45 protein-coding genes and 2 pseudogenes (1 of these 47 only partly in view) are annotated in these 57,413 nt (G+C 72.0%); 22 read left to right on the top strand and 25 right to left on the bottom strand.

Annotation, left to right across the window (positions count from 1 at the left end):
* The 3 genes from MTF69_RS11340 to MTF69_RS11350 all read right to left on the bottom strand — a co-directional run.
* Positions 1-1,565 carry the 5' portion of a glycoside hydrolase family 6 protein gene (locus MTF69_RS11340; RefSeq protein WP_243333147.1) on the bottom strand. It extends 232 nt beyond the left edge of the window, so the window shows 1,565 of its 1,797 coding nt (coding positions 1-1,565); it begins with the start codon at positions 1,563-1,565; its stop codon lies beyond the left edge, outside the window.
* A gap of 16 nt (positions 1,566-1,581) precedes the next feature.
* On the bottom strand, positions 1,582-3,132 hold the full coding sequence (locus MTF69_RS11345; RefSeq protein WP_243333149.1) for a cellulase family glycosylhydrolase: 1,551 nt from the start codon (positions 3,130-3,132) through the stop codon (positions 1,582-1,584).
* A gap of 297 nt (positions 3,133-3,429) precedes the next feature.
* A complete protein-coding gene (locus MTF69_RS11350) occupies positions 3,430-4,338 on the bottom strand; it encodes a LysR family transcriptional regulator (protein WP_243333151.1) in 909 nt (302 codons plus the stop codon).
* Between the two features lie 118 nt (positions 4,339-4,456).
* Between MTF69_RS11350 and MTF69_RS11355 the strand changes: the two genes are divergently transcribed.
* On the top strand, positions 4,457-5,206 hold the full coding sequence (locus MTF69_RS11355) for an SDR family NAD(P)-dependent oxidoreductase (RefSeq protein ID WP_243333152.1): 750 nt from the start codon (positions 4,457-4,459) through the stop codon (positions 5,204-5,206).
* Between the two features lie 60 nt (positions 5,207-5,266).
* Entirely contained in the window at positions 5,267-5,479 is a 213-nt protein-coding gene (locus MTF69_RS11360) for a 4-oxalocrotonate tautomerase family protein (RefSeq protein ID WP_243333154.1), read from the top strand.
* An 8-nt stretch (positions 5,480-5,487) separates the two neighbouring features.
* On the opposite strand, the gene MTF69_RS42855 is transcribed toward MTF69_RS11360, so the two are convergent.
* The 4 genes from MTF69_RS42855 to MTF69_RS11380 form a co-directional block, all read right to left on the bottom strand.
* A complete protein-coding gene (locus MTF69_RS42855; RefSeq protein ID WP_279345600.1) occupies positions 5,488-6,216 on the bottom strand; it encodes a metalloregulator ArsR/SmtB family transcription factor in 729 nt (242 codons plus the stop codon).
* Positions 6,217-6,275: 59 nt separating this feature from the next.
* Positions 6,276-7,367 carry a proprotein convertase P-domain-containing protein gene (locus MTF69_RS11370; protein WP_243333156.1) on the bottom strand — a complete coding sequence of 364 codons (1,092 nt, stop codon included), beginning with the start codon at positions 7,365-7,367 and terminating at the stop codon, positions 6,276-6,278.
* Positions 7,313-8,173: an immune inhibitor A gene (locus MTF69_RS11375; RefSeq protein ID WP_243333158.1), complete on the bottom strand. Its 861-nt coding sequence runs from the start codon at positions 8,171-8,173 to the stop codon at positions 7,313-7,315. The genes MTF69_RS11370 and MTF69_RS11375 overlap by 55 nt, the downstream gene beginning before the upstream one ends.
* A 106-nt stretch (positions 8,174-8,279) precedes the next feature.
* A complete protein-coding gene (locus MTF69_RS11380) occupies positions 8,280-8,924 on the bottom strand; it encodes a response regulator transcription factor (RefSeq protein WP_243333160.1) in 645 nt (214 codons plus the stop codon).
* Positions 8,925-9,075: 151 nt separating this feature from the next.
* Between MTF69_RS11380 and MTF69_RS11385 the strand changes: the two genes are divergently transcribed.
* Positions 9,076-9,600 carry a GNAT family N-acetyltransferase gene (locus MTF69_RS11385; protein ID WP_243333161.1) on the top strand — a complete coding sequence of 175 codons (525 nt, stop codon included), beginning with the start codon at positions 9,076-9,078 and terminating at the stop codon, positions 9,598-9,600.
* Positions 9,601-9,879: 279 nt separating this feature from the next.
* On the opposite strand, the gene MTF69_RS11390 is transcribed toward MTF69_RS11385, so the two are convergent.
* Positions 9,880-11,232 (bottom strand): tetratricopeptide repeat protein, encoded by a 1,353-nt coding sequence (locus tag MTF69_RS11390; RefSeq protein WP_243333162.1) that lies wholly within the window; start codon positions 11,230-11,232, stop codon positions 9,880-9,882.
* A 139-nt stretch (positions 11,233-11,371) separates the two neighbouring features.
* Between MTF69_RS11390 and MTF69_RS11395 the strand changes: the two genes are divergently transcribed.
* Positions 11,372-12,733, top strand: a complete 1,362-nt coding sequence (locus MTF69_RS11395) for a M64 family metallopeptidase (RefSeq protein WP_243333169.1) — start codon at positions 11,372-11,374, stop codon at positions 12,731-12,733.
* A 95-nt stretch (positions 12,734-12,828) separates the two neighbouring features.
* On the opposite strand, the gene MTF69_RS11400 is transcribed toward MTF69_RS11395, so the two are convergent.
* Entirely contained in the window at positions 12,829-14,385 is a 1,557-nt protein-coding gene (locus tag MTF69_RS11400) for a DUF1349 domain-containing protein (protein WP_243333170.1), read from the bottom strand.
* Positions 14,386-14,496: 111 nt separating this feature from the next.
* Between MTF69_RS11400 and MTF69_RS11405 the strand changes: the two genes are divergently transcribed.
* The gene (locus MTF69_RS11405; RefSeq protein WP_243333172.1) at positions 14,497-15,708 is read left to right on the top strand and encodes a HAMP domain-containing sensor histidine kinase; all 1,212 of its coding nucleotides are present in this window, start codon (positions 14,497-14,499) and stop codon (positions 15,706-15,708) included.
* Positions 15,705-16,376, top strand: a complete 672-nt coding sequence (locus tag MTF69_RS11410) for a response regulator transcription factor (protein WP_243333173.1) — start codon at positions 15,705-15,707, stop codon at positions 16,374-16,376. Before MTF69_RS11405 ends, MTF69_RS11410 begins: the two co-directional genes overlap by 4 nt.
* A 21-nt stretch (positions 16,377-16,397) precedes the next feature.
* On the opposite strand, the gene MTF69_RS11415 is transcribed toward MTF69_RS11410, so the two are convergent.
* Entirely contained in the window at positions 16,398-17,006 is a 609-nt protein-coding gene (locus tag MTF69_RS11415) for an SGNH/GDSL hydrolase family protein (protein WP_243333175.1), read from the bottom strand.
* A gap of 221 nt (positions 17,007-17,227) precedes the next feature.
* On the opposite strand from MTF69_RS11415, the gene MTF69_RS11420 reads away from it, so the two are divergent.
* The gene (locus tag MTF69_RS11420) at positions 17,228-17,620 is read left to right on the top strand and encodes a hypothetical protein (protein WP_243333177.1); all 393 of its coding nucleotides are present in this window, start codon (positions 17,228-17,230) and stop codon (positions 17,618-17,620) included.
* A gap of 6 nt (positions 17,621-17,626) precedes the next feature.
* Here the strand turns inward: MTF69_RS11420 and MTF69_RS11425 are convergent, their stop codons facing one another.
* Both MTF69_RS11425 and MTF69_RS11430 read right to left on the bottom strand, forming a co-directional pair.
* A complete protein-coding gene (locus tag MTF69_RS11425; protein WP_243333179.1) occupies positions 17,627-18,319 on the bottom strand; it encodes an aspartate/glutamate racemase family protein in 693 nt (230 codons plus the stop codon).
* Between the two features lie 129 nt (positions 18,320-18,448).
* The gene (locus tag MTF69_RS11430; RefSeq protein WP_243333181.1) at positions 18,449-19,999 is read right to left on the bottom strand and encodes a DUF6056 family protein; all 1,551 of its coding nucleotides are present in this window, start codon (positions 19,997-19,999) and stop codon (positions 18,449-18,451) included.
* A 267-nt stretch (positions 20,000-20,266) separates the two neighbouring features.
* On the opposite strand from MTF69_RS11430, the gene MTF69_RS11435 reads away from it, so the two are divergent.
* A complete protein-coding gene (locus MTF69_RS11435; RefSeq protein ID WP_243333183.1) occupies positions 20,267-21,811 on the top strand; it encodes a hypothetical protein in 1,545 nt (514 codons plus the stop codon).
* Positions 21,812-21,912: 101 nt separating this feature from the next.
* On the opposite strand, the gene MTF69_RS11440 is transcribed toward MTF69_RS11435, so the two are convergent.
* Positions 21,913-24,051: a PIG-L family deacetylase gene (locus MTF69_RS11440; RefSeq protein ID WP_243333185.1), complete on the bottom strand. Its 2,139-nt coding sequence runs from the start codon at positions 24,049-24,051 to the stop codon at positions 21,913-21,915.
* A 634-nt stretch (positions 24,052-24,685) separates the two neighbouring features.
* On the opposite strand from MTF69_RS11440, the gene MTF69_RS11445 reads away from it, so the two are divergent.
* Positions 24,686-25,909, top strand: a complete 1,224-nt coding sequence (locus MTF69_RS11445) for a glycosyltransferase (RefSeq protein ID WP_243333187.1) — start codon at positions 24,686-24,688, stop codon at positions 25,907-25,909.
* Between the two features lie 412 nt (positions 25,910-26,321).
* Positions 26,322-27,935 (top strand): alpha/beta hydrolase, encoded by a 1,614-nt coding sequence (locus MTF69_RS11450; protein WP_243333189.1) that lies wholly within the window; start codon positions 26,322-26,324, stop codon positions 27,933-27,935.
* A gap of 26 nt (positions 27,936-27,961) precedes the next feature.
* Here the strand turns inward: MTF69_RS11450 and MTF69_RS11455 are convergent, their stop codons facing one another.
* Complete coding sequence (locus MTF69_RS11455; RefSeq protein ID WP_308401392.1) at positions 27,962-29,338, bottom strand: FAD-dependent monooxygenase; 1,377 nt, start codon at positions 29,336-29,338, stop codon at positions 27,962-27,964.
* A 29-nt stretch (positions 29,339-29,367) separates the two neighbouring features.
* On the opposite strand from MTF69_RS11455, the gene MTF69_RS11460 reads away from it, so the two are divergent.
* Entirely contained in the window at positions 29,368-29,979 is a 612-nt protein-coding gene (locus tag MTF69_RS11460) for a TetR/AcrR family transcriptional regulator (RefSeq protein ID WP_243333191.1), read from the top strand.
* A 33-nt stretch (positions 29,980-30,012) separates the two neighbouring features.
* Here the strand turns inward: MTF69_RS11460 and MTF69_RS11465 are convergent, their stop codons facing one another.
* Both MTF69_RS11465 and nadE read right to left on the bottom strand, forming a co-directional pair.
* Positions 30,013-31,551 carry an MFS transporter gene (locus MTF69_RS11465; protein WP_243333264.1) on the bottom strand — a complete coding sequence of 513 codons (1,539 nt, stop codon included), beginning with the start codon at positions 31,549-31,551 and terminating at the stop codon, positions 30,013-30,015.
* Positions 31,552-32,058: 507 nt separating this feature from the next.
* Positions 32,059-32,889, bottom strand: a complete 831-nt coding sequence (gene nadE, locus MTF69_RS11470; protein ID WP_243333194.1) for an ammonia-dependent NAD(+) synthetase — start codon at positions 32,887-32,889, stop codon at positions 32,059-32,061.
* Between the two features lie 137 nt (positions 32,890-33,026).
* On the opposite strand from nadE, the gene MTF69_RS11475 reads away from it, so the two are divergent.
* The 3 genes from MTF69_RS11475 to MTF69_RS11485 all read left to right on the top strand — a co-directional run bounded on the left by MTF69_RS11475 (position 33,027) and on the right by MTF69_RS11485 (position 36,980).
* The gene (locus MTF69_RS11475; RefSeq protein ID WP_243333196.1) at positions 33,027-33,587 is read left to right on the top strand and encodes a PadR family transcriptional regulator; all 561 of its coding nucleotides are present in this window, start codon (positions 33,027-33,029) and stop codon (positions 33,585-33,587) included.
* An 86-nt stretch (positions 33,588-33,673) separates the two neighbouring features.
* Entirely contained in the window at positions 33,674-35,398 is a 1,725-nt protein-coding gene (locus MTF69_RS11480; RefSeq protein ID WP_243333198.1) for an acyl-CoA dehydrogenase family protein, read from the top strand.
* Between the two features lie 256 nt (positions 35,399-35,654).
* Positions 35,655-36,980 carry a peptide MFS transporter gene (locus MTF69_RS11485; protein ID WP_243333199.1) on the top strand — a complete coding sequence of 442 codons (1,326 nt, stop codon included), beginning with the start codon at positions 35,655-35,657 and terminating at the stop codon, positions 36,978-36,980.
* A gap of 27 nt (positions 36,981-37,007) precedes the next feature.
* On the opposite strand, the gene MTF69_RS11490 is transcribed toward MTF69_RS11485, so the two are convergent.
* The 6 genes from MTF69_RS11490 to MTF69_RS11515 form a co-directional block, all read right to left on the bottom strand.
* Positions 37,008-37,349 carry a HopJ type III effector protein gene (locus tag MTF69_RS11490; RefSeq protein ID WP_243333200.1) on the bottom strand — a complete coding sequence of 114 codons (342 nt, stop codon included), beginning with the start codon at positions 37,347-37,349 and terminating at the stop codon, positions 37,008-37,010.
* Between the two features lie 153 nt (positions 37,350-37,502).
* Positions 37,503-38,150 (bottom strand): M15 family metallopeptidase, encoded by a 648-nt coding sequence (locus tag MTF69_RS11495; RefSeq protein WP_243333201.1) that lies wholly within the window; start codon positions 38,148-38,150, stop codon positions 37,503-37,505.
* Positions 38,151-38,218: 68 nt separating this feature from the next.
* Positions 38,219-39,022: a phosphatidate cytidylyltransferase gene (locus tag MTF69_RS11500; protein WP_243333202.1), complete on the bottom strand. Its 804-nt coding sequence runs from the start codon at positions 39,020-39,022 to the stop codon at positions 38,219-38,221.
* Complete coding sequence (locus tag MTF69_RS11505) at positions 39,019-40,797, bottom strand: histidinol-phosphate aminotransferase family protein (protein ID WP_243333266.1); 1,779 nt, start codon at positions 40,795-40,797, stop codon at positions 39,019-39,021. The genes MTF69_RS11500 and MTF69_RS11505 overlap by 4 nt, the downstream gene beginning before the upstream one ends.
* A gap of 54 nt (positions 40,798-40,851) precedes the next feature.
* Positions 40,852-41,301 carry an FG-GAP repeat domain-containing protein gene (locus MTF69_RS11510; protein WP_374322747.1) on the bottom strand — a complete coding sequence of 150 codons (450 nt, stop codon included), beginning with the start codon at positions 41,299-41,301 and terminating at the stop codon, positions 40,852-40,854.
* Positions 41,302-41,375: 74 nt separating this feature from the next.
* Entirely contained in the window at positions 41,376-43,580 is a 2,205-nt protein-coding gene (locus tag MTF69_RS11515) for a VCBS repeat-containing protein (RefSeq protein WP_243333203.1), read from the bottom strand.
* Positions 43,581-44,059: 479 nt separating this feature from the next.
* Here MTF69_RS11515 and MTF69_RS11520 point away from each other — a divergent pair, with 479 nt between their 5' ends.
* Positions 44,060-46,087: a VCBS repeat-containing protein gene (locus tag MTF69_RS11520; RefSeq protein WP_243333204.1), complete on the top strand. Its 2,028-nt coding sequence runs from the start codon at positions 44,060-44,062 to the stop codon at positions 46,085-46,087.
* 294 nt (positions 46,088-46,381) lie between these two features.
* Here MTF69_RS11520 and MTF69_RS43710 read toward each other — a convergent pair.
* Both MTF69_RS43710 and MTF69_RS11525 read right to left on the bottom strand, forming a co-directional pair.
* Positions 46,382-46,492: pseudogene (locus tag MTF69_RS43710) on the bottom strand (hypothetical protein); the annotation flags it as partial.
* 1,014 nt (positions 46,493-47,506) lie between these two features.
* Positions 47,507-47,686 carry a hypothetical protein gene (locus MTF69_RS11525; RefSeq protein ID WP_243333207.1) on the bottom strand — a complete coding sequence of 60 codons (180 nt, stop codon included), beginning with the start codon at positions 47,684-47,686 and terminating at the stop codon, positions 47,507-47,509.
* Between the two features lie 296 nt (positions 47,687-47,982).
* Here MTF69_RS11525 and MTF69_RS43370 point away from each other — a divergent pair, with 296 nt between their 5' ends.
* The 5 genes and pseudogenes from MTF69_RS43370 to MTF69_RS11545 all read left to right on the top strand — a co-directional run bounded on the left by MTF69_RS43370 (position 47,983) and on the right by MTF69_RS11545 (position 53,533).
* Complete coding sequence (locus tag MTF69_RS43370; protein ID WP_243333208.1) at positions 47,983-48,714, top strand: phospholipase A2; 732 nt, start codon at positions 47,983-47,985, stop codon at positions 48,712-48,714.
* Positions 48,715-48,850: 136 nt separating this feature from the next.
* Positions 48,851-51,277 carry a proprotein convertase P-domain-containing protein gene (locus MTF69_RS11535; protein WP_243333210.1) on the top strand — a complete coding sequence of 809 codons (2,427 nt, stop codon included), beginning with the start codon at positions 48,851-48,853 and terminating at the stop codon, positions 51,275-51,277.
* 152 nt (positions 51,278-51,429) lie between these two features.
* Complete coding sequence (locus tag MTF69_RS11540; protein WP_243333214.1) at positions 51,430-52,566, top strand: helix-turn-helix domain-containing protein; 1,137 nt, start codon at positions 51,430-51,432, stop codon at positions 52,564-52,566.
* A gap of 482 nt (positions 52,567-53,048) precedes the next feature.
* A pseudogene (locus MTF69_RS43715) lies at positions 53,049-53,252 on the top strand (hypothetical protein); the annotation flags it as partial.
* Positions 53,253-53,377: 125 nt separating this feature from the next.
* Complete coding sequence (locus tag MTF69_RS11545; RefSeq protein ID WP_243333215.1) at positions 53,378-53,533, top strand: hypothetical protein; 156 nt, start codon at positions 53,378-53,380, stop codon at positions 53,531-53,533.
* Between the two features lie 255 nt (positions 53,534-53,788).
* On the opposite strand, the gene MTF69_RS11550 is transcribed toward MTF69_RS11545, so the two are convergent.
* Positions 53,789-54,712, bottom strand: coding sequence for a hypothetical protein (locus tag MTF69_RS11550; RefSeq protein WP_243333217.1), 924 nt, complete (start codon positions 54,710-54,712; stop codon positions 53,789-53,791).
* 301 nt (positions 54,713-55,013) lie between these two features.
* Between MTF69_RS11550 and MTF69_RS11555 the strand changes: the two genes are divergently transcribed.
* Together MTF69_RS11555 and MTF69_RS11560 are read left to right on the top strand one after the other, a co-directional pair.
* Positions 55,014-56,174: a sensor histidine kinase gene (locus MTF69_RS11555; RefSeq protein ID WP_243333219.1), complete on the top strand. Its 1,161-nt coding sequence runs from the start codon at positions 55,014-55,016 to the stop codon at positions 56,172-56,174.
* Positions 56,171-56,878, top strand: coding sequence for a response regulator transcription factor (locus MTF69_RS11560; RefSeq protein ID WP_243333221.1), 708 nt, complete (start codon positions 56,171-56,173; stop codon positions 56,876-56,878). The genes MTF69_RS11555 and MTF69_RS11560 overlap by 4 nt, the downstream gene beginning before the upstream one ends.
* Positions 56,879-57,413: the final 535 nt, after the last annotated feature.

A 57,413-nucleotide genomic window follows, 5' to 3' on the forward strand; every position in this document is an offset into this window, starting at 1 on the left:
GCCGCCGGGGCGGCCTGCGGCCGCTCGCCGAGGCCGGCGCCCGACTGGTTGCACCAGTTGCCGAGGTGGATGCGCCGGTCGTAGCGGCCGCCGTTGACGTAGGTGTCCACGCTCGTCAGCGCGCCGGGTCCGCTCGGCCGTGCCGTGCCGCCCCAGCCGTTGCGCGAAGTGTCGATCAGCATGCCGAGGTTGGCGTCGAAGCCCAGGGAGACCAGCTTGGTGCGCATGGCCTGGGCGTACGAGAGCTCGTCCGTGTACCGGTTCCAGTCGACCCACTTCGACTGGCGTACGGAGGTGCCGTTGACGGAGTCCTCGATCTTGAAGTGGTCCTCCTTCAGGGCGCTGTAGTTGGCCGTGTTCACGATGAAGCCGTGCACCTTGGCGAGGGTGGAGCCCTCGGCGGTCGCCGCCTGCTTGAACATGTCCGCGGAGGCGCCGAAGTTGTCGTCCCAGCCGAGCCAGCCGTGGTGTCCCGCGTCCACGTAGTTGTAGACGTTGGCGATCGAGCCCAGCTTGTTCAGTGCGTAACCGACCCCCTTGACGTAGTTGCCGTTTGCCTTCATCACGTCGCAGTTGGCCGTGGCCGTCGGGCGTCCCGAGACGTTGGTGACGAGGTTCGGCAGCGAGTCGATCTCGACGGTGGTGACGATCCGCAGCCCCGCGTACTTGGAGTCGGCGAGGATCGCGGCGATCGGGTCGATGTAGTTGGTCTTGTACGTGTCGATCTCGGTCGGTCCAAGCTCGCCGTTGGAGGCGAGCGCGGCGCAGTCCCGTCCGGGCAGGTTGTAGATCACCAGCTGGACGACGAGCTCGCCGCTGGCCTTCTGCGCCAGCGCCGCGTCCAGGTGGGCGCGCAGACCCATCGAGCCGCTCGTACCCGCGATGGCGGCGGTGCGGTCCAGCCAGACACCGGTGGGCTGGTTCGACACCCTGGTACCGCCCGGCTCGGCGGCGGCCTTGGCGGACCACTCGGGGTTCACGTACACCTTGGCACCGGCGTACGGGTTGTCGGCCTTGCCGCCCGACGGAGGCGGGGTGGTGGGCGGTGTGGTGGGTGGCGTGGTGGGCGGTGTCGTCGGGGGAGTGGTCGGCGGCTGGGTCGGGTCGGTCGCTCCGTTGCAGGTGACGCCGCCCAGCTTGAACGTCGCGGGCACGGCGTTCGTACCGCCGTGCGCACCGTTGAAGCCGAAGGAGGTCGAACCGCCCGTGGCCAGATTCCCGTTGTACGAGAGGCTCTTGGCGGTCACGGCGGCCCCGGACTGGCTGATCGTGGCGTTCCAGCCCTGGGTGACCTGCTGGCCGTTCGCGTAGGACCACTCCAGGGTCCAGGAGGCGATCGGGTCACCGGTGTTGGTGATGATCACGTTCGCGCCGAACCCGGTGTTCCACTGGTTCGTGATCTGGTACTCGACCTTGCAGCCCGCGGTGGCGGCGCCGGCGGAGGCGCCGAACACGGTGGCGGTGGCGCCGGCGGCGGTGACGAGGCCGAGGGCCGCCAACAGGGCGGTGCGGCTGGTCGTACGGGACGTGGTGCGGGGAGTCGTACCGAGTGCTGTGCGGCTCATTTTGGTGGGATGCCTTTCAGTTCAGGGCGCGCAGGTGGTCGCGCAGCCCGGTGCCGAATGCGGTGGGGGTGCCGTCGTAGGAGCTGATCAGGGCCGGTCCGGAGTTGCAGTTCCAGGTGTTCCAGGTCCAGCCGAGGTACGACAGGGAGCGGTCGTCGAACCACTTCATGACGCGGTCGATGAACGCGTGTGCGCAGGTGTTCTCGCCGATCTCACCCGCCACGAGGGGGACCCGGGCGGCGACCGGGGCGAGAGTGGAGTCCCAACACGCCTCATTGGCACAGGTGTTGAAGTTGTAGACGTGCCAGGCCGCGGCCAGATTGCCCGTCGGGTCGGTGGGGGAGTGGGTGAGCCACTGGCTCAGGTCGTTGGAGTACGCGATGCCGGGCACCAGTACGAGATTGCGGGCGCCGGTCGCGCGGACGGCGTCCACCAGGTCCTGCATGCCGGCGACCTCGTAGCCGATGCCCGGACAGGTGCCGCCGTCGCGCCAGCAGGTCCAGGCCTGGGCGGTGGTGGAGGTGGCCCGGTCCGGATAGGGCTCGTTGAACAGGTCGAAGACGACCCGCCGGTCGTTCTTGAAGGTGTTCGCCACCGAGGTCCAGAACGCCGGGGTGTACTGGGCGTCCGGCATCGGCTTCTGACAGGACGCGTGGACGTCCGCGCATCCGGAGGAGTTGCCGGTGTACTGGCCGTACGTCCAGTGCAGTTCGACGACCGGGGTCATGCCGTGCGCGAGGACCCGGTCGACCAGTCCTTTGACGGCGTCGGTGTAGTTCGTGCCCCGGTACTCGGGCTTGATGTTGTCGAGGCCGAGCCAGCACTCCTCGTTGAGGGGGATGCGGACCGTGTTGGCCTTCCAGTCGGAGATGGCGCGCACCGAGGCGTCGTCGACGGGACCGTCGAAGATGCCGTGGCCCTGGACGCACATGTACTCGGCCCCGGAGCGGTTGACGCCGAGGAGGCGACGCGTGGCACCGGCCCGGTCGGTCAGGCGGTTGCCGGTGACGCTCAGTTCGGGCGCCCCGGAAGTCGGGCCGGTCGGTGTGGGGGTGGGTGTGGGCGTCGGGCCCGTGGGCGTGGGCGTGGGCGTGGGGACGGTCGGTGTGGGTGTGGGTGTGGGCGTCGGAGCGGGTCCGGGCCCGGCGTCGGTGGTGCAGACGGCTCCGCCCAGCGTGAACACGCCGGGCGCCGTATTGACGCCCGACCACGAGGCGATGAAACCGGTGGTCACGCTCGCGCCGGTGCCGAGCGTGGCGTTCCAGCTCTCGTTCGCAGCGGTGACGGCTGACCCGGTCTGGGACCACTTGGCGCCCCAGCCCTGACCGAGGGTCTGGCCGGCCGGGAAGCCGAAGCCGAGGCTCCAGCCGTTCAGCGCGGAGCCGGTGTTGGTGACGGTGACCGAACCCTGGAATCCGCCGGCCCATTGGCCGACGACCGAGTACGTCACCGTGCAGGAAGGTGAGGCCGCGGCTCCTGCGGCCGTACCCATGAAGGCGAGCGCACAGCTCGCCATCGCGAGTGCTGCCGTTGCGAGCAGCGCGGACGTGCGTGGGGGGTGTCGCATGAGCGAGTCCTTGCAGCGAGGGCACGCTTCTGACGGCGCGCCGACTGACGGAGTCGCTCCCACTGGTGGGGCCAGACCGTAGCTGCAACTGACGCCAAGGAAAAGAGGAGTTGACGAAATTCCCCTCGGAACGGCTTCGACTCTTCACGGACCTTGACGGCGTTGAGTCCCGTCTGCACAGTGGGAGCGCTCCCACTGGTTCGGAGCTTGTGCCCATCTGCCTTGTGTGCCTTCATCCCTCAGCCGAGAGGAGACCCGTTCCCATGCCGATCCGGCGACCAGGCCGGCCGATCCCCCTCAGTCCACGTGCGGCGCTGCGAGGCGGCCGACGAGTTCCTCGACGAACGCCTCCAGGTGGGGCGGGCGAGAGCCGGTCCGGGTGGCGACGAACCAGGTGCGGGTCAGCGGCTTCGCGCCCATGCGGACCAGGGCCAGATCGTGCGAGGCCGCGTAGGGGGAAGCCACCCAGTTGGGCAGGACCGCCAGCCCCTGGCCGCCCGCCACCATCTCGATCACGAGGTCGGTCACCACCGGCATGGTGGTGATGCGGGCGGGCCGCGCCCCGGCCGGGATCGGCAGCGGCATCGACGGGATGCGCTTCTGGTCGTAGAAGTCGTAGAGGACCAGGTCCGTGCCGTCGAAATCGCGGGCGGTCACGTGCGCGCGGGACGCCCACGGGTGCCCGGCGGGCACCACCGCCACCATCTCGTCCTCGAACAGCCTGGTCAGGGACACCCGGTCCATCTGCAGGTCGGGTTTGGTCACCAGGGCCACGTCGACCAGGTCGGCGAGCAGGGCCGGGATCGGCGCGTCGTCGGCGACGGTCTCGATCCGGACCTCGATGTCCGGCTCGCGCGCGCGGAAGGAGCGCAGGACCGGCGGCAGCCACGGGAAGGTGGTGCTGCACTGCGCGGCGAACCGCACGCGCCGGTCCCGCCCGTCGCGGAGCTCCCGCAGGTCGCGCGAGGCCGATTCGAGTTCGCCGAGGACGTGTCGGGCGGCGACCAGGAGCCGGCGGCCGGCGGCGTTGGGGATCAGCCGGCGGCCCTTGCGGTCGAAGAGCGGCATCCCGAGACGGGCCTCCAGCCGGGTGAGCCGCTGGCTCAGCGCGGGCTGGCTGACGTAGAGCCGCTCGGCGGCGGCCGTCAGCGAGCCGGCCTCGGCCGTGGCCTCCAGGAGTTCCAGGTCACGCAGATCCACATCCATAACGCTGGATTATCACATGCTCCATATTCCGTCGTGGTGTTATGGGTCGAGGGCTCCTAGGTTTCTGGTGTCGGCCACCGGAACTCCCCGGCGGCCGCCCACGAAAGGGACACCTTCCATGAGCGTCACCAGCACCACGACCACGGCCCTCGTCACCGGCTCCTCCAGCGGCATGGGCCTCGACATCGCCCGCGCCTTCCTGGCGGCCGGCGCGAACGTCGTCCTCAACGGCCGCGACCCCGACCGTCTCGCCAAGGCCGCCGCCGGCCTCGGGCATCCGGAGCGCACCGCGTGCGTCGCGGGCAGCACCGCCGCCCCGGAGACCGGCGCAGCGCTCGTCCGTACGGCGCTGGAGCGCTTCGGGCGGATCGACGTCCTGGTCAACAACGCCGGCACCTTCGAGCCGAAGCCCTTCACCGAGGTGACGGAGGAAGAGCTCGACGGTTACCTGACGGGGAACCTCAAGGGCACCTACCTCACCACGCAGGCGGTCGTACGGGCCCTGCGCGCCCAGGGGCAGGGCGGCAGCATCGTCAACATCGGCACCGTGCTGGTGGACCATGCGCTGGCGGGCTTCCCGGCCTCGGCGCCCGTGGTCAGCAAGGCCGGTGTGCACGCGCTGACGACGAGCCTCGCGGCCGAGCTCGCCGCCGACGGGATCAGCGTCAACCTCGTCGCGCCGGGCATCATCCGCACCCCCCTGCACGCGGGCGCCGACGTGGACTCCTTCGGCGGTCTCGCCCTGCAGGACCGCGTCGGCGAGGTCGCCGAAATCTCCGACGCCGTGCTGTACCTGGCGGGCGCCGGGTTCGTGACCGGCCACGCCCTGCGGGTGGACGGCGGCCACGTGACCGGCCGCCGCATCTGAGCCCCTGCCCCACCCGAGTACGCCCCCCTGCACGTCACCGCCACGAGAAGAGGAATCCCCGTGCCGTACGTCAATGTCAAGATCACCCGTGAGGGCGCGACCGCGTCGCAGAAGGCCGAGCTCATCGCGGGCATCACCGACCTGTTGGTCAAGGTCCTCGACAAGGACCCGGCGACCACGTTCGTCCTCATCGACGAGGTCGCTCTGGAGGACTGGGGCGTGGGCGGCGTCCCGACGGACGAGTACCGCCGCCGCAACCGCCCCCGCGGCTGACCTTCGGGTCAGGCCCTGCCCGGGTCCGCCGTGCCCGGGTCCGCCGTGCCCGGGTCCGCCGCCGTACCCGGGTCCGCCCTGCCCCGGTCCGCCGTGCGCAGGTCCGCCGCGCACAGGTCCGGGCCGACGAAGGGCAGCAGCCGCACCGTGGTCCCGCTGGACTCCAGCAGGCCGTCCAGGACGCCCTGATGGACGGCGCACACGACCTCGGGCCGGTCCCGGGCCAGCTCCCGGTACGGGCATTCGTGCAGCAGTACCCGCCGGGTGCCGGGGTCGGGCCCCGGTGCGTCCCCGGGTGCGAAGCCCATCCGGGCGGCCGCGGCGAACACCCGCTCCGCCGCCGGACCGCTCCCGGCCAGCCGGCGCCCCCAGCCGAGGCCGGCCTCGCGGGACGCGCCGGGGCCGCCCCCCACCGCCTCGGCCAGGGCCTGGGCGAGCTCCCGGAAGGGGGTGTCCGCCGATGCCTCCCGGGGATTCAGCCCGATGGCCGCGTACCGCAGTCTGGGGCGGCCCCGGCCCGGCCCGGCCGAGGCGGTGGCCGTGACCAGGCCCGCCTTCGCCAGAGCGGCCAGGTGGTGGCGGACGGTGGCGACCGAAAGCCCCGTGGCAGCGGCCATGTCATCCACGCCCAGCAGGCCGTCCGCCTCCCGCAGCAGGGTCATCAGACGCCGACGCGACGGTACGGCCAAGGCGTGGTGGACACGCTGGGCATCCACACCACGGGGCATTTCGGTCATGACCCAAATATAATCGATGCCCATTGGCTAAAAGAGGAGGGAGGTCCGGTCCGCCGCCCTCAGGTGCCCGTCCGGACGGCCAGGGACCACTCGCGCAGCACCCCGGTGTTCGAGTCGACCGCGTCGGTGATCCTGAGCTTCCAGCTCCCCGGCACGGCGTCGCCGATCAGCGGGGCGAGCAGGGAGGGCGGCTGGGAATCCAGCGTCACCCGCAGGTTCTTGGTGTTGCCGCCCGTGCGGTTGTGGATCACGTCACGGCGGCCGCTGGGGGCCATCAGGACCACGCGCAGATCGCCGATGCGGGGGTGCTCGATGTCGATCGTCACCGTCAGGTCCCGGACCGTGCCCTGGCCCTGGAGGGTGATCGCGTCGGTCAGACCGCCGAAGTCGTCCTCGGGAATGGTGGCGCCGGGCGCCGAGTCACCCGTGACCAGGGTGCCCGCCACGCCCTGCTCGCCCGTCCGGAAGGTGAGCACCGGGCCCGGTGGGGAGGTGGCCGAGAGGGTCAGCCCGGACTCGCTGCCGTCCCACCACAGGGACTCGGGGCGGCTGCTGTGCGAGACGGCGGTGCCCAGGGTGGGTCCGAAGAGGTCCGAGCCGTCGCCCTGGTTCCGGTTGGTCTCCAGGTCCAGGTGGCCGTCGGCCTGGAGGAGCGCGCACTGGTAGTGGCCCACCGGCGTGCCGTTCTGGAACTCGGTCGACCCCTTGATGTCGCAGTGGTGGACGGCGAGCCCGCTGGAGGTGAGCCGGGAGTCGAAGCCCGCGCGGGTGCGGTTCTCGACGAGGTAGTACTCGATGTCGCGCCGCTGCGGGTTCTGGTAGATCAGGGCCTCGTCGTACTCCCCTTGCCGGGCCTCGTAGACGCCGGGCAGCGAGATGTCGACGTCGTGCGTCCAGTGCACGAGGCGCCGCAGGTAGACGCAGACCGCGGACGGGAGGAACCCGTCGCCCAGGTTGTTGCCCGCGGCCATCGCGCAGTATGTGCCCAGTCCCGCGCTGGTGAAGTCGTCGCCCTCGCGCTCGGCCGTTCCGTAGTCGTAGAGGTCCGGCCAGCGGCACAGCAGGTGGCCGCTCTCGTGGCAGAAGGTGCCGATGCTCAGGTCGGAGGCCGTGTCGCCGATGCTCGTGACGGTGTACAAGTCCGTGCGCACACTGCCGATCTGGGCGGGGAAACGGGAGTTGTGCGGCCAGAGGTCCTCCCGGAACTCCGTCCGGCCGCGTACATGATGCAGAGGGAGTCGACGACGCCCCGCCCGAGCGAGTCGAACCGGCTGAAGTCCACGCCGGCGTCGACGGCCGCCTGCAGCGCCTCCGGTACGAGGCGTCCCCGGTTCGCCTTGAGCCCGTAGGCGAGGCGGGGCCGGCTCAAACGCAGCGGGCCGACCACGGTGTTGGTGAAGCGGAGCCGGCCCGTCGACATCGTGCGGAAGAACTCCTTGACCGAGGAGCTGTTTCCGTTCGCCGTGAAATGGGGGCTGTTCAGCAGCGCCGAGACCTCGTCGACGGTGACCTCCGTGGGCTTGTCCGGGAAGTCGACGAGGATCGTCAGCCCCTGGACGTCGCCCTCGCTGAGGACGAAGCCCGGGAGCAGGCCCTCGTTGGGGCCGAAGGTCAGCAGGGTGTCCGGGTCGGTGGTGGCGCGGTCCTCCTCCGGGACCGTCTCCATCAGCCTCTCCTTCACCACGTCCCGCCGGTAGACCTGCCCCTCCCGCAGGCGCCGGGGCAGCCCCTCGGGGGCCGGCCGGGAAACCGGCGTGCCGCTGGAGACGAACCGGCGTCCGGCGCCGCGGCCGTCGGCCTCGGCGAAGCAGTACAGGCCCCGGGCGTCGTCGTAGACGACCGAAAAGCCGTCGAGCGTCTCGTACCGTGCGTACTTGTCGTCGCCGAAGGCGACGAGCCGTACGTCGGCACCCTCCTCCTGGGGGAAGGTGAGGGTCTCGCCGAAGATGCCACTCATCGCAAGGCGCCTCCCGGATCCGGGCACACGAGGGCTGTCGCCTTCAGTGTCCGGTGGAACCCGGGACGGGCACAGGGCAGAAGGACCCACTCCGGGCGGGGCAGGGCTACCCCGGTGAGGAGGATGCCGGGATGAGGTCGTGGATCAGGGCGAAACGCGTCAGGTCGGCCCGCCGCCGCGAGCCGATCTTGTCGCGGAGCCGGTCCGGGTGGGAGTGCGCGGTGTGCTCGCTGATGCCCAGCCGGACGGCGATGCCGTGGTCGGTCTCCCCGTGGGCGACCAGCTCCAGAACCTGCCGCTCGCGGTCCGTGACGTGGCAGGGCGGCGCCGCGTCCGGGACCGGGCCCACCGCGAGATCGGCGGAGACGTACGGGCAGCCGCCGGCGACCAGTCGGATCGCGGCCAGCAGTTCGTGTTCCCCGGCCCGCCGGCTCAGGCAGCCGCGGGCTCCGGCGCGCAGCGCGCCGCGGGCGTCGTCGGGCGGGCCGCAGGAGAGCACCAGGACGGCGAAGCCGAGTCCGGCCAGCCGCGCCACCACCTCCGCCAGGCATCCGGGCGACAGCCGCAGGTCGACGGGCAGGACGTCCCCGGCCCGGGCGTCTCCGCGCTCCAGCGCGGCGCTCACCTCATCGACCGATCCGGCGCCGAGCACGAAGGCCGGGCCGTCGGCCGCTTCGAGCACGCGGGCCACGCCGTGGCGCAGCAGCGGGCAGTCACCGAGGACGGCGACCCGTCCCGCGTCCGCACTCATGCGCGCCCCTCTCCCGGCAGGGGCCCGCGCCCGGTGGGAGCACGGCCCCGCCCCTCCAGTCTTGGCCCTCGGCGGCCGTCCGGCATGCCGGACGGCCCGTACGTCCCCACGCCCGCCCGGGACCGAATCCGTGGACTGTTATCGTCCGGTCATGCCCGAGCTGATCACGCCCACCCCCCGTCTGTACGCCTCCTGGCTCGCCGCGCAGGAGGAATGGGGGCCCGACGCCCACATGGACGGCGCCGGGCTCGGCTCCGACGACGACGTGGACACCCCGGAGGGCTTCGCGGCCTGGACGGAGCGGCTGAGGCGGTACGGGGACCGCTCGCTGCCGCTCGAACACGGACGCGTCCACGCCACGTACTGGTGGATCGCCGAGGGGGACGAGTACCTGGGCGCGATCGACCTCAGGCACTACCTGAACGGCTTCCTGCTCGATGCGGGAGGCCACATCGGCTACAGCGTGCGCCCCTCGGCCCGCCGCCGGGGCCTGGCCACCTGGGCCCTGGGCGAGGTCAAGCACGAGGCCCGGCTGCTGGGGATCGACCGGGTGCTGCTCACCTGTGACCCCGGGAACCAGGCCTCGATCCGCACGATCGAGAGCAACGGCGGCGTGCTGGAAGACGTCCGCGAGACCCTGATCGGCCCCAAGCGGCGCTACTGGATCGACCTCTAAGACTTGATCCGCTATTCCCGTGGGGACGACGGAGTGCAGCCGGGGCGGTTCCTGGGCCGTCCGGCGTGGTCGCCCGGGGGCGGCTCATCCGGGGTCGCTCAGGGCGCTGGTCCGGCATTCGGGGAGCAGAGGCACAGCCCAAACGCTGTGCTGCCGCGTGATCCGTACCGGCGAGCCGGGGACAGACACGATGCGGTTGACTCCCACAGGGCGTCTTCTCGCCCTATCCCTTGCGGGACCTGACGATCGTAGCGGAATTACGGAACTCCTTGAAGCCAGCTACCGCGCCGCCGGACGGTGCGGGAACGCCGGCGCCGCGGGAGCGGGGCCCAGCGTGGTGGTGCCGGGAGCCGCCCGGTGGCCCAGGCCCGTGCGGTAGGCGTCCAGCGCCGCCTCGGTGCGGCCGGCCCGGCGCAGCAGATCGCCCAGGAGCCGGCACAGGTCCGCGAGGTCGCCCGTCGCCCCGCTGCGCTCCAGCAGCGCCAGGGCCTGCACGTAGTGCTCCTCCGCGGCCTCGGGCTCGCCCCTCTCCTCGGCCATGAGGCCGAGGAGCCGGTGCGCGCCGCCCGCGTGGACGGCGCCGTGACTGTCCCCGAGAGCCAGCAGCGCCGAGAGCAGCCCGGCGGCCTCCTCGTACCGGCCGAGCCGGCGCAGTACGTCGGCGAGTTCGACCTCCACCTGGGCGGTGTACAGGGCCGCCCGCCCGGCCGAGAGCATGTCCCGTGCGGTGCGCAGTTCCCGCTCGGCGGAGGCGAGGTCCCCGTTCTGGGCCTGTACGTAGCCGCGCATCCAGTGGCAGTGCGCCAGATCGGTCCGCAGCTGTAGCTGCGCGTAGATCGCCTGGGCCTTGGCCAGGGAGGCGTCGGCGTCGGCCACCCGCCCCTCGGTCAGGAACGTCCGCGCGACCTGCCGGTGCATGCCCGCCACCAGGGCCGGGTCGGTGACCCGGGGGGCCAGTGCCAGGGCGAGCTCGGCGGCATGGGCGGCCCGGGCGTGGGCGCCCATGTCGATGTACGGCCCGATGACCGCGGCGTACAGCAGGAGCAGCGCCTCGGGGTCGGCCAGTCCGGTCGTCCCCAGCTCGTCGATGGTGGATTCGAGCAGGTAGCAGGCGTAGCGCAGTTCCCCGGCCAGCAGGTGCGCCACGGCGCGGCCGCGGATCGGGCGGGCACGGCGGGGGAGCGGCTCGTCGGCCAGCAGTCGTTCGGCCGACTCGAAGTACCCGATGGCGTCGGGGAGTTCACCGGTCTCCAGGGCGCAGTCGCCGAGTCCGAGCAGCGCCCCGACCCGCTCGTCGGCGAGCCCGAGGTCCTCCGCTTCGCCGAGCAGACGCCGGTAGTGGACGGCGGCCTCGCCCGCCGCGCCGGAGGCCAGGAGCTGCTGCGCGTCGGTGAGGGCGAGGCGCAGTTCCGTGGCCAGTCCGGCGGGGCGTCCGGTGGCCAGCTCCTCGTAGGAGGTGCCGAGCCGCCCGGCCAGGAAGCGCAGGGCGGCCTCCGAGGGGCGCACCTTGCCCGACTCCAGGGTGGAGACATAAGCCGGGGTGTACGCAGGCTCCGCCAACTTGCGCTGTGTCAGGCCGAGTTCGGTGCGCATGCGCTGAACCCTGCGGCCGATTTCGGCCGGTTCGTCCATGGGATCCCCCTGGTTGCTCGAACTGCCCAGTATTCAGGGGGAGCAGGGCATTGCGCACCCGTCGCGCGCCACCTAATTTAAGCAACCGATTCAGTGCACTTACGCATCGCTTTAACTCCCTTCACCGCAGGAGGACTTCATGCACCACGTCAGACCCCCGGCGGCCCGGGCGGTCCTGCGGGCAGCCGTCGCGGCGGCTTGCGCGACCGCCGCGTTGCTGGCGGCGGGGCCCGTCCGCGCGGCCGACGCCCCGGCCGCGCCCCGGCTGGTGGTGGAGATTCCGGGACCGGAGCAGGGTGGTGACGCGGGATCGGGCCACGCCCGCGTCCCCGCACGGGCCGGCCAGTCGGCCGGTTCGTCGGGCGCCCGCCTCTCCGAGGCGGAGCGCGCGGCGGACGGCGATGTGGTCAAGCTCGTCGACAACGGCCCCACCGGCGACCGGCTGGACGTGGTCGTCATCGGCGACGGCTACATGGCGGCCGAGCTGGCGAAGTTCCACACCGACGCCCAGGCCAAGTGGGCCGAGGTGACGGCCGTGGAGCCGTACGCCACCTACCGGAACCTCTTCAACGTCTGGGCGGTCGACGCCGTCTCCCGTGAGTCGGGCGTCTCCGGCGACCCCGACCGGTCGGCCGTCCGCGACACGGCCCTCGGGTCGTACTTCTGGTGCGAGGAGATCGAGCGGCTCCTGTGCATAGACCAGCCCAAGGTGGACGCCTACGTGGCGAGGGCGCCGGAAGCCGATCTGGTCATCGTCCTGGCCAACAGCGCCAAGTACGGCGGCGCCGGCTACAACGAGCCCAGCGCCACCCTCGGCTACGAGGGCATCTCCACCGCCTCGGCGGACCACGCCAAGTCGGGCCAGGTCGCCATCCACGAGACGGGCCACTCGCTCGGCAAGCTCGCCGACGAGTACTTCTACCCCGGGGTCCCGGACTACGAGAAGTACACCGGCCCCGAGCCCGCCGAGTCCAACACCTCCAAGCTGTCCGCCGACCGGATGGCCCGCCAGCGTGCCAAGTGGTACCGCTGGCTCGGGGAGCCCTCTCCGGACGGCGGCGCCGTCGGCGCGTACGAGGGCGGCGGCTACTTCGCCACCGGGATCCACCGCCCCACCGACAATTCGCTGATGCGTGTCCTGGGCAAACCCTTCAACCTCCCCGGCGTGGAGGCGATGATCGCCGGCTTCTACCAGCACGCGAAGGCCGTCACCCCGCTCACCCCGACGGACCGCACCCTGCGGACCGCGCACACCGCGAAGGCCGCCGTGCCCCGGCTCACGGGCACCGACGGCCGTCAGCTCCTGGTCCGCTGGTACCTCGACGGCCGCGAGGTCAAGCGCCTGGCCGGCCGGACCGACGTCTCGGTCGCGGAGCTGCGCCTCCCCGACCTCCGCACCCACACCCTGTCCGTCACCGCGGAGGACCGGACCCCCTCGGTCCGCGACCCGGAGATCGCCCGCACGCTGCGCAGCACCGTCGACTGGAACGTCCGCCGGTAGCCGGCGAACGGGCGGGCGGGCGCAGCACACACGACGGCGGCGGCGCGGGAGCCATCGCTCCCGCGCCGTCTCCGGTCGTCTCCGGTCCTCAGCCCCTAGGCCCGCTCGCCCACGGGTACGGCGGCCGGAGCGCCGGCCCGCTCACCGCTCCGCGGCAGGCGGCGCAGCGCAAGGGCCATGGCGGCGACCGCGTACGCGCACAGCACCGCGACCCCGGCCCACCAGGGCAGCGGGAAGTACCCGGCGGAAGGCGCGTAGTGGGCGGTGACCTGCGGATACTCCACCAGGGTCTGCTGGACGGCGAAACCGGCGGCCGGAGTCACCCGGAGCAGCCATTGCGCGAGACCGTCGCTCAGCAGGGGGACGGTGCTCACGGCGTACGGGACCACGACGGCCGAGACGGCGACGAGCACCGCGGGCCAGCGGCGCTTGAACAGCGCACCGAGGGCAAGGGCGAGCACGGCCGTGAGGGCGAGCGCCGCGGCGACACCGACGACCACCCGCGCTCCGGTCAGCGGGGAAAGCCCCACGACGGGAACCCCGTTGGACTTCAGGACCGCGACGCCGACCGGCACCACGATGCCCACGGCGAGCAGCCCGGTCACGAACGTCACGGCCCCCACGACGACGGCCCTCGCCCCGAGCACCGCACGGGTGAGCGGTGCGCCGTCCAGCGGCCGCCGGCTGCCCGACCCGCCACCGGCGAACCGCACCGCCACCACGAGCACGATGAGCAGGGCGAGGCTCAGACCGGTCAGCATCCCCTCCACGGGGCGGCCGCCCGTGGTGGCCGCAGGCCCGATGTCACCGACTCCGGTGACGGTGATCGTGCCGCCTTCCTCCACCGCGCCGGACGCCTTGTGCCGCTTCTCCCAGTCGGTGTTGTTCATCTCGCCGATCGTCTCGGCCCGCCAGCTCCCGCCGGCGGCGGCGCCCTCCAGGCCGATGTGGTCGAAGGAACCGGCGGCCTGGGTGAAGCGCACCTGCTCCGTGGAGCCGCCGAGGCCGACCGGACGCAGGGTCAGGTCTCCGGGAGAGGTGGCGAACATCCCGACCTGCGCGGTCTCGGACAGCCCGGCGAGCTTCACCGCGGCCACCTTCACCCACCGCTCGCCGTCGGAGGACTCGTAGCCCGTCACGGTGTCGCCCGCCCGGGTCAGCCGCAGCCACCGCGGCGACCCGGCCGAGACCGCGGCGCCGTTGACGGAGCTCCCGGCGATGTCGTGACCGTAGTCGTACTGCATCCGCACGCCGTGCTCACCGGTGACCATCAGGGCCGCGTACGAGGATCCCCGGCCGACGCCGTCCTTGACGATGATCCCGGCCTTCGCCCACGGCACCAGGCCCGGGACGATCTGGTCGTGGTGCGGCGGCGGATAGGTGATCGTGCCCGTCATGGACGTCATCCGGACCGTGATGCTGCCCTCGCGCCCCAGATCCCGGTGCATGAAGGCGAACTGGTCACTGACCGCGGTGCCGTCCGGACCGGTGGGGTCGGCCGGGCAGGTGCCGGCGCATGACGCGTGGTTGCCGAAGGCGTAGAGTAGACCGAGGGCGAGGACCATCAGGGCCGCCGTGACCAGGGCGATCAGCCGGGCCGGACGCAGGAAGCGGGTGCACTCCTGTCGGAGGAGTTCGTTGTGTGTGAGCATGCTCCGGTTCTACGCAGCCGCCCGTAACGGGGTCCGAACCGTCGCTGTCATGACGCTGTTAGGTGCCGCGGGGCATGCTGGACCCCATCGGACGGGACGGGGAGAGAAGCCATGGTCGGACTGCGGAGCAGGACCGTCGGACGGCGGTTCGCGATTCTCTACGCCACGGTGTTCCTGCTGTCCGGAATCGGACTGATCGCCCTGATCTACCTGTTCTCCCGCTCCGACATGACGCGGTCCGCTCCCGGACAGCCGCCGCCGGGCGAGCCGGCCACGGGGGTCGCACAGCACGTCCTCGACCTCGAACGACAGCTCGCGGAGGTGCACGCACAGCAGTCCAGGCAGCTCCTGTTCGGCTCGCTGATCGCGATCGTGGTGATGGCGGCCGTCTCGCTCCTGCTCGGCCGGATCCTCGCCGGGCACGTCCTGCGCCCGCTGCGCCTGATCACCGCGGCCACCCGGCGGATCTCCGCCGAGAACCTGGACCAGCGGCTCGCCGTGGCCGGGCCCGACGACGAGGTCAAGGAGCTCGCGGACACGGTGGACGGCCTCCTGGCACGCCTCGAGGCCTCGTTCGCGGCGCAACGACGCTTCGTGGCCAACGCCTCGCACGAACTGCGCACCCCGCTGACGACGATCCGGGCCTCGCTCGACGTGGCCGTGGCCAAACCGCAGCCCGCGGCGCAGACCGTCGCGCTCGCCGGTCGGGTGCGCACCGAACTGGACCGGGTGGACCGCCTGCTGGAAGGCTTCCTCGTGCTCGCCCGGGCACAGCACGGCGTCCTCCCCGACCGGGTCCCCGTATCGCTCGCCGAGCTGGCGGGGGAGGCACTGGCCGCCCGGGCCGGCGCCGTCGCCGAGAAGGACCTGACGGTCGAGGACGAGCTGACGTCGAAGGCGTGGACGCGGGGCAGCCCGGCGCTGCTGTCCCGGCTGGTGCAGAACGTGATCGACAACGCGATCGTGCACAACCAGGAGGGCGGCTGGATCCGCATCGCCACGCAGGACGACGCCGGCGCGGACGACGCACCCCGGGCCCGTCTCGTCGTCGAGACCGGCGGGAGCGTCCTGGACCAGGACCAAGTGGACCGGCTGACGCAGCCGTTCGAGCGGCTCGGCACCGACCGGACCGGATCGCAGGAGAGTTCCGGACTGGGTCTGTCGATCGTCGCCGCGATCGTCTCCGCGCACGGCGGCAGCCTCGACCTCCGCGTCCGGGCGGAGGGCGGACTGAAGGTGACGGCCGCGATGCCGTCGGCGAACGCCTTCGACGGTCCGCATGGGCCGCATGGGCCGCACGGTCCGCACGGGGGGACGGCATGAGGATCCTGGTCGTCGAGGACGCGCGCTCGCTCGCGGAGGTCGTCGCCGAAGGACTGCGCGACCAGGGAATGGCCGTCGACCTCGCCTACGACGGGCTGGCCGCCGCCGCCAAGCTCGACGTCAACGCGTACGACGTGGTGGTCCTCGACCGGGACCTGCCCGGCATCCACGGCGACACGCTCTGCCGGATGATCACGGAGCGGGACGACCGCGCGATGGTCCTGATGCTGACCGCGGCCGGATCGCCCGGCGACCGGGTCAGCGGCCTCACCCTGGGCGCCGACGACTACCTCGCCAAACCCTTCCACTTCCCCGAACTGATCCTGCGCATCCGCTCCCTGGCCCGCCGCAGGCCCGCCGCCCGGCCCCGTACGCTGCGCGCTGCCGGAATCGAACTCGACCCGGTGCACCGCACCGCCCTGCGGGAAGGCGCCCGCCTGGAGCTCTCCGTCAAGGAGTTCGCCGTCCTGGAGGCCCTCCTCCGGGCCAGCCCGGGCTTCCTGAGCGCCGAGGCCCTGCTCGAACAGGTCTGGGACGAGAACGCAGACCCGTTCACCAACACGGTCGCGGTCACCATGGGCCGCCTGCGCCGCAAACTGGGCACCCCGCAGGTCATCACGACAACCCCCGGCGTGGGCTACCGCATCGCGGACCCCGCCTCAGGCTGACCCTCTCCGGAAGCGGACGGCCTAGAGGGGGGTCAGCTCCCCGAGCCCCAGCGTGCGCAGGGTGTGGTTCGCCATCCGCAGGTGACCGACCGCGTTGGGGTGGGCGGCGTCGTCGAGCCAGGAGATCGGGTCCGAGGCGCCGTGGTGCTCCAGCCAGTGGGCCTCGTGGTCCACGAGCAGGGCTCCGGTGTCCTTGGCGATCTCCCGCACGGCCCGGCAGTACGCGGGCAGGGCCGCGCGCCGCTCCCGGCCCGCGAGGCCGACCAGAGCCGGCGTGTGCAGCACCACCTGCGTCCGCGGGTCCACTCCGGCGATGATCCGGTGCATTGCCTCGTGGAACCGGGGCAGTCCCTCCTCGCCGTCGAGGCAGTCGTTGGTGCCGAGGGACACGGACAGCACATCGGGATCGAACCGGCCGATGAGGTGGTCGTGGGCCGCGAGGACGTCGGCCGCGCCCCATCCGGAGACTCCGGTGTTGACCACGACGTCGGTGAGCCGGTCCAGCTGCCACCGGACCCGCTCGTGCACGTGCTCGACCCAGCCTCGGGCCCCGTGCGTGTGCAGCACGGACTGGGTGATGCTGTCCCCGGTCGCCACCCAGGTCATGGGGCTCTCCGTCAGCCGGATCATCGGTGTGTCCCTTCCACGTCCGGTCGCCGCGCGTCTCCGTCGACCGCGGCGCCCCGTCGACAGGCCATGGTGGTGCCCGCCCAAGATCATCCGTACCATGCCCGGCCGCTGCGGCGCTGCCCGGGCCGGCCGCTCCGTATGCCGCCGACGGGACCGCGACGACCGCGACGACCGGGACGGATAATGGCACGGCACGTACCGAGCGGAGAGTTGAAGAAGCGATGACGCTGAAAGAAGGCCGGCGGGTGAGGCTGGCGGCGGACACCCGGCTGACCGACTGGGTCGCGATGACACAGGGTCCTTCGGCGGAGGCCGGTGCCGTCGTCGCGTCGCTGTCCCTGGCGGCGGGTACCGAGGGCACCGTGGTGCGGGTGGTCGAGCACGACCTGCAGACTCCGGAGTCCCGCGAGTACGAGCGGCTCACGTCGCTCCTCGACGCCTTCGGCGCGAGTATGCCGACGGAGAGCAAGAAGCAGCTGGAGGAGAAGGTCGCCGGCCTGGAGCCCGCGTGGACCGCCTACCGGGCGGAGCCGCTCCGGGTGACCGTCCGGGTGCGCTTCGACAACGGATTCATCCTCGACGACGCACGCGAAGACGTCTTCGACCCCGCCTGACGGGCTCTACGGGGCCAGGGCCGCGTCCACCGCCGCCTCAGCGTGCAGGCGGGCGGTGGGGAAGAGCGGTACGGGGCTGTCCGTGGGGCCGATGAGGAGCTCGATCTCCGTGCACCCCAGGACGACTCCCTCGGCGCCCCCGGCGACGAGGTCCTCGACGACCCGGCGGTACGCCGCACGCGATTCCTCGCGGACGATGCCGAGGCAGAGCTCCTCGTAGATCACCCGGTGTACGAGCGCACGCCCCTCGGGATCCGGGACGCGGACGTCGAGCCCGCCCGCGGCCAGGCGGCCCCGGTAGAAGTCCTGTTCCATCGTGAACGCGGTGCCCAGGAGCCCCACCCGGCGCAGTCCGGCGCCGCGGACGGCGGCTGCCGTGGTGTCCGCGAGGTGCAGCAGCGGGACGGAGACGGCCGCCTCGACCGACCCCGCGACCTTGTGCATGGTGTTGGTGCAGATCAGCAGCAGCTCCGCACCCGCCGCTTCCAGCGACCGTGCGGCATCGGCCAGTACCTCGCCGGCTTCCTCCCAGCGGCCCTGGACCTGCAACCGCTCGATCTCCGCGAAGTCCACGGAATAGAGCACGCAGCGGGCGGAGTGGAGCCCGCCGAGGCGCTCGCGGGTCCGCTCGTTGAGGATCCGGTAGTACTCCGCCGTCGACTCCCAGCTCATACCGCCGATCAACCCGATCGTCTTCATGCGTCAAGCATAAGGGGAAGTTAGTTGTGGCCACTCGTGCATAAGTCTGCCTTTGGGTTTACGAAGGTCGGGTCTCCAGTGCGTCGAGAACCCCGTGCGCCGGGGGTCGGCGAGATCGGTCACCCGTGCTCAGCCGCGGTGGATCCGGTCGATGCCGTACCACTTCGACACACAGGAGGCGACCCAGTCCCGCTCGTAGGACCGGGTGAAGAAGGGCTCGGCGAGACTGCCGATGTACAGGGGCTGGTAGGCCACGTCCGTCGCACCCCGCCTGGCCTCGGCCTGGATGCGTGCGTTCTGCGCGTCCCACGCCACCGAGCGGGCGACCGTGGTGGTCGTGAGCCGCTGGAGCTCCGGGACCAGGACGGCCAGCGAAGCCAGCGTGAGGCAGCCCGCCGCCACGGCGCCGGCCAGGAGCGCCGGGCCGGCGCTCGGGTGCTCGCGGAGCCGCCGCCCGCCCCACGCGCCCAGCAGGGCGCCGTAGCCGCAGAGCGCCAGTTCCATCGGCACCAGGTAGCTCGTCCAGGTACGTGCGTACGTCCATCCGGTCGGCCCGTAGCCGCTGCGCAGGCCCACCACCACCGCGAGCGAGCCCAGGAGCACCGCCAGCACCGGGAGCAGCAGGACGGCGATCAGCGTGCCGCGCGGTACGGTCCGGCGCGGCTCCCGCTCCTCGGACACGGGCCCGCCCCGGCGGGCCCTCCCCAGGACCATCGCCAGCCCCAGCAGCACGCCGACGGCCGCGGCTCCGAGGTAGGCCGGACGGCCGGTGATGGAGTCCCACATGCGCAGCCAGTCCTCGAAGACGGCCCGGAGTCCGGTCCCGGACAGCAGGGACTCCTTGGCCGGCTGCTGCGCCCGGCGCCACCGGGCGCCGGGGGAGGTGTAGAGCACGATCAGGCCGGTGACCAGGCCGACGCACCAGACGAGGCACCAGGTGAAGGGACGCCAGTTCTGCGCCGCTCCGAGGCGGGGCAGGCAGATCAGCCCGACCAGCCCCGCGAGGATTCCGCTCACGAGCGCGAACGGCTCGCTCAGGGTGCCGATGGCGAAGGCGATGAGGAACGCGGCGACCATGCCGGTCACCCGGACGGCGGTACGGGGATGGGAGGCGGTCCGCAGGGCCAGCAGGAGCGCCCACACGCCGATGACGCTGGGAACGGTGTGCGAGATCGTGGCGGGGGCCCACAGCAGGGCCTGATAGCTGCGGGGGCCCGTGAAGTAGACCAGTGCCTGGATCACCAGGGCGCAAGCGATCAGGACGGGCAGCCGCGGCCTGCCACCGAGGAACCGGACGAATTCGCGGCCCAGCAGCACGAGTCCCACGGTGAACGAGACGGCTATGACGGTGGGCAGGACCTTGGCCCCGACCAGTCCGTCGCCGTAGACGATCCCGCTCAGGAAGGCGTTGGTGATCCTGCCGTTCTGCGTCATGTAGAAGTCGGAGGTGATGCCGAAGACCCCCATGTCGCGCGACTTCCACGCGGCGCACCAGTCGTCGGACGTGGGCCGCACGTAGAGGCCGAGGAAGCATCCGACGGCGACCAGCGCACCGGCCGCCGCGGCCGCCGCGGCCCCGGTGGCCGCGAAGACTCCGCGCCCGAGCGGACGGCGCCGGCCGCCGGCGTCGTCCCTCACCTTCTCCTTCTCGGTCTCGCCCTGGCACTCGACTGTGCTCATGTATCAGTCCTTCTCGGCGGCATCCGGCCGGGGGAGGCGGCCGACGCGCCCGCCGCCCGCGGTGACCGTGGGGCCTGCGGAAACCCATGATGTGCACGGTCCGCGGCCCCCGGCATCCCGGGTGCGCCGGGACGGGTACGGGGCCACGGGGCCCCTCCGCACTCCCGGGTCACCCGCGCGGCGGGCCTGCCGTGGCGGCCTGCGCAGGACTCTCCCAGGATGGGGAAGCGGGGTCCGCACGCACGCGGGCCGGCGGAGGGAGCGGCGATGCCCGGTGTCCGGCCCGGCCGTTGGGCGGTCGTCACGGCGGCCTTGGCGAGCGTCGCCGTACCCGTGTGCACCTCGGGCCATCCCACTGTCCGGCACCCGACGCACCACGCGGGGCACCCCACCCCGTACCGGGCGGGGAACTCCGGGGACCGGGAAGCCGGGCAGGAGGACGGCGGCCCGGCGCCCTTCGTCATGCCGGCGGGCCACCGGGGCCGTCCCGACGCCGCGCCCGGACACGCCCTCCCGGCGGCGCTCGAGGCCCCCACCGCCGGCCTGTTGTCCAACACGACCGGCGCCGAAGGCGTCTCCCCGTCCGTCGCCGCGGACGCGCGCTACGTCCCGGGGAGCCACGTCCTGCGGCTGGCCTCCGGCCGGTGGATGTACCTTCCCGACGGCAAGGCGGCCTCGACCGTGGTCGCCGCCGGCCATCCGCCCGCCCTGCGGCAGATCGAACGCAGCCGTGCCTGGCTGGCCTCCGGCCGGGTCCCCGGCGCCTCGGCCGACCGGCGTGCGGCGGCCGAGCGTGCCCTGCTGGCCATGCGCGCCCTGCTCCGGCCCAACGGCGCCGTGGCGGCGGGCTGGAGCCACGGCTGGAAGTACTCGTGGCCGCGCGACTCCAGCTTCGCCGCGGCCGCCTTCGCGCACACCGGCCATGACGCCGAGGCCCACCGGATCCTGCGCTACAGCGCCGCGACCCAGCGCGCGGACGGGACCTGGGAAGCGCGTACGAAGCTCGACGGATCCGGGCCGCCCGACGCCAGGAGCCTGCAGCTCGACGCCAACGGCTGGGTGCCGTGGGCCACTTGGCAGTGGTACCAGGCGGCCCCCCGGGCCACCCGCCGGGCCCGGCTGGCCACCCTCTACCCGATGATCCGCAAGGCGGCCGACCACGCGGCGGGCTCTCTGCGGGCGGACGGGCTGCCCCCGGCGTCCCCCGACTACTGGGAGCTGACGACGGCCACCGCGAACATCGGTACGGCCGCACCGCTGCTCGCCGGGCTCAACGCCTCCGCCGACCTCGCCCGCGAGGCGAACCGGCCCCAGGACGCGGCCCGCTGGGCCCGCGCCGCGCGGCGGCTGTCCGCCGCCATCTCCACGCGCTTCCTCCCCCTGGGCTACCAGCGCACCGTCGACGGACGCCACGGGCACGACAGCGCGGTGGCCTTTATGGCGCCGCCCTTCAACGAAGCCCCCGCCGGCCTCGCCGGGGCACTGGACACCACGTACCGGGAACTGCTGCTGCCCAACGGCGGGCTGACTCCCGGGAACGATCCCGGGGCGCGCTGGGGCGCGTACGCCTGGACACCCAGTACGGGCTTCTTCGCGCTCGCCTGGGCCGGCACGGGCCGGCCGGAGAAGGCCGGGCGGGTCCTGGACTGGGTCCTCTCCAAGCGGAACGCGCTCGGCGAACTGCCGGAGAAGGTGGACGGGGCGGGCCGGCCCCACTCGGTCGCGCCCCTGGCGTGGACGGGCTCCATCGTCGTCCTGGCCCTCGTGGCGCTCGACGGCAAGGGGCTCCCGACCCCGCCCCTGCGCCCGTAGCGGGCAGGGCAGGCCGCCGGGCCTGCCGTAGGAACACACCGCGGGGGTTCAGACGGGCTGCGTTCCCTCACACGGTCCGCCGCCGGCGGCGCCCGCACCGCTCATGGCCGTTCCGCGGGACTCGCAGGGCTTTCCGGCTCACGCTCCGGCACATCCTCCGGCGGCGGGACGGCCGGATACCAGGGGGCGGTGGGAGGGTGGCTGCTGCGCAGCTTGGAGGCGCCCCGGGGAGGGGTCGTGACGTGCAGGCCGGCGTCCAGGCCGAGCACGGCGCCGACCGGCGGGCCGTCCTGGGGGGCCAGGGCCGCCGGGGCGCCCGTGTAGTACATCTGGGACTCGTACCAGGACGGTCCGCCGTCCGCGTCCGAGACGCCGGCCGTGCCCGTACCCGCGCGGCCGGCGAGCAGGTCCCCGGCGACGCCGACGGAGCCGTAGCCGCCCTGGCCGCCGACCTCGGTGAGGGGGGAGAACTTCGGCACGGGCCCGTCGGCGGTGGCCAGGCTCGTGGCGACGGTGCCCGTGCCGGGGCGGCGGAAGTACAGGGCGACGCCGTCGCCCTGCGCGCGCGCCGAGAGCGGCCCGGTGGTCGCCGGCAGCCTGGTCGGTACGGGGGCGCCGAACGGCGCGTCCGGTGCGTGCTGGACCCAGGCCAGCACGCTCTGTGCCGTGGCCGCGTACACGTGGCGCCGGCCGGCCTTGTCCGTGGCGGTGACCGGGTCGCCCTGCAGGCCGGAGCCGCCCAGGGACGCCCACGCGCCGAAGGCGCCGTCGGGGGCCGACTGCGTGCTGGCGCGCAGGGTGCGCCGGGAATCGCGTACGTAGACGGTCATCCGGCCGGTACCGTCCAGGGCCACGGCCGGTGCGCTGATCGCCGAGGTGCCGGTCACGTCGTCCGTCTCCGGGGTACCCAGCGACAGCCACGGGCCGAAGGCGCCGTCGGGCGCGGCCTGGACGCAGTACACGAGCTCGCGTTTGTACGCCTTGGGCGTGGCGCCCAGAGTGGTGCGGGTACCGAAGACTCCGACCCTGCCGTCGGGGAGCCGGACCGCCGTCGCCCCCGTGTCCATCCCGGTCCCGGCGAGGAACTCGGGCCCCTGCCAGGGGGCCTTGGGTCCGCTGCGCGTCCAGTGGGCCATCCGGCCGTCCAGCACGGCGAAGGCCCACAGCCGGTCCGATGTGCCCTCGGTCATCCAGGAGCTGGCATCGCCCCGGCTGTAGCGGATGGTCCGGTTCCAGCCGGCGCCGGTGGGCCGGGTGGCCGTCTTGCGATCGCCGCAGCCGGCGGGGCTGCCGCACCAGTTCTGGTGGTCGGTCCAGGCGTAGGTCTTGAGGTAGCCGAGCTTCTCCGCGGCGGCCTGCGGGTCGAGTGCCGGGGGCAGGGCGGTGTTGGGATAGCTCATGTAGTTCTGGACGGAGAAGTGCGGCCGGTCCGTGGACTTCGCGTAGCGTTCGGCCGCGGCCTGCACGAACCGGGCACCGTATATGTGGTCCTGGTGGTCGACGAAGTTGCCGCCGATGCGGGTCCGGCCGGGCGTCGGGTCCTGTGTCCGTATGGTGGTCGGCCGGTACATCGCGAAGATCCCCGCGAGGGCCTCCACGACCTGGTCCTTGTTGTACGAGAACCCGGGCTTGACCGGAGTCCGCGAGCTCACCTGGGCACCCAGGGCGGGGACGCGGCCGTCCCACAGTCCGCGCAGGCTGTTCGGATTGTCCCCCGAGATGCTGCCGGCCTCCCGCAGCTGCATCCACACCAGGTTCACCTCGGGCCGTGCCACGAGGACGTCCACTTCGGCGCTCCCGCCGCCGGCGGTGGGTATGGAGCGGCGCTGCCAGGCGCTGGTGCGGTCGCCGGTGGTCATCTGCGCGTAGGCGGCCCGTATGCCGTTCTGCCGGGCCTCCGCGTAGGCGGCGTGGTCGGCGGGGACGACGGGGTCCTGCAGGTGCGCGCCGTGGGCCTCGTTGTGGCCGTCGGCCTCGCCGGCGGTGAGATAGACGGTGGTGACCTTGATGCCCGTCGATATGGAGCGGCTCAGGTCGGGGTTCATGAAGAAGAGGTCGTCGTCGGGATGCGCGACGACCTGGAGGACCGTGCCCTGGGTCACACTCGGGCGGGGCGCCTCCCCGGGAGCCGCCGGCTCCGACGTGGTTCCGTACCCGTAGGCCCAGGTGGTCACCCCTGCGGCGCCGACGGTGAGCGCGGTGAGTACGGCCGCGAGGCGGGTGCGGCTGGCCAGGGACATCTGCAACGCCTCGGGGATCGGTCGGTCGGGTGCGAAGTTGGGCTGCGGGGCGGGTCGGTGCCCCGTTGGCCCCACCGCTTTCCGGAGACGACCGGGTCCGATTATGCCTCGCGCGCGTGCGCCTGACACACCGTCAGGTCCTTTATCGGTCGACATCGAGTGACTTTCCCCTTATCACCCAAGTTGGGCTTTTTTGTCCATATATGTCAGGCGTGAACTCCCACCCCGTGCCCCGGCGAACCGTGCCGCCCCCGCCGAAGCCGCAGGCCCGGCACATCCGGCTGTTCGCGGAGCCCGTCCCCTGGTGAGCGCGGTGGCGGCCGCACCCCCGGCGCCTGACGCGGAGTCGGCGGCCGGGCCGAAAAGTGTCCCCGGTGGTCGTGCGGGGAGGGTGCCTTCGGTGTGATCGGATCCACACGGCGGGCGTCCTCGCCCGAGGTCCGCGGCGGGGCTGCCCGCCGCGCCGATGCTTCCCGTCTCGAATCCGTCGCGCACTGCGCACCCCCCGCCATGATCAACATACAGGTCCGAGGGGGGCTTGCGACAAGACCCGGGGCGTGTCGAAGAATCGCCCAAGGAAGCCGGAATCGACGGCTATCCGCCTGTGCCGATATACCGATATGGGAGTCACCGAATGCGTGTGGTGTTGTCGACGTACGGGTCGCGCGGGGCCGTCGAGCCGATGGCGGGGCTGGCGGTGCGGTTGCGGGAGTTCGGTGCGCAGGTGCGCGTGTGCGCGCCGCCCGACGAGGAGTTCGCGCTGCGGCTGGCCGGGCTCGGCGTGGAGCTGGTGCCGGTGGGCAGTCCCGTGCGCCCGCTGGTGACCTCGGTGACGCCGGGATCGGCACAGGGCCTTGCGCAGCGGGCGGCGGATCTGATGGCCGCGCAGTTCGACATCGTCGCCGCGGCGGCCGAGGGGGCGGACGCGCTCGTGGCGACCGGTCCCTTGCCGGTCGCCGCCGCCGCGCGGTCGGTGGCCGAGAAGCTGGGCCTGCGGTACGTGCACGCGAGCCACCAGCCGGTCAGCCTGCCGTCGCCCCACCGGCGGCCGCCCGCGCGGCGGGGGCAGCCGCTGCCGCCGACCGCCACCGACAATCAGGCGTTGTGGGACCTGGACGCCCGCATTGCGAACACCATGTTCGGTGAGACGCTGGGCACCCTGCGGGCGGCGGCCGGTCTGGCGCCGGTGGACTCCGTCCGCGACTACGCCTTCACCGCCCGCCCGTGGCTGGCCACGGACCCGTTCCTCTCCCCGTGGCAGCCGACGGGACTCGGCGTGGTGCAGACCGGAGCGTGGTGCGTACCGGACGAACGTCCGCTCCCCGCCGAACTGGTGGCCTTCCTGGACGACGGCCCACCGCCCGTCTACGTGGGCTTCGGCAGTATGCCCCGGGGCGCCGTCGAAGGGGTCGCACCGGCGGCCGTCGAAGCGATCCGCGCGCGGGGCCGCCGTACGGTCGTCTCCCGGGGCTGGGCCGAACTGACCCTGGCCGACGGCCGGGACGACTGCCTCCTCGTCGACGAGGTCAACCACCGGGCGCTCTTCCGCCGGGTGGCCGCCGTCGTGCACCACGGCAGCGCGGGCACCACGACAACCGCCGCTCTCGCCGGCGTGCCCCAGGTGGTGCTGGCCCAGGGAGCGGACCAGCCCTACTGGGCCGGCCGGGTCACCGGCCTGGGCATCGGCGCCGCCCACGAGGGCCCGGCCCCGGCCGCCGAGTCCCTGTCGGCCGCGCTGCACACGGCCCTGGCCCCCGAGACCCGCGCCCGGGCGGCCGCCGTGGCCGCCGCGGTCCGCACCGACGGGACGGCGGTGGCCGCGCGGCTGCTGCTCGAAGGGGCCGCCGGGATCGCCTGACCCCGGCTCCGCCCGGGATCGCCTGACCCCGGCTCCGCCCGGGATCGCCTGACCCCGGCTCCGCCCGGGATCCCGGCGTCGCTCCGTCGCGGTCCTCGGCGCACTGCCGGCCACCCGGGCGGGCTCCGGGCGGGATCCGGGCGTGCTTCGTGCGTGCTCCGGGCGGGGCTCCGGCCGCGGCCCCGGCCGCGACCCGGGCGGGCCCGCCCCTCATCCGGTCGGCCCAGCCGGACGGGGGCAGAATCCGCAGGCCGGGGCAGGAGGTTCCGCATCCCGCGGGGATCGCCGTCTATCCCGGCCCGCCCCACTGATGGGAACCTGAGGCTGCCGCTCAACCGAGCGCGGGCGCCCACACCTTCCCCCCGGACCGGGCCGTCTCTGCCGTCGACCTGCCATCAAGGGAGCTCACCGCATGCAGACCCGTTCAGCCGATGATGCGCGCAAGCGAGTGGTGTGGGGGATAGCCCTCGTCCTGATCGCGGTCACGGCGCTTCTCGGAGCCGGGCCCGGGGCCGCCACGGCGACCTCCCTGCCCGCCCCGCCCGTACCCGTACTCACCTGGGGCCCCTGCGCCGACGGCCAGGGCGACGGCTTCGAGTGCGCCACCGCCCAGGTGCCGCTGGACTACCGCCGGCCCACCGGAAGCACGATCCCGCTGGCCGTCACCCGCCGGCTCGCGGCCGACCCGGCCCACCGCACCGGTGTGCTGGTGCTTCACCCCGGCGGACCCGGCAACTCCGGGGTGAACTTCGCCCGCAACAGCTACGCCGCACTCCCCGCCGCCCTCCGTGACGCCTTCGACGTCGTCGGGTACGACATGCGGGGCGTGGCACGCAGTGGCCAAGTGGAGTGCTGGAACGACGCGGAGTACTCGGCCGCCGTCGACGCCGCGCGCGGCGTCCCCGGACCGGGAGCCCTGCAGACCGCCCTCCGGCAGGGCCAGGAGTTCGCCGCCGCCTGCCGGGAACGCGCCGGTGGCCTCGTGCCGTTCATCGGCACCGGGTCCAACGCCAAGGACCTCGACCTGCTGCGCCAGGCCCTCGGCGAGGAGACGCTCACCTTCTACGGCCGCTCCTTCGGCAGCTACGTCGGCACCGTCTACGCCGCCCAGTTCCCCCGGCGCGTGCGCGCCATGGTCCTGGACGGGGCCTACGATCCGCGCCGCTACGCCGATGTGCCGTACGCCTACGACGCCACGCAGTTCACCGCCCTGGACGCGGCGGTCGGCCGGTTCCTCGACTGGTGCGAGCAGAACGCCGCCGCCTGCGGATTCGGCGAGGGCAAGGCCCGGCAGGCCTTCGAACAGCTCAAGCGGGACCTCGACGCCGATCCCGTCATCACCCCGAGCGGACGCCCGGCCACGGGCTACACCCTCGCCTACCGCCTGATGTTCAACATCAACTCGGGCAAGGAGATCTGGCCCTACCTGGGCGAGGCGCTGGCCGCGGCCCAGGCGCACAAGACCTCCTTCCTGCTGTCACCCCCCTCACCCGGGTCCTTCGACTTCCTCAACGTCAACCTGGCCGTCGAGTGCGCCGACCGCGTCTACCCGACGAGCCGGCTCCTCCTGGGCGGCCTGGTCGCCGCGGAGGTTGCCTCGGCGCCCCTGCTCGGACCGCCCATCGGCCTGGGACCGCCCACCTACGACCACAACCACGCGCCCGCCTGCGCGCAGTGGCAGGCGGAACGCCCGAGCCGCTACGAGGGCTCCTACCGGGCGGCCGGCTCCGCCCCGATCCTGGTCCTCGGCACGACCGGGGACCCGGACACCCCGTACCGGGACGCCGTGGCCCTGGCCGGGACGCTGGACTCCGGACGACTGCTCACCTTCGACGCCGAGGGTCACACGGCCTACAACCGGAGCGCGTGCGTCAGCGCGCTCGTCAACGACTACCTGGCCACCCTGGCCCTGCCCGCACGGGGCACCGTCTGCGCGGACGAGACGCCCCCGGAGGCGCTCGGCCGGCGCACCACCGGGCCCGTGGAAGCCGACGAGACGAACGACGTGATCCCCACCCTGCGCTGACGGCGGATCCGCCTCGGCTGCCCGCCTCAGCCGGCCGTCGTGGGTGAGCCGGGGCGGGCCAGGCGGGCGAGGTAGCGGGCCAGTCCGGTCGCGTCCTCGCCCGCCCAGCCCACGTACCCGTCGGGCCGGACCAGGAAGAGCCCCTTGCCGTACGGCTCGTACGGTCCGATCCGGTGGACGCGCAGGAAGTCCGCACTCACGGGCGGCAGTTCGGCATCCGTTCCGACGGCCAGCAGGGTGAACTGCGGTCCCCGGAACAGGTCGAAGAGCCTGCGCCCGTCCGGCAGCGGGCCGTCAGGGGCCCGGTCCCCGGCCTCCAGGGCGCCCGCGGCCCCTTCTGAGAGGGGGCCGCCCCGGTAGCCCAGGCCGAGCTGGCGGGTGGCGTCGCCGCGTTCCTCCTGGCCGCGGTGGATCCGCGTGGACAGTCCCAGTACGTGCGCGGCGGCGGGTCGACGCTCCTGTTCGTAGGTGTCCAGGAGTGCGGGGGCCGCGCCGTGGCGCAGGACCTGTCCGAGCTTCCAGCCGAGGTTGTAGGCGTCCTGCACGCCGGTGTTGAGGCCCTGGCCGCCGGCGGGGGAGTGCACATGGGCCGCGTCGCCCGCGAGCAGCACCCGGCCGGCCCGGAACCGGTCTGCCATGGCGGCGCGCGGCCTGAAGTCGGAGGCCCACCGGACCCCGTCGGAGGCCCACCGGACCCCGTCGGAGGCCCACCGGACCCCGATGACGTCCTGCGCGCCCAGATGGGTCAGGGCGGCGACCGCGGCGGGGATGTCGAGGTCCTCTGTCCGCGCGACGAACTGGTGCTCGTCGGTGCCGGGCAGCGGGCACAGCGCGGCGAAGGCGCCGTCCGGGCCCGGGAACAGGTGCCAGTGCTCGCGGTCCAGCGCGCCGGGGCGCAGCCGGACGTCGGCCACGACCATCGGGGCGGGATCCACGGTCTCGCCGGTCATGCCGATGTCCAGGGCCTTGCGGACCGTGGAGCGGCCGCCGTCGGCGGCGACCAGGTAGGCGGCGCGCAGCGTACGGCCGTCCGAGAGGTACGCGCTCACCCCGTCGGCGTCCTGGTCGAAGCCGGTCAGGGCGGCGCCGAAGCGGACCGGGCCGCCGAGCCCGGTGAGGCGCTCGAACAGGATCTCCTGGGTGCGCCACTGGGGCAGGAGCCGGGCCCGCGGGTGCGGTTCGGTGTCCGTGGGGCCGCCGACGCCGGCGTCTCCGAGCATGTCGTGCTCGCCCACGGGCCGGCCGCCCTGCCAGATCTGCTCGATCGGCGCGTGGGCGCTCGCCTCCCGTACCGCGTCCCCCACGCCGAGGTCGTCGAAGACCTCCAGGGTCCTGGGCTGCAGACCCTTGCCCCGCGAGCCGGGGAAGAGGTTCTCGGCGCGCTCGACGACCAGCGCGTGCACGCCGCACCGCCCTGCGGCTGCTCGGAGGCGTGGGCCTGGAGGGCCTGACCCTGCGGGCCATCGCCAAGGAGCTGGACGTCAAGGCGCCCGCCCTGTACTGGCACTTCAAGGACAAGCAGGCCCTGCTCGACGAGATGGCCACCGAGATGTTCCGCCGGATGACGGCGGACCTGGACGCGGCCCGCCCGCCCGACGACTGGGCGCAGGCGCTGGAGGCCGCGATGCGCGGCCTGCGGGGGCACCTGCTGCGCTACCGGGACGGAGCCAAGGTCTACAGCGGCACGCACTTCACCGACATCAGCTACGCCGCTCCGATGGAGGCCCATCTGCGGACGCTCGTCGCAGGCGGCTTCACGGCTGCCGGAGCGGCCCGGGCCTGGTTCACCGCCTACAGCTACACCATCGGGTACGTGATCGAGGAGCAGTCGATGGGCCCGCTGCCGGGCTCGGACGGCGAGGGGTACGACCTGGAGGCCCGCGCCGACCGGCTCGCCGGCTTCCCGCTGACGGCGGAGGCGGGCCCGGAGATGTTCCGCGATCAGGACGCCGGCTTCGAAGCGGGCCTGGCGGCGGTGCTCGCGGGCATCGCCACGACCCTGCTCCCGCCGGCCGCACGGCCCGCAGGGCCCGTAGGCCCGTAGAGCCTGTATGTCGTGTATGCCGTGCCGGCCCCGTCAGGGCGTCGGGGCGGCGACCGCCGCGCCCAGCATCTCGCGGCGGGGCGCCGGCGCCGGGGCGGTGACCGTCACGGCGGCCACGGCGGCGCCCAGGAGCATGATGCCGGCCGCCCACCAGAGCGCGACGCCGAAGCCGTGCACCACGCCCTGGGCCTCGATCAACTGCTGCGCCGGGGACGCGGGGGCGCGGTGGGCCGACTCCGCCGGACCTGCGAGGTGTGCGGCGGCGTAGGCCGTCGCGGCCGTGCTCGCGATGGTGTTGAGGAGCGCCGTTCCGATCGCCCCGCCCACCTGCTGGGCCGTGTTGAGCGTGGCCGAGGTGACCCCCGAGTCGCTCCGTGCCACGCCCTGGGTGGCCGTCGACATCACGGGCATGAAGACCAGGCCCATGCCGAACCCGAGAACCAGCATGGCGGGGAGCACCTGGGATGTGTAAGAGGAGTCCACTGTCAGCCGCGTGAGGAGGACCAGGGCCACGGTGGCCAGGAGCAGCCCGGGGACGATCAGTGAGCGGGGGGCGAGCCGGTCGAGGAAACGTGCGGAGACCTGGGTCGCACCGGTGATGATCGCCAGGGTCATGGGGAGGAAGGCCAGCCCCGTTTTGACGGGGGAGTAGCCGAGCACGAGCTGGAAGTAGTAGCTCATGAACAGGAGCACGGGGAGCAGGGTGATGGTGGCCAGCGTCATCGTGACGAGACAGCCTGCCCGAGTCCGGTCCCTGATGACGTGCGGAGGGAGCATGGGGTCGCTCGCCCGTGCCTGCCACCAGGCGAATGCGGCGAGCAGGGCGGACCCGCCGATGAGGAGGCCGGCGACCAGACCGTCGGACCAGCCGCGCGGTTCGGCCTCGCTCAGCCCGTAGACGATGGCCAGGAGTCCGCCGCACCCGAGGACCGCTCCCGGGACATCGAGCTTCGCTCCCGTGCGTTCCGAGTCGCGCAGGACGGCGAAGGTGCCGAGAACCGCGATCGCGGCGATGGCCACATTGACGTAGAGGCACCAGCGCCAGTTCAGGTACTCGGTGAGCAGGCCCCCGGCGATCAGGCCGACGGCCCCGCCGCCGCTCGCGATCGCCGCGAACACGCCGAAGGCCTTGGCGCGTTCCGTGGGGGTGTCGAAGGTGGTGGCCAGCAGCGACAGGGCGCACGGTGCGAGGAGCGCGGCGAAGACGCCCTGCAGCGCCCGGGCCGCGAAGAGCATCCCCGGGCCGCCCGCCGCGCCGCCCAGGGCGGAAGCGAAGGCGAAGCCGCTCAGGCCGATGACGAACGCCCGCCTGCGGCCGATGAGGTCCGCGATGCGCCCGCCCAGCAGGAGCAGCCCGCCGAACGCCAGCGCGTAGGCGGTGATCACCCACTGCCGGTTGCCGTCGGACATCCCGAGATCGCGCTGGGCGGAGGGGAGCGCGATGTTCACGATCGTCGCGTCGAGGACGACCATCAGCTGGGCCAGCCCGATGACGGCGAGCGCCCACCAGCGCCGGGGATCGGGAGGGCCCGCCGGTGCGCCGCAGGCGGGCCGGGGGACGGCTTCGGGCATCGGGCCGGATGGGGTGTCGCTGACGGACGTCATGTAGTCAGCCAAACACGGATCGTGACGATCAGCCTGCCTGGAGATCCGGCGGTGGGACCCTGCGGCCCCAGCCGGAACGGGCGGACGGGTGAGCGCGGCGGTGCGGCCGAATGGAGCGCGCGGAGCGACCGGATCGCTCGGAGTGACCAGACGGACCGGGGTGGCCCGCCCGCACGCCCGGCCCGGCGCACCGTGCAGCCGCGTACACGGAGTGCGGCACGGCGTCCGGCAGGGCCGCTGCCGCCCGCTGCCGGCGGACATGGAGGCGGCGCAGGGCCACGTACAGGGCGGCAGTAGCCACGCTGGCGGCGCACCAGGCGCCGAGGATCACGAGGATCGTACGGAGGACGGCCACGGGGACTCCTCGGGGTGTGAACAACGCCGCCTGCGCGAGCCGGGCACGCTGTGCTCGCCGTGACCGTCCAGTACCCGGAGGAGACGGACTTCACGCCCGCCGCCTCCGGAAGAGACGACCTACGGCGCGATCGGCAGCTGCCGCTTGTGCTCGGTCAGGCGGTAGCGGCGGACGATCGTCTCGAAGGCGCGCTCCCCGACCGGCTTGCCCTCCAGGAAGTCGTCGATCTCGTCGTAGGTGACACCCAGCGCGTCCTCGTCGGCCTTGCCCGGGTCGAGGGTCTCCAGGTCCGCCGTGGGCGTCTTCCAGACCAGCTCGGCCGGTGCGCCCAGGGCATCGGCGCAGGCCCGTACCCGGCGCTTGGTCAGCCCGGTCAGCGGCACCACGTCGGCCGCGCCGTCGCCGAACTTGGTGAAGAAGCCGGAGACCGCCTCGGCGGCGTGGTCGGTGCCGACGACCAGACCGTCGTGCGCCCCGGCCACCGCGTACTGGGCGATCATGCGCTGGCGGGCCTTGATGTTGCCCTGCACGAAGTCCTGGTGGTGTGCGTCCCGGAAGACGGTCCCGCCGGCCAGGGAAGCGGACAGCGCCGCGTCGCTCGCGGGCTTCACGTCCACGGTCAGCACCCGGTCGGCGTTGATGAAACCGAGGGCGAGCTGGGCGTCCCGCTCGTCGGCCTGGACCCCGTACGGCAGTCGCATGGCGTAGAAGGCCGCCTCGTGCCCGGCCGCGCGGACCCGCTCCACGGCGAGCTGGCAGAGCCTGCCCGCCGTGGTGGAGTCGACCCCGCCGCTGATCCCGAGGACCAGGGAACGCAGGCCGGTGGAGGTGAGCCGCTCGGCCAGGAACGCCACCCGGCGCTCGATCTCCCGCTGGGCGTCGAAGCTCTCGGCGACCAGGAGCTCCCGGGCGATCTCCTGCTGCAGGGCGGTGGACGCCGGCTGGCTCACGGCTGCTCCTCATGATGGTTCGTCGGTTCGGAAACGATGCGCTGTCCCGCCGACCCTAACCGAGCGCGCGGGTGAGCCGCGTCTCACCCTCGTGGCGGCGCTTGTCTATGCAACGAGTTGCATAGAAAGATCGAGGTATGGCACTTGAGCACGCGATCCTCGTCTCCCTGCTGGAGCAGCCGGGGTCCGGATACGAACTGGCCCGCCGGTTCGACCGGTCCATCGGCTACTTCTGGACCGCGACCCACCAGCAGATCTACCGCGTGCTCAGCCGGATGGAGGGCGACGGCCGGCTCGACGTCCGCGAAGTGCCGCAGCGGACCCGGCCGGACAAGAAGGAGTACTCCGTCACCGCGGCCGGCCGCGCCGCCCTCTCGGCCTGGCTCCACGAGCCGATCCAGGCCGATACCGTCCGCCACGAGCTCGCCGTGAAGATCCGCGGCGCGGCCTTCGACGATCCGGCCGCCCTGATCCGCGAGGTCGAGCGGCACCACCGGACGCACGCCGACCGGCTCACGCACTACCTGGCGGGGGAGCTCCGCGATTTCACCGGACCCGAGGCCCCGGCCCCGGACCCCTCCGACGCCGGGCGGGAACTCCAGCACGTCGTGCTCCGCGGAGGCCTCGCCTACGAGCGCATGCAGCTCGCCTGGCTGGAGGACGTCCTGGCCACCCTCCACCGCCTGGCGGCCCCCTGACCCGGCGCCGCCGCGCCCCTCCCTCCTTTTCCTCCCGCTCCACCCCTCATCCTCCGACTCATCCTCCGACCGGAAGGCGAACGCCCATGAGCGACCAGCTGCTGTTCAACCCGCGCACCTACGACCCCGCGCACTTCGACCCCGAGACCCGCAGGCTGCTGCGCGCGACGGTCGACTGGTTCGAGGAGCGCGGCAAGCGCCGGCTGATCGAGGACTACCGCACCCGCGCCTGGCTGGGGGACTTCCTCGCGTTCTCCGCGAAGGAGGGACTCTTCGCGACCTTCCTCACCCCGGAGCCGGCCGCAGGCCAGGACGAGCCGGACAAGCGCTGGGACACCGCGCGCATCGCCGCCCTCAACGAGATCCTCGGCTTCTACGGCCTCGACTACTGGTACGCGTGGCAGGTCACCATCCTCGGTCTCGGCCCCGTCTGGCAGAGCGACAACGCCGCCGCCCGCGACCGCGCCGCACAGCTCCTCGACGCGGGCGAGGTGTTCGCGTTCGGCCTGTCCGAGAAGACCCACGGCGCGGACATCTACCACACCGACATGCTGCTGGAGCCCGCAGCCGACGGAGGCTTCCGGGCCACCGGCTCGAAGTACTACATCGGCAACGGCAACGCCGCCGGACTCGTCTCCGTCTTCGGCCGCCGCACCGACATCGAGGGCCCCGACGGCTACGTCTTCTTCGCAGCCGACAGCCGCCACCCCGCGTACGACGTGGTGAAGAACGTCGTCGACTCCTCCAAGTACGTCAGCGAGTTCCGCCTCACGGACTACCCGGTCGGCGCCGAAGACGTCCTGCACACCGGCCGCGCCGCCTTCGACGCCGCCCTCAACACCGTCAACGTCGGCAAGTTCAACCTCTGCACCGCCTCCATCGGCATCTGCGAGCACGCGATGTACGAGGCCGTCACCCACGCGCAGGGCCGCATCCTCTACGGCCGCCCCGTCACCGCCTTCCCGCACGTGCGCCGCGAGCTGACCGACGCCTACGTCCGCCTCGTCGGGATGAAGCAGTTCAGCGACCGCGCCGTCGACTACTTCCGCTCCGCCGGCCCCGACGACCGCCGCTACCTCCTCTTCAACCCCATGACCAAGATGAAGGTGACCACGGAGGGCGAGAAGGTCATCGACCTGATGTGGGACGTCATCGCGGCCAAGGGCTTCGAGAAGGACACCTACTTCGCCCAGGCGGCCGTCGAGATCCGCGGCCTGCCCAAGCTGGAGGGCACGGTCCACGTCAACCTGGCGCTCATCCTCAAGTTCATGCGCAACCACCTGCTGGAACCGGCCGACTACGCCCCCGTCCCGACCCGCCTCGACGCAGCTGACGACGCCTTCCTCTTCCGCCAGGGCCCGGCCCGCGGCCTGGGATCCGTACGGTTCCACGACTGGCGCCCGGCCTACGACGCGTACGCCGCCGTGCCCAACGTCGGCCGGTTCCGCGAGCAGGCCGACGCCCTCTGCACGTTCGCCCTGACCGCCGCCCCCGACGCGACGCAGAGCCGCGACCTCGACCTCCTCCTGGCGGTCGGCCAGCTCTTCGCCCTCGTCGTGCACGGCCAGCTCGTCCTGGAGCAGGCCCGCCTGACCGGCCTGGACGAGGACGTGCTCGACGAACTGTTCGGCGTCCTCGTACGGGACTTCTCCGCGCATGCCGTCGAACTGCACGGCAAGGACTCCGCCACCGCGGACCAGCAGGCCTGGGCCATGGGCGCGGTCCGGCGCCCGGCCGTGGACGCGGACCGGTCGGCGCGCGTCTGGGAGCGCGTGCAGGCCCTGGCCGGTGCGTACGAGATGGCGCCCTGACCGGACCTTGGGCCCGGGCCTCACAGCCCGGGCCACACCGTCCTTTCGGCCGGTGCGTACACGGCCCTGCGGGGTGTTCGCTGGAAGAGGAGCAGGAACAGCCGTACGCCCCCACCCCGAAAGGCCGGCCCCACGATGTCGACGTCCACGGAGCACAGGTCGGAGGTGATCGCAGAGAACCGCACCCGCAAGGGTCTGCTGCCGCTGTGCCTGAGCGAAGCAGCCGAGCGGTTCTCCTTAGCGGTCCTTCTACGGAATGCGCGCGGTACTGGCGCTCTTCCTGATCGACACCGCCCACGGCCTCGGCATGTCGAAGAGCACGGCGGTCGCCCTCGTCGGCGCCTACCTGTCCGCCTGCTACTTCACCGCCCTGCCGGGCGGCTGGATCGCCGACCGGCTGCTCGGTGCCCGTAAGACCGCCCTGGCCGGCGGCATCGCCATCCTGGCCGGCCATCTCGCACTCGCCTTCGAGGCCGGAGCGGCCGGCGTCTACGCCGGCCTCGTCCTCATCGCGGTCGGCACCGGCCTGCAGAAGCCCAATATGACCGCCCTGGTCGGGAAGCTCTATGCCGAGCGCTCCGACCAGGAGCGGGACGCGGCCTACAGCAAGTTCTACGCCAGCGTGAACGTGGGCGGCCTGGCCTCGACCCTCCTGGTGGGCTGGCTCGGACTCCACTTCGGCTGGAACGTCGCCTTCGGTACGGCGGCCGTCGCGATGGCCCTCAGCCTGTGCGTCTTCCAGGCCTCGGGCAGCCTCCGCGAGGCCGCCGACGCACCCGGCCGCCCGCTCACCCGCGCCGAGGCGCGCACGGTGGCCTTCCGGGCACTGTGGTGCGTGGCCGGGGTCCTCGCGGCCGGCGCCGCGGCCCGGGCGACCGGCACGCTGACCCTGCCCCACGCACTCACCGCGTTCGCGGTCCTGGCCGTGGTCGTACCGGTCGGCTACCTCGTCACCCTGCTGCGCCGCACCGACCTCGACGAGCGGGGACGAGCGGGCATCCGCGCCTACGCGCGGCTGTTCGCCGCGGCCGTCGCCTTCTTCTGCATCTTCGACCTGGCAGCCTCGAACGTGCAGCTGTTCGCCGCGGACCACGTGGACATGATGGGCATCCCGGTCACCTGGCAGGCGGCCCTGAACCCCGTCATGACCATCGCCTTCGCCGGGGTCCTCGCCGTCGTGTGGCGCAGGGTACGCGTCTCCTCCCCGGCGAAGTTCTCCACGGGACTCGTCCTCGGCGGACTGTCCTTCCTCCTGCTCGCCCTCGCCGCGGGCCACGCCACCGGCAACGCCCACATCTCCCTGCTCTGGCTGGTCGGCCTCTACGTCCTGCTGAGCATGGGCGAACTGTTCCTCGCCCCCACCGGGCTGTCCATCAGCCACAAGCTGGCCCCGGCCGGCACCGGATCCCAGCTCGTGGGCCTCTTCTTCCTGGCCGCCGCGGCGGGCGACGCCATAGGCAGCCAGGTCGCCACCCACCTGACCGGCGCCGCCCTCTACCTCGCCCTGGGCGGCCTGGCGCTGGCAGCGGGTCTCGCGATGGCCGCCGCCACGCCGAAGCTCCGCCTCCTGACCGGCGAATAGACCGGGGAGAAACCTGCTCGGCGTTGTTCAGCTCTTGCGGGCCAACGGCTGCCCGGCGAAGCTCACCCCGGCGAGACCATGGGACATGAGGCTGCGAATGTTGCCGTGATCAGTGTCGTTCGGCGTCGCCAGCACGCTGCGATAGTGCTCACCGAAGGCCAGCAGCGCCTCTTCGTCGCTCAGCCCTTCCAGCAGGGCCAGTCCCAGCGTCTTGCAGGAACCCTCGTTCTCACCCGCGGCATTTTCCACTTCCCCGTTGCGGAACGCCTGCGGCTGATACGAGTAGTGCGCGGCGACGAAGGCCAAGGTGTCGGCGAACTCGTGCTCACCTGACGCAAGGCTTGCCCGCAGCGAGTTCAGATCAGTCATGTTGATTCCCCAGGGTTGAGCAGACGGTCCGATTTCCGTCCGTGACCGGACGACATTACCCCCTTGTGGCCAGCCGCCAGGAATCGCGCGACACGCCCGAACGAGCGGCATCTTCGCAGGTCACGATGGACTACCGCCGGCCCCCGGGCGCGCTCAGCCGCGGTGCCACGGCCCGTAGACAGCGGTGGCGGCCCGCGTGGTCAGGGCCCAGTACCGGTCCCCATAGGACCAGTGCCACCACTCGGTCGGGTAGTTCACCATGCCGACGGCGGTCAGGGCTTCGATCATCACAGCGCGGTTCTGCCGGGCCTGCGCGGGGAGGCCGACGGCCTGGGTGTAGCAGGCTCCACCGCTTTCCTCCGGAGTGGCGGCTTCCGGGCTCCCCATGTCGACCTCGATGCCGTCCTGTGTGCAGATCGTGAGGTCGACGGCGGCTCCCGAGAGATGCCCGGCGGTCTCCAGCGGCGCGACCCAACGCGAGGCGGCAGTGCGGATGTAGGCCTCTGACTCTTCGGGGTGAAGCCGCCGCAGCGTGGCTGCGTAGTCGTTGAAGATGCTCTCCTGCAAGGCCGCGGGCCGGTAGCCCTCCACCAGCAGCCACTGCCACCCGTGGGGCAGCAGTTCCTGGGCCCGCAACAGCCGTTGAAGCACGCCGGCTCGCAGATGGGCCCAGTCGCCCGCCGCATCAGACCGCCGCTGGTCGACGCGCAGCGCATTGCGACAATCCACCAACGGCTCTTCACACTCGTCGACTGGTACGGCAGCGACCCTCGGATCCGACATCAATATGATCTTGTTCATGAGGTTGATCATCTCCTGGCGGGTCACCCGGCTGAACTGGGTGCTCCAGTCTTCCGAGGCCGCGGAGGTCAGCGCAGGACGAGCAGGACGGCCAGCGCGAAGAGCAGTGAGTCGATCCGATCCAGCAAACCGCCCGAACCGGGTAGCCACCGCCCGGCGTCCTTCACCTGTGCACCTCTCTTGATCATGGACTCAAGAAGGTCGCCGGCCGGCCCGCCGACCGCCGCCGCGATCGCCATCGGCCAACTCAGCGCGGACAGAAGGCCGAGCATCCCTATGGCTGCCCCGGCCCCGACCAGGGTCCCGCTCCACCGTTTGGCCGGTGACAGAGGCGACAGCCGAGGCCCGCCCAGCCGTTGGCCGGCGAAGTACGCCACGATGTCGGCGGCCGAAACAGCCGCGAACAGGGCCAGCGCGCTCGCTCCGAGCGGTACCAGCGCGGCCAGGACACTGAGCCAGGCGAGGCCGAGGAGGCCGGCGGCGACCCGATGCAGGCCGTGATCGGCGTCGCCGGCCAGGAGCGGCACGGAAGCCACCGCGAGCGCACCGATCGCCATCGCTCGAGGCTCTTGCCCGGGGGCCCACAAAGAGGTGAGCACCACGCCTGTCACCGCCGAGGCGAGCACCGCCCGGTCCACCCGGTTCATCCGCATCAGCCCGCCGAACTCCAGCACCGCGATCGCACTGACCACCACGGCAATGGCTGCGGCGCCCGGACGTCCCAGCCAGAACGCAACCGTGACCAGGGGCACTCCGACCGCCCAGGCGCACCACCGGATCATCAGTTCGCGGCGCCTGGACGCTGCCACCGCGACACCAGTCAGCACGAGCGCCCCGCCGAGGAAGGGCGCCAGGGAGGCTACCGTGATCACCGGGAAGAGCCGGTGGTGGAGACGCTCGCAGGTATCGATGCGCGTCGAGCCGAACCCGGCCGCAACACGGCCATTGCCTGCTGGAACGCCGACACGATGCGTGCGTTCTCGGCCGTGTCCCTGACCGCGATGCGCACCGTGCGTCCTTGGTACTCGCAGGACATGGGCGACAGATCTCGCAGATAGACGTCGCTACGACGACACTCCTGCACCAGCTGCGCGGCGCTCGGGCCATCGGACGGCAACGTCACGGTGAGCCAGTTGGCCACCGCTTCCTCCACCGTCACGGTGTCATCCGCCCCGGCAAGATCGGCGGCCAGTTGCCGCCGCAGCGCATGGGTGCGAAGCCACCGGCTCCTGTAGTGCTCCGGGTCGCGCAGGGCGGCCACCGCGGCCATTTGCGCAGGGAGGCTCACCGACCAGGGCGGCGTGCGTCGGCGCAACTCCCTTGCGGTGGCCGGTTCGGCAACCAGGTATGCGGCCCGCATGCCGGACAGCGCATACATCTTGGAAAGGGAGCTGCAGACCACCACCCTCGGATCCGTCGCGGCAAGGTCGGCGAGCGACTCGCCCATGTCGACATAGCCGAGGTACGCCTCGTCGATCCACCAGCGGGTCCGCTCGGGCGCGGCGGCGATCAGAGAGCGCAGTTCAGCGGCAGGGGCATGGCGCCCGGTCGGGTTGTTCGGGTTGACCACTACGACGAGGTCGTAGCGGCCGTCCTGGACAGCAGCGGACAGCTGGTCCCTATCGATTCGCCAGCCGTCGTCGCGACGCAACCGGAACCGGCTCACCCGGCATCCGATCACCCGCTCCGTGACATGGGCGTACTCGCCGTAGCCCGGGTCCAGCAGGAGCACCCTGCTCTGTGGGGTGAGCCACTGACCGAAGGCCCTGAAGATCAGGTCGGACGAGCCGGCTCCGGGTACGAGTGCCTCCACCGGTAGTGCCCGCACCCGGGCGATCTCCGCCAGCAGGCCCTCGGCGCCGGTCGGCGGCGAGGTCCGGGCGGCCCACTCGAGATCGTCCGCGAGCACCGCCCGCACGCCAGGCGCCGGCGAGAACCACGCGTCCAGCACATCCGCCGCGACCACCTGATGGCGGCGGTCCAGGTCATGGAAATCAGTACCGATGGCAGTGAACGAGACGCCTCCGTGCTCGCAACCGTCGGCGCGAGGCGCGAACGGTGCGTCCAGGCGCCAGTCCACCTGGGCTCGCAGACGGTTCAACGTCGCGCGATGGCGGTCCATCGCAACCCTCGTCAGCTCGGTGACGCTGCCGGTCAGCACCTCGAACGTCAACGCTCCACTGCGAACGGTGTGCCCGACAGGCTGCAGCCCGGCGGCCAGATACATGGCGAGCAGCTCGGTGCGCCCCATCGCCACCACCCGACGGCCACCCCGGGAAGCGATCCAGCGCAGCGCCGCATACATCAGCAGCGGCGCCGCCGCGGAGGCCCGCCAGCGGGGCTCGACGGTGAGAATGCGCACTTCGAACAGATCGTCCTCATCCAGCAGCGGCAGCTCTCCGCGGGATACGTACTTGTCCAGCGCGTACCGCTTCAACCAGGGCGGGGTCAGGCTGATGAACCCTATTCGGACCTCGCCGCGTGCCGCGACCAGATATACGTTGTCGCCGTCCAGCCCATCGCGAAGCCGCCCGGCCGAGTTGGGCGCATGCTGGCCGAGCTCTTGCGCGTACACCCGGTGACGCAATGCGTGGATCCAGTCGAGATCCTCGGGAGTGGCGGCGCGCAGCTGCAGGTTTCGTTCCATCAGTTCCTCATCCATCGGTTTGGGTTGAATCCTGCGCTGCGCATGTCTGCCGTGTCAGAGCTGCCCAGCCCACCCGACCTGGGTACGGGTACTCATGTGCCCCGGCTCCGAGCGTGCAACATTCCACGGAGGGGGTGGCCGGCACCGCCCCACGTAGGGGGCGGCCGACATCGCGCCCCTACAGGAGGTTGTAGACCTGGAACCCGGCTTCCGCGCGACGAGATCGGTCCTGCCGTCCGCGTCCAGATCACCGACCGACACCAGCCGGTCGTAGATGTTCCACCCCGCCCCGACCTTCGTCCGCGGCGCGAAGGGGACCGAGTGGTTGCCGGTACCCACGTACAGCCACAGCACACCGGAGGTGTCCCGGGCGACGATGTCGGCCTTGCCGTCACCGGTCAGGTCGCCCTGCCCGGCGATCTGGGAGTACTGCCCCCAGCCGGCGCCGAGCCGGACCCGGGCCGTGAGCGACCCGTCCGGGTAGGCCAGGTACTCCCACAGCACCCCCGCGTTGTCGACACCGAGCAGATCGGCTTCCTTCGCCCCGCCGAGTCCGGACCGCGGGGGTGTACGGGGCGTCAGGCGACGTGATGTCCCGCATCGCCGACGTGCGGCAGCGAGGCCGACTGCCTCGCCCGCAGCGGAGCCCGCCAGTCGCCGGTGCCCCGGTAGAGGTATCCGGCGGTCGGGCCGAGCGCCACCAGGTCCGGGCGGCCGTCGCGGTCTGCGTCGCCGATGGCGACGAGGTGCTTGTACGGGCCCCAGCCCGCGCCGATCCGCGTCGGCGCCGCGAACGTGCCGTCGCCCCTGCCCAGGTACAGCCACAGGACCCCGGCCTTGTCCCGGGCCAGCAGATCGCCCGCCGGGCCGCCCGCGACGTTCCCGACGGCCGTGAGCTCGTCGAAGGTCTGCCAGCCGCCGCCGAGCTTCGTACGGGCGGCGAACGGGGCGGCGGCCGAGCCGGTGCCCTTGTAGTACCAGAGCGTGCCGGCCTTGTCGGCGGCGAGCAGGTCGGGGCGCCCGTCCCCGTTCAAGTCGCTGCCCGCGGCGATCCGGTCGTAGATGTTCCAGCCGCCGCCGACCTTCGTACGCGCCGCGAATCCGCCCCGGCCGTTCCCCCGGTAGAGCCAGAGCACACCGGCCTTGTCTCGGGCCACGAGGTCGCCGACCGCCGTCCCGCCCACGTTCCCCGTCGCCTCGATCCGGTCGTAGACGTTCCAGCCCGAGCCGATCAGCCGACGTGACTGGGCCGTCAACTGGCCGAACTCCTTGTAGTACGCGGTGTCGCTCAGCCACAGCCGGCCGGCGGCGTCCCGGTCGATCAGGTCCGGGCTGCCGTTGTCGTCGAAGTCGTGCGGCACGGTCTTGCGGGCGACCTGGAAGGTGCCCGACGCGGAGGTGGACGGACCGATGCCGTTGGTCGGCGCCGCCGTCATCTCCCACGTGTACGCGCCGTTGTAGGCGCTGGTGAAGTCCGCCCCGATCGTGCCGTCCCAGGCGAACGTCACCGTCGGGCTGTGCGGGTGGGTGACGCTGAACTCCCGGGTCTTCCCGGTCCGGTCGTGCCGCAGGGTGACCTTCACTGCCACGCTGTGCCGGGACAGCTGCCAACTGAGGTCCGCCTTCCCGCCGTTCTCGTCGAGGTTGACGACGGCGGGGACGCTGTTGCGCTCGATGACGACACGGGTCGGCTCGCCGGTGCTCGCCACCATGCTGACGACCGGGGCGGCGCCGCCCGCGCCGGGCGCGAGCCGGTACAGGCCCTCGCCCAGGCCGATGGTCCCGCCCCGCGCGTACAGGCCGTCGGGGGCCGCCGCGAGCGAGGTGAGGTGGTCGAGCAGCTTCACCTTCGCCTTCGTCGCCGGATCGTAGGCGGTCAGGGCGTACAGCGGATTGCTCACACCGTCGGAGATGCCGCCCGCCTCGCCGTACACCACCCAGCCGCCGACCAGGCCGATCCGCAGGTCGCTCGACCATGCCTTCGCGAGCGGGACCTGCTCGACCGTGCCCGCCGACCGGTCCAGCAGGAACAGCGACGGACTCTCCGTCCCGGCCCCCTCCGTCCAAACGACGTGCGTCTGCGAAACGGCCATGGCAGCACCGGAGGAACCCGCGGTCCGCGCCCGGATCCCGCCGACGGTGCCGGTGGCGAGGTCGACCAGCCCCCACTTCGCGACCGCGCCGTCGTCGAACGTCACCACGGCGTCCTCCGGGGTGCCGGGGGAGACGGAGACGGCGCTCGCGCCGGCCGGCAGCCCGGTAACGGCCACCGTGCCGCCCTCCGTGGCGTGCCGGTGCATCCGCACCTTCGTACCGTCGCCGGTCCTGGTGAAGACGGCGTAGCCCGCCGACCCGAGGTACGCGGCGCCGTCGGTCAGCCCCACCGGGACGTCCAGCGAGGACATCGTCGACAGGTTCCGCGACGTCACCTGGTGGTTCCCGGGGAAGACCAGATAGTCCGCGGTCCGCGAGGACCGCAGCACGGTCCTGGCCCCGTACCCCTGCGAGGACCCGTCGGAATACCGGGTCCAGCGCTTCTCCGTACCCCTCTCCGGCCGCGACAGGAAACCGGTCAGCCCGGCCTCCGTCACCTCCGAGCCCTTGGGGAAGGGCATCGGGTCCGACGCGGCGGCCACCCCGCGGTCCGCGCCACCGGCCGCATACGCGGTTTCCGCGGCATACGGGGAACCGGCGACGGGCCCGACCACGCTGAGCGTGACGGCGATGACGGTGGTGGTGGCGGCCAACAGCAGCAGGCGCCGGGTCGATCGGGCTTGGAGCACAGACGGTTCTCCCTCGAGTGCGCAAACGAATCAAGCGCACCAGGCGCCACAGAAGACGACCCACGACACCGCACAAGGGTTGTACGGGACCAGAAGAAGGCGGTTTGGGCCGCTGCGCGCCGAGCTTTTGGGCGGCCGATAGGGATGTGCCGACTGGTGGGCGGGACCACCACGCACAGCACTGGCGGACCCGGTGGTACGGTCCGCTCCTGCGATCAAGAACGCACGGACGTCAGCAGGGGGAACCCGCGTCCGGTCAAACCTTTTCAACTCGGGGGGCCCATATGCCGTACCGCCGCACGTCCCGGCGACTTGTCTCTCTCGCCGTCCTCACCGCTCTCGCGGCCGCCGGTGGCCCGGTGGTCCTTCCCGCAGTCGCCGCGCCAGGGCAGACGGCCCAGGCTGCCGACGCCCCGGCGGCACTGCCGAGGGTTCCTGTGGATGCCCGGATAGTGAGCGGGGGACCAGGGGGCTTCCTGATGCGGGCGGACAGGGATGGCAAGGGGACCTGGACGCGCTACTCCGACGGCTCGGTCACGCCGATGGACTTCTCGGGGACCTCCGACCGAGAGGCCGGAGCCATGTCCGACACGGTGGTCGAGGCCAGCCAGCCGGTGCGGTTGCACCACATGGACACGGGGACCACCAGCGAGGTGGACGTGTTCGGGATGGGGTACAACTACCTCGGCTCCGTAGGCACCACACTCATCGCTCTCGGGCCCCGACCCGGGAAGACCCCGCTGCTCCATCTGCTGAGTGACCCGCGGAAGGGGATGACGGACCGGCCGGTCAGCGGCCTGCCTCGCGACATTTTGTTTCTGAGTGACAGGGTCGTCGCGTACGCCGACGGGGCGTTCGTCCTCGAGTACAAGACCGGTGACAAGGAGGACCCGATCCTCCACCACGCGGTCGTCGACGTCGCTTCGGCGCGCATCGTGCACACCTACCGGGTGTGGAGCTCCTGGGGCGACGTAGCCCTCTCCGGTACGCACATTGCCTGGATCGGATATGCCAACGGGGTGGACGGCAACGTCGTCCGCACCGCGAAGCGCGGCTCTTCGACCGTGTCCGTGACCAAGCTAGGGAGGATCGGCGACGGCCCGTTCCTCGGCCTGCTCGACGGCTGGTGGCTCGCCGGCCCGCAGCCGGACGAGGATGCCGATGACCACGCCCTGTACGCCCACCCCCTGGGCGGGGGCGCGCCGCGCAAGGTGCTGGACAGTGTGACCTCGCGTGCTCCGGGCCTGGCTCCGGGCGGGGCCCTGCTGGTGAAGGGAGGCACGGTCGCCCACCGTGACGGGCTCTACCGCATCACCCAGGGCTCCGACGGGCTCCCGCGCGCCGAGATCATCGCCACGGCAAAGCAGCCTACTCAGGTGACCCTCGTGCGCGAGGAGATACCCACCACCATCGACCTCGACCGCACCCCGTCCCTCAGCCTGAACTGGAAGCTGTCACGCGACAACGTCCGCACGAAGTTCGTCCTGCGAAACGTGAGAACCGGCCAGACGGGCACCTACGACGACACGGACATTCTTCAGCCGGAGAAATCCGCAAGCGGATTCTTCGAATTCCACTGGGATGGACTGCTGCGTGACGGCACGTTGAATGCGCCGACTCCCAACGGGGAGTACGAATGGAAGCTCACCGCCAGGCCGCGCGACGGCATCGGCCGCGACCTCGTCGTGAACGGCCAGTTCACGGTCACCCGGGCAGCGGCCCCACACGACCTGACCGACGATGGCACGCCTGACCTCCTCACCCGCACCGCAGACGGGCACCTCATCAGCCAGAACACCCTCTACGACAATGGCGTGATATCCAGTTCGTCGGGTTACGAGACGGACCTCGGCAGCTTCTGGGGGAAGTACACCGCGCTCGTGGCCGCGGGGAATGCCGGCCGCTCCCAGCACGCCGACCTCCTGGCCCGTGACGGGGAGGGCGTCCTGTGGCTGTATACCGGGAAGGGCGACGGCAAGTTCGCCGCCCGGAGCAAGGTCGGGGGCGGTTGGAACACGTACGACGAACTGACCGCGGGCGGCGATGTAACCGGCGACGGCAAAGCCGACCTCCTCGCCCGCGACAAGGACGGCGTGCTCTGGCTGTACCGGGGCACCGGCGCGCCGGACGCCCCGTACGCGACCCGCAAACGGATCGGCTCCGGCTGGAACCAATACAACGCGCTGGTTTCGGCGGGGAACATCGCCGGCGGCGCGGCGGGCGACCTCCTCGCACGCGACAAGGCCGGCGTGCTGTGGCTCTACCGCGGACGCGGCGACGGGACGTTCGGCACGCGCGCCCGTATCGGGTCGGGCTGGGACAGGTACAAGGACCTGGTGGCCTGGGGCGACGCCAACCGCGACGGGACCCCCGACCTCTACGCACGCGACAAGACGGGCAAGGGCTGGTTCTACCAGGGCACGGGAGACGCCACGGCACCCTTCCGGAGCCGCAAAGCCCTGGACGGCCTCACGTACCACCCGCAGGAGTACACCGAGGTCCTGTGACCCGGGCAGACCGGGGAAGGCGTCGCAGGGCCGCGACGACCGTTGGAGCCCGTACTGCTGACGAGGCCGGCCCGGATCGGGTTGGCGGCCCGCCCGCGGAGAACGGGAGGAGCTCGTCGCCGGTTTGCGGTCCATCCCCTGCCACAGCCGCCCGGACGGCGCACCGGGTGGAGTCGTCGCGGAGGACTTCGTTGGAGCCGGCCGGGAGCAGCAGCGGGGGCGCATGTCGCCCGCGGCGTCGGCGGGGACGAGGGCGGAGCTGTGGGTGCCGAGCGGATGTTCCCCCGGCGTGAGGATGCGGATCGCGCCCGGGGGCGGCAGCCCGCTGGACCCGGCATCGCGCAGCCGGGGAATGAGCCCCGCGCGCAGTAAGGACGACTTGCCGCTGCCGGAGTCGCCGAACACCGTGACGCCCCGGTGCCCGGTGCCCGGTGCCCGGTGGCGAGGACCGCGAGGTCGTCGACCAGCCGGTCGCGGCCGAAGAAGAGCGCGTGGTCGCCCGGCTCGAAGCGGGCCGGGCCCCGGTACGGGGACGGCTCCTCGGCCCGCTCCCGCGCCCGGGCGGTGGTCAGCTCCTCGGACACCAGCCGCCGGCGTGCCTCCCGCTCGGCCGCGTTGCCCCCGCAGGCATTCACGTACGCCGGCACGACGGGCAGCGTCGGCAGCTGTTCGCCGCCGGCGGCACGGGAGAGCGTGGCGACCGCGTAGGGGCTACGGCGTGCGCAGCCGTCTCCCCGACCACCCGCCCGGTGCTGCCAAGAAGGACCCCACCGTGCCGACGAGCCGTGCCACAAGGCCGCTTCGCGCCGAGCCGGGCGCCGGGGGATTGTTTCGCCGCTGGTGAGGGGCAGCGCAACAAACCCGCGACCCCGAAGGCTGGGAGCGCAACGCCGGACCGGGCCCTCGCCGGAGGTGCCCCGCCGGCACGACCCGATCTCCCGAGGGGGACCCTTGCGACGATTAGCGATCTCTGCCGCGGCGGCGCTTTCCATGGCGCTTCTGTTCCCACAGCAGCCCACAGCAGCCCACGGCAGCCGCGACGACCGACCAGAACCTGGCCGCCAGCGAGACCCGGGCAGCCGACCGGCCCCGGGCAGCCGACCGGCCCCAGGCAGCCGACCGGCCCCAGGCCGCCGGAGAGATCCAGCAGATAGGCCCCGGCGTCTACTACACGGAGAGCAACTCCTTCCAGATCGCCGAGACCGACGCCCCCGCCGGCGCCATCGGCCGCCGACACAGCGTCACCCTTCAGGACGGCGGCATCGCCAGGCCGCAGAACGCGCCCGAGTCCCGCAGCGACCTGGGGGTCTTCGGCCCCAGCTGGGAAGCCGAGTTCCTCGGCGGCACCACCAACCGCACGCTGCAGCAGCAGGGCGACGCCATCGTGGTCACCGACCTCGGCGTGGACGAAGCGGTCCGCTACGCCCTCACCGACAGCGTCTCGTACCCCGACGGCGGCGGGGTGGGCACGTACCAGAGCGCCGACGGCTCCAGGATCACCGAGACGACGAACTGGGACGACGCCACGAGGGACATGGTCACCACCATCGTGGAGACCATCGGAGTGGACCTCTCGGTGACCGAATCGGGTGACGACACCTTCGCCGGGGTGAGCGCCGCCGACCTCAAGCCCACCTACACGTGGAAGCAGGCCGCCGCCGGTTCCGACAGCTGGCGGGTGACGGGCGTCGGCAACCTCGCCCACGGCACGTCGACCGTCGGCTACGACCCGCAGGGCCGCGTCTCCACCGTCACCGAGGCGGCCGCGGACGCCGAATCCGTGGAGAACGTGTCCGTCAGATGCGCCGAGGCCACCACGGCCACCGGAACGGTCTTCGGCGACTACGCCGGGGGTCAAGGAGATCACCGTCACCACCGGAGCCACCGTGCAGACCGTGGCGAGCTACACCTACGACAGCTCCGGCCTGCTGCGCGAGGTCACCAACCCGGTTGCGAGCAGCGAGCCGGACAAGACCTACACCTACGACACCAACAGCCGCGTGTCGGAGATCTCCTCGACCGACAACGGAAGCTGGGACCTGGCCTTCCCCGCCGAGTCCGCCGCTCCGGACGTCCAGGCCGACGGCCCGGCACGGCCGGCGCAGGCCTCCGTCATCGAAGGTGCGGCCGGAATCAACGACCCCGGCGCCGCCGGGCCGCCGACTTCCGACTTCACGGGCGAGGTCAGCGGAGCGAACGCCTACCCCTACCACTGCTACACGGCGACCTCGTGGCTCTGGTACACGAAGAGCGGGTGCGCCGCGTGGGTGGCCCACTACGGCTGGCGCGCCCCGCAGTGGAAGCAGTTGCCCGGCGGACGCTGGGTGGTCGGCATCAGCAATGACCACTGCACCTCGTCCCCGGACAAGCCGGGCGGCTACGACTTCCGGTCCGCCTGCGACATGCACGACTACGGCTACGGCCTGATCGGCAACACGTACAAGGGGTACGGCTACTACCTCGACCGCAGCCGCAAGTCCGAGGTGGACGACGTCTTCTACACCACGCTGCGCGACTACACCTGCTCTGCCTACTGGTTGAAGAGCGTGTGCCGCGGCATCGCCTGGACCTACCGCAAGGCCGTCAACTACGGCAACCCGTGGAACGGCGCGAACGCTACCCGCTGACTCGCGCCTGCCCTTCCGCCCGCCCGGGTCCGACTTCCGTCACCTGACGTCCAGGACGCGGAGTCCGGGTGACGAGCGGTTTCGTCACCCGGACTCCGCGCTGCGGCCCCTCGGACCCGCCGATTCCAGGAGAACCGTGAGATTACGCATACCCGCCGTGGTCGTCACTGCTGTGACTGCCCTGGCCCTCAGCGCCCTGCCCGCACAGGCCGTGTCCCCGGACGACTTCCCGCCTGACCCCGTCGGCACGGTCGACCCCGTCGACCCGTCTCTCTACGACGCGGTCGCGGGCGGCAAGGCGGTCCGCGTCAACGTCGTCACCGAGTCCCCCGCGGACCTGTCCTCCACCGCCGACGCGGGCGAGACCCTGCACACCTTCAGCGAGGTCCCGGTACAGACCCTCCGGGTGGATGCGGCGGGCCTGGACATGCTGTCCGGCATCCCGGGCATCCTCAGCGTCACCGAGGACATCCCCGTACCGCCCTCCCTGAACGAGACGACCTCCCTGATCGGCGCGGACAAGACCGCCCAGAGCGGTGACGACGGCTCCGGCAGCGCGATCGCGATCCTGGACACGGGCGTCTCCCAGAACCACCCGTTCCTGGGCGGCCGCGTCACGGATCAGGCCTGCTTCTCCACCACCGACCCTTCCTACGGCTCCACGTCACTGTGCCCCGGCGGCGCCGACGAACAGGCGGGCCTCGGCAGCGCCGACAGCGAGAGCGGCCCCTGCGCAACCATGGGCACCGCCTGCTCGCACGGGACGCACGTGGCCGGCATCGCCGCGGGCAACGGCAAGGACCTCAGCGGAGCCCCCCGGGCAGGCGTCGCGCCCGGCGCGGACATCGTCGCCATCCAGGTGTTCTCCAGGTTCACCTCGTCCACCTACTGCGGGGCCCAGCCGTCCTGCGTGATGAGCTTCCCCAGTGACCAGCTCGCCGCCCTGGAGAAGGTGTACGCGCTCAAGCAGTCCGGCAAGCCGATCGTCGCGGCCAACATGAGCCTGGGCGCCGGCCGGTTCACCGCCGCCTGCGAGACCGACCTCCGCAAGGCGCTCATTGACAGCCTGTACGGCGCCGGGGTGGCGACGGTCGTCGCCTCCGGCAACAACTCCTATACGAACGCGGTGAACTCCCCGGCCTGCGTACCGTCGGCCGTCACCGTCGGCGCCACGACCGATGCGGACCAGCTCGCCTCCTACAGCAACCGGGGCCCGCTGGTCGACCTGTTCGCCCCCGGCCACGGCGTGATCTCCTCCGTCCCCGGCAACACCTTCGGGACGAAGAACGGCACCTCCATGGCCGCCCCGCACGTCGCGGGCGCGCTCGCGGTGCTCCGCAAGGCGGCTCCCCAGGCGCCGCTGGGTGAGCTGGTCCAGGCGCTGGCCGCCACGGGCAAGACCATCACCTACACCGAAGGCACGACCCCGCGCGTCCAACTGGACCGGGCGGTCGCCCAAGTACGGGCCAACGCCCTGCCGGCGCCGGCGGCCAAGCCCCGGCCGACGATGGTCACGGACACCGAGCGCGTCCACCTTCCCGGCATGGGCAGGGGCTCGGTCACCAGGCAGCTCACCAGCACGGTTCCCGGCAACGCACCGTCAGACCTGGAGGTGGAGTACGCGGTCGACGGGGTCGGCTGGAACACCCTCGACGTCGACTTGATCGACCCCAACGGCAAGGTCTACGTACTGGACACCGCGGCCGCCGCGGAGTCCAGCAGCGGCGATGAGCTGAGCACGCCTCAGAGGGCCGGGCCCTTCTGGTTCTCCTCGGTGGTCGACGCCAGTGGCTCACCCGCGTCCGGCACCTGGAAGCTGCGCCTGGAGAACGGCTACACCGACTATGACAGCACCATGGTGGCCTGGACGCTCGGGTTCCCCAACGGGACCGCCAAGGCGGAGTCGATCACCATCCCCGACACCGGGGCCGTCGTGGACTCCCCGGCCGAGGTGTCCGGTGTCGGAGGCCTGGCGTCCCGTGTGGCGCAGGTTCGCATCGATCTCACCCATGAGCGGCCCACCGACCTCGTGTTCCGTCTTGTCGGCCCAGGGGGCAGGACGTACGACCTCGCGAACGGCTTCGAGCCGGACGACTCCGGTGAACTGCAGGACCTCTTCGCCGTCGACGCGGGGGACTCCCCGGCGGACGGCAACTGGACGCTGAAGGTCCAGGACAACGTCACGGGGGCGACCGGCAGCCTCGAGGGATGGGCGATCACCTTCCCCTCCCTGGACAACGAGACCGTCATTGCCGTTCCGGACAACACCTCCATCCAGTCGACGACCGAGTTCTGGTTCGCCCGGGGCTCCACGCCGCACAATCTGCGCGTGTACGTGGACATCACGCACGAACGGCACGGTGACCTGAAGCTCGACCTCGTCGGGCCGGTCGGTGAGGTGTATCCGCTCAAGGCCCCCGGTACGCAGCCAGGCGGCACCCTGAAACAGCTCTTCGAGGTGGACGCCGGCGGCTCACGCATCTACGGCAGGTGGACCCTGAAGGTCACGGACACCGCGACCGGGGCCACCGGCACCCTCAACAACTGGAGCCTCGCCTTCTGACGCCCTGCGCCCCGCCCCGCCTTGTGCTGCTGCTCGGGTGCACCGCACCCGAGCAGCAGCGACTTGCCGCGAAACCGTCTTGTACGAGCGTCCCGCAGACGATTGGGTCGCTGTGTCCTTCGGCGTCCCGGCCGATGGCCACGGTGACGGGGGTGTTTGTGGGGCGTCAGGAGAAGCCGCTGGATCCGTCCACCGGTCCCGTGGCCGAGTTCGCCCTGGCCCTGCGCGAACTGCGCCGGAAAGCGGGTGGTCCGACGTACGCCGCGATGGCCCGACGAAGCCCGTACTCCGTGGCCACACTGTCCCGCGCCGCCGGCGGCGAGCACCTGCCGACCCTGCCCGTCGTCCTCGCGTATGTCGGCGCGTGCGACGGCGACCCGGCGGGGTTCGAGGCGCACTGGCGGCGGGTCGACGAGGAGCTCGCAGCGATCGCCCGGCGCTCCCGCGCGGAAGGGGAGCGAACGGGCGAGCGCGGCGAGCCGGCACCGTACCGGGGTCTCGCCCGCTTCGAGCCGGGCGACAGCGACGTCTTCTTCGGCCGGGACCGCGCCGTGGCCGACCTCCTGGCCCTGGTGGGCGGGCACCGGGACGTGGCGGTCTTCGGAGCCTCCGGAAGCGGAAAGTCCTCGCTGCTGCGAGCCGGACTCATATCCCATCTCCGGGACACGGGCCGCGCCCTGCCCAGCCCCGCCGCCATCCGCGTCCTGACACCGGGGGAGCACCCCCTGGACACACACGGTCCCGCGCTGCTTCCCGCGGACGGGGACGGAGACACCTGGCTGATCGTCGACCAGTTCGAGGAACTCTTCACCCTCTGTCACGACGCCGCAGAGCGAGCCTGCTTCATCGACGCCCTCCTCGAAGCCGGGGATCCGGTCCGTGAACTGCGCGTCGTCCTCGGGATACGGGCCGACTTCTACGCGCGCTGCCTGGAGCACCCACGACTCGCGGAGGCCATCCGCGACGCCAGCCTGCCGGTCGGTCCGATGACCCCCGCCGAGCTGCGCCAGGTGATCACGAAACCGGCCACGGCCCATGCACTGATCGTGGAGCGTGCCCTCACCGAGACCCTCGTCGAGGAGGCCGGTGCGCAAAGCGGCGGGCTGCCGATGCTTTCGCACGCCCTACTGGAGACCTGGCGGCGGCGCCGCGGCCGCACCCTCACCCGCGAGGCCTATGAACGGGCCGGGGGTTCTCCACCATCAGCATCGGTGCGTTGCGGGACCAGGACTGGACCCGGCAGCAGGACGACTTCGCGTACGTCAGCCCGGACGGCCGCCACGTGGTGAACGCCCGCCGAGAGGGAGACATCTACACCCCCACGCTGGAGGACCTGCAGACAGGGGCCCGCCTGGCGACCCTTCCCGCCGCTCTCGGGGGCAGTGAGGGCATATACGCCCGCTACAGCGCGGACGGCAGGCTGTTCGCCTACGCCGTCGAGTCGAATGCCGAGTACCAAGGAGCCGTCCGGGTCTACGACGTGAAGGGACGTCGCATGGCGGCGGAGCTCCCCCTGCCGAACGCGGATTTCCATCTGATAGACCTGGTTCCTGCGTGGCGCGATGGCGCACCGGCTCTCTACGCGATGTCAGGCGGGCCGGAAGCGACTTTGTGGGAGCTGGTGTCCGGCAGACAGCTCGCCCGATCGGGCGGGTACGGTGCGCTCGCCCTGAGCCCCGACGGCTCGTTGGCCGTACTCGGAAACGCAACGGTGGTGAGCCTGGAGAGCGGCAGGACGCTCCGCTCCCTGAACAAGCAGGAGTCCGCCGTCATGGGATTCAGCCCGGACGGCCGGGTCTTCGCGAGCTCCGACCCGACGGGCCGCGTCACGGTGTGGAACGCCGCGATCGACCGGGTCCTCGGCGTCCTCGCCCCCGATCCCGGGGAGCCCCCGTCCGAATTCGGCGCGCTGACCGCGCTGGCCTCCTCCGCCGACAGCCGCACCCTGGCCACGGGAGACGGCCAGGGCCGGGTCCGACTCTGGGACCTCGAATCGCTGAGGCCCATCGGGGCCCCCCGCCGAGAGCGGGAGACCGCGTACGCGAACTCGCCTTCGGCAAGGACGGGCAGACCCTGCGAGTACAGGGGGAACACACTCCGATGCGCACGCACGACCTCCGGCCGGCCACCGTCGCCGCTGCCCTGCGCATCCGCTTCGGCGGGGGCCTCACCCGCGGCCAATGGGCGGACTACATCCCGGACATCCCGTACCGCGAGGGCTCCCGACAGGGTGCTGCGGACCTTCAGCTCGGTTGAGCTTGCCGTTTACGTCCGGGCATCGAACGGCATCGAACTCGTCCGGCGCCTGCCCAGTTCAAGAAGAGGGGGGAACCCGGCAGTGTCGCGGGGGACCTTCTGCGAGGTCTGGCCGGTGAATCCGAGTGAGACGCCGGGCACGATCAGGCTCTCGGTGTCCGGGGCCCATCCGGCATCGCCCCACGCCGTGGCCCGCCACGACCGTCCCACCACCCGCCATCCGATGGGGTGTGGCAGCGCAGGCCGGCACGCCTTCTACGCTGCGGACCGCATACGCCGCATACGCCACGTACGCCACGTACGCCGCATGGTGAGGGCGAGGCCGACGGCGGTGACGGCGAGGGTCAGTAGCGTCACCACGGTGAGGACGATGACCGTCTGCCGGTCAGGGTGCGCCACGGACTGGCCGCGTCGTGCCTGCCAGGTGAGTACGGCGAACAACCCCGTGTACCAGCACGCGAACGCGCCGACGATCAGGGTCCTGACCCCGTCGTCGAGCCGCCGGCGGAAGAGGGTCCCGTACAGGTGCATCACGGCGACGAGCAGCAGGAGGACGTGGATGGCGTGCATGCTGACGAGGTGGGGTACGCGAAGGTCTCCGCCGGTCAGGCTCCAGCCGGTGATCGGCATCCCCCGCCCGTCGGGATCGCCGATCCCGTGAGCGCCGCTCAGCACGACCGGGTTCCCGGCCGCGTCCGGGACCGTACGGGGCTCACTGGACAGGGCGCTGAGCCAGCCCGCCACGGCCATGCCGGCGGCAGCGAGCGTGAGCCCCGCGCCCAGGGCGACGGTGAGTGCCCGGTCGGTGCCGGACTGGAACAGCACCAGCGTCGCGATGACCAGGGTGGCCACGAGGAGCGGCATGACGCCGATCGAGAAGGCCGCGGCGACATTCCGGGCGACGGCGTCGGTGCTCTCGTTGAAGTGGCTGTAGGTGCCGTGGGCGGCGGCGTAGACGACTGCGCAGACGTCGATCACCCCGGCCACCGCGATGACGCTGCCGGTCCACCAGCCCAACCGCCTCCCCTTGTCAAGCCTGCTCAGGAGCCAGGCGAGCGTGACTCCGTAGATGCAGAAGGCCACGCCGAACTTCATCGGTTTGAACCAGAGGGAGTCACCCAGGAGTTGACGGTCGTCGAGCAGCGCGGCGACGGCGCAGAGCAGCGAAATGGCACACATCAGCCCGGAGTTCAGCATGAGTGGGCGATGCCATTGCGACACTGCCGGTGAGCGGTACACGGGTCCTCCAGGAGCGAGTGCGGTTCGTGCTCGCCACGCTAGGAAGGGAGCCGCCCCGGCCGCGTCCCCTGCCGGGGGCACCCGGCGGACCCCGGGAGGGGTGGCTGTCCGGGGCCGCGTACCCCATGGGGACGATGCGCACCCCGCGGTCCCCGGCTAACGTGCGGACAACAGGGCAACAGGGCAAAGAGGGACAGCCGGCTTCCGGAGCCCGCCCCCCGGCTGGAAGGACCTCGCAGCGATGCGCCGACCCGCGAACCACCTGAGCACGTGGCGGCCCCTCCGTCCGTGGCGGATACCGACGGGCCGCCCGCTGCTCGCCCGCCCCGTTGCCGCGGACGGCGTACTCGCCGCGGCCTTCTTCGCCGTCATGCTCGTCGAACAATTGGGGCCGGCCGCAGGGGCGGACACGGGCACGACGCGCGCCGTCATGTTCGCCGCGGCGGTCGCCGGACCGCTGGCCTGCCGCAGGACCGCGCCGCTGGCCTCGTACCTGGTGGGTACCGCGGCCCTGTCCGTCGAAGCGCTGTGGGGTCTGGAGAACCCGCTCTCCCCGTACGCGAACCTGATCGGCCTGTACTCCCTCGGCCTGCACGCGAGCCGCACCCGTGCCTGGACCGGTCCGTTCGCCGCCTTCCTCGGCATGATCGCCTACTTCACCGGACAGCAGGAACGCGACGTCTGGTCCGTGGTGCCGGCCGGGGTGCTCTTCCTGTGGCTCCTCGTCTGGGCCATCGGCTTCGGCGCCGCGCGGCGCCTGGAGGAACGCGACGCGACCCAGCTCCGGCTTCGCGAGGAGGTGATCGCGGGGGAGCGTGCCCGGATGGCGCGTGAGCTGCACGATCTCGTCGGCCACACCGTCAATGTGATGCTGATTCAGGCCGGCGCCACCCGGCGACTGCTCACCCGCGACCCGGAGCGCGCCCGCGAAGTGCTCGGGCAACTGGAAGACTCCGGCCGCGAGGCACTGGAGGAACTCGACCGGGTCCTGGGCCTGTTGCGCCGCACCGCGCCGGCCGGATCCCAGCCGAAGCTCGGCGACCTGAGCCGTCTCACGGATCGGATGGCGCAGGCCGGGATCAGCGTGGCGGCACAGGTCGATCCGGGGCGGGACGAACTCCCCAGCAGCATCGACATGTCGGCCTACCGGATCGTGCAGGAGGCGCTCACCAACACGGTCAAGCACGCCCGCGCCGGATCCGCCGACGTGACCGTCCGCCGGGTGGGGGACCGCCTCGACATCGAGGTCAGCGACGACGGCCAGGGCGCAGGCAACGGCTACGAGCCCGGACGAGGTCTGCTCGGCATCGCCGAACGCGTGTCGATCCTGGGCGGCAGGCTCGAACACGGGCAGGGCGAGCAGGGCGGGTTCCGCCTGCACGTCTCGCTCCCGGTCCGATGACCTGGCACGCCGACGGAGCGGCGCACGACGAGCGCCGGATCAAGATCGTGGTGGCCGACGACGACGCCCTGCTCCAGGCCGGCCTCGAACTGATCCTCGGGACCGAGGACGGCCTGGAGGTGGCCGGGCGGGCAGCGGACGGCATCCAGGCCGTCCGCCTGTGCCACGAACTCGTCCCCGACGTCATCCTGATGGACGTACGGATGCCCGGCATCGACGGGGTCGAGGCAACCCGGCGGATCGTGGCCGCCGGTCTGTCGACCCGGGTGCTGGTCCTGACGACGTTCCACCACGACGCATACGTATGGAGCGCGATCCGGGCCGGCGCGAGCGGCTTCCTCCTCAAACGCGCCTCCCCCGAACGCCTCATCGACGCCGTACGGACCGTCGCGGCAGGTCAGGCCGTGCTGGACCCGGCCGTCACCCGCGACATCCTGACCCGGCTCGCAGCCCAGCCCGCACCCACGCCCCCAGGGGGCCTGCGGACACCGGCGGACGCCCGCCTGGAGCGACTCACCACCCGTGAACGCGAAGTGCTGCGGCAAGTCGCCCACGGCCTGTCCAACACGGAAATCGCCGAGCTGCTCTCCCTCGCGGAATCCACCGTCAAGACCCACGTCAAGCGGATCCTGGCCAAACTCGACGCCCGCGACCGAGCCCAAGCGGTGGCGATCTCGTACCAGAGCGGCCTGATGCCGACCTGAAGGCTCACATCGCGCGCCCTCCCGTCCGATGCGATCTCTCGGGTTCGGGACAGTGGTTTGAGAGACAGTCGAGAACCATCCTGGTGCTGCAGATGGCGTCTGCGTCCGCACCGGCCAGGGTAACCACCTCGGGCAAGATCACCGCGTCCTCCCGCCCGATCGCCTGCCACCGGTCGACGACGGGGCTAACGGTCCTGGGGCAGGGGCTGGTGTGGCAACCGGGCGTGGGGCTCGTGGAGTCCCACTGCTGGGGGTGGTGGGGATGGAGCGGACAGGGTCTCGGACCGGTTCACGTACTGCTGGTGTTGTGTTCGTGGTGGTCACGGCGTGCGTGGTGTACGGCTGGGCATGGTGGTCCTTGGGGGGGTGTCTCTATGTCCTTCGTCAAGGACGTGGTGCCGGGTATCGGGCTGTTTTGGGTGGTCATGCGGCGAGGGTGATGGTGGGGGTTCTGGATGCGTAGAAGGTGCCGTCTCGGAGCATGGCGAACAGGACGCTGATGCGTTGGCGGGCGAGGCGGAGGAGGGCTTGGGTG

The sequence above is a fragment of the Streptomyces sp. AP-93 genome (assembly GCF_022808175.1).
Lineage (GTDB): Bacteria > Actinomycetota > Actinomycetes > Streptomycetales > Streptomycetaceae > Streptomyces.

What these genes read in the sequence shown, in the direction of transcription:
- MTF69_RS11345 (WP_243333149.1), bottom strand. Translation starts at nt 3,132, where the DNA reads ATGCGACACCCCCCACGCACGTCCGCGCTGCTCGCAACGGCAGCACTC.
- MTF69_RS11350 (WP_243333151.1), bottom strand. Translation starts at nt 4,338, where the DNA reads ATGGATGTGGATCTGCGTGACCTGGAACTCCTGGAGGCCACGGCCGAG.
- MTF69_RS11355 (WP_243333152.1), top strand. Translation starts at nt 4,457, where the DNA reads ATGAGCGTCACCAGCACCACGACCACGGCCCTCGTCACCGGCTCCTCC.
- MTF69_RS42855 (WP_279345600.1), bottom strand. Translation starts at nt 6,216, where the DNA reads ATGACCGAAATGCCCCGTGGTGTGGATGCCCAGCGTGTCCACCACGCC.
- MTF69_RS11375 (WP_243333158.1), bottom strand. Translation starts at nt 8,173, where the DNA reads ATGAGTGGCATCTTCGGCGAGACCCTCACCTTCCCCCAGGAGGAGGGT.
- MTF69_RS11380 (WP_243333160.1), bottom strand. Translation starts at nt 8,924, where the DNA reads ATGAGTGCGGACGCGGGACGGGTCGCCGTCCTCGGTGACTGCCCGCTG.
- MTF69_RS11385 (WP_243333161.1), top strand. Translation starts at nt 9,076, where the DNA reads ATGCCCGAGCTGATCACGCCCACCCCCCGTCTGTACGCCTCCTGGCTC.
- MTF69_RS11390 (WP_243333162.1), bottom strand. Translation starts at nt 11,232, where the DNA reads ATGGACGAACCGGCCGAAATCGGCCGCAGGGTTCAGCGCATGCGCACC.
- MTF69_RS11395 (WP_243333169.1), top strand. Translation starts at nt 11,372, where the DNA reads ATGCACCACGTCAGACCCCCGGCGGCCCGGGCGGTCCTGCGGGCAGCC.
- MTF69_RS11400 (WP_243333170.1), bottom strand. Translation starts at nt 14,385, where the DNA reads ATGCTCACACACAACGAACTCCTCCGACAGGAGTGCACCCGCTTCCTG.
- MTF69_RS11405 (WP_243333172.1), top strand. Translation starts at nt 14,497, where the DNA reads ATGGTCGGACTGCGGAGCAGGACCGTCGGACGGCGGTTCGCGATTCTC.
- MTF69_RS11410 (WP_243333173.1), top strand. Translation starts at nt 15,705, where the DNA reads ATGAGGATCCTGGTCGTCGAGGACGCGCGCTCGCTCGCGGAGGTCGTC.
- MTF69_RS11415 (WP_243333175.1), bottom strand. Translation starts at nt 17,006, where the DNA reads ATGATCCGGCTGACGGAGAGCCCCATGACCTGGGTGGCGACCGGGGAC.
- MTF69_RS11420 (WP_243333177.1), top strand. Translation starts at nt 17,228, where the DNA reads ATGACGCTGAAAGAAGGCCGGCGGGTGAGGCTGGCGGCGGACACCCGG.
- MTF69_RS11425 (WP_243333179.1), bottom strand. Translation starts at nt 18,319, where the DNA reads ATGAAGACGATCGGGTTGATCGGCGGTATGAGCTGGGAGTCGACGGCG.
- MTF69_RS11430 (WP_243333181.1), bottom strand. Translation starts at nt 19,999, where the DNA reads ATGAGCACAGTCGAGTGCCAGGGCGAGACCGAGAAGGAGAAGGTGAGG.
- MTF69_RS11435 (WP_243333183.1), top strand. Translation starts at nt 20,267, where the DNA reads ATGCCCGGTGTCCGGCCCGGCCGTTGGGCGGTCGTCACGGCGGCCTTG.
- MTF69_RS11440 (WP_243333185.1), bottom strand. Translation starts at nt 24,051, where the DNA reads ATGTCCCTGGCCAGCCGCACCCGCCTCGCGGCCGTACTCACCGCGCTC.
- MTF69_RS11445 (WP_243333187.1), top strand. Translation starts at nt 24,686, where the DNA reads ATGCGTGTGGTGTTGTCGACGTACGGGTCGCGCGGGGCCGTCGAGCCG.
- MTF69_RS11450 (WP_243333189.1), top strand. Translation starts at nt 26,322, where the DNA reads ATGCAGACCCGTTCAGCCGATGATGCGCGCAAGCGAGTGGTGTGGGGG.
- MTF69_RS11465 (WP_243333264.1), bottom strand. Translation starts at nt 31,551, where the DNA reads ATGCCCGAAGCCGTCCCCCGGCCCGCCTGCGGCGCACCGGCGGGCCCT.
- MTF69_RS11475 (WP_243333196.1), top strand. Translation starts at nt 33,027, where the DNA reads ATGGCACTTGAGCACGCGATCCTCGTCTCCCTGCTGGAGCAGCCGGGG.
- MTF69_RS11480 (WP_243333198.1), top strand. Translation starts at nt 33,674, where the DNA reads ATGAGCGACCAGCTGCTGTTCAACCCGCGCACCTACGACCCCGCGCAC.
- MTF69_RS11485 (WP_243333199.1), top strand. Translation starts at nt 35,655, where the DNA reads ATGCGCGCGGTACTGGCGCTCTTCCTGATCGACACCGCCCACGGCCTC.
- MTF69_RS11490 (WP_243333200.1), bottom strand. Translation starts at nt 37,349, where the DNA reads ATGACTGATCTGAACTCGCTGCGGGCAAGCCTTGCGTCAGGTGAGCAC.
- MTF69_RS11495 (WP_243333201.1), bottom strand. Translation starts at nt 38,150, where the DNA reads ATGAACAAGATCATATTGATGTCGGATCCGAGGGTCGCTGCCGTACCA.
- MTF69_RS11505 (WP_243333266.1), bottom strand. Translation starts at nt 40,797, where the DNA reads ATGGAACGAAACCTGCAGCTGCGCGCCGCCACTCCCGAGGATCTCGAC.
- MTF69_RS11520 (WP_243333204.1), top strand. Translation starts at nt 44,060, where the DNA reads ATGCGGGCGGACAGGGATGGCAAGGGGACCTGGACGCGCTACTCCGAC.
- MTF69_RS11545 (WP_243333215.1), top strand. Translation starts at nt 53,378, where the DNA reads ATGCGCACGCACGACCTCCGGCCGGCCACCGTCGCCGCTGCCCTGCGC.
- MTF69_RS11550 (WP_243333217.1), bottom strand. Translation starts at nt 54,712, where the DNA reads ATGTGTGCCATTTCGCTGCTCTGCGCCGTCGCCGCGCTGCTCGACGAC.
- MTF69_RS11555 (WP_243333219.1), top strand. Translation starts at nt 55,014, where the DNA reads ATGCGCCGACCCGCGAACCACCTGAGCACGTGGCGGCCCCTCCGTCCG.
- MTF69_RS11560 (WP_243333221.1), top strand. Translation starts at nt 56,171, where the DNA reads ATGACCTGGCACGCCGACGGAGCGGCGCACGACGAGCGCCGGATCAAG.